Origin of the sequence: Pedobacter sp. UBA4863, assembly GCF_002399615.1 — a bacterium.
Lineage (GTDB): Bacteria > Bacteroidota > Bacteroidia > Sphingobacteriales > Sphingobacteriaceae > Pedobacter.
In genome coordinates, this window is record NZ_DHDZ01000043.1 from 4,963 (window position 1) to 62,633 (window position 57,671).

The 57,671-nt window shown below is 37.8% G+C and carries 56 protein-coding genes (1 of these 56 running past the window's edge); 17 read left to right on the top strand and 39 right to left on the bottom strand.

From position 1 onward, the window contains the following. Window positions 1-106 precede the first annotated feature (106 nt). The 4 genes from B3I52_RS11340 to carA form a co-directional block, all read right to left on the bottom strand. Window positions 107-670 (bottom strand): NADPH-dependent FMN reductase, encoded by a 564-nt coding sequence (locus tag B3I52_RS11340; protein ID WP_293301325.1) that lies wholly within the window; start codon window positions 668-670, stop codon window positions 107-109. Window positions 671-879: 209 nt separating this feature from the next. Further along, window positions 880-1,974 carry an ABC transporter permease gene (locus B3I52_RS11345; protein WP_293301326.1) on the bottom strand — a complete coding sequence of 365 codons (1,095 nt, stop codon included), beginning with the start codon at window positions 1,972-1,974 and terminating at the stop codon, window positions 880-882. A gap of 35 nt (window positions 1,975-2,009) precedes the next feature. Continuing rightward, entirely contained in the window at window positions 2,010-2,774 is a 765-nt protein-coding gene (locus tag B3I52_RS11350) for an ABC transporter ATP-binding protein (protein WP_293301327.1), read from the bottom strand. 234 nt (window positions 2,775-3,008) lie between these two features. Beyond that, the gene (gene carA / locus B3I52_RS11355; RefSeq protein WP_293301329.1) at window positions 3,009-4,121 is read right to left on the bottom strand and encodes a glutamine-hydrolyzing carbamoyl-phosphate synthase small subunit; all 1,113 of its coding nucleotides are present in this window, start codon (window positions 4,119-4,121) and stop codon (window positions 3,009-3,011) included. Between the two features lie 276 nt (window positions 4,122-4,397). Here carA and panB point away from each other — a divergent pair, with 276 nt between their 5' ends. Both panB and B3I52_RS11365 read left to right on the top strand, forming a co-directional pair. Beyond that, window positions 4,398-5,213, top strand: coding sequence for a 3-methyl-2-oxobutanoate hydroxymethyltransferase (gene panB, locus B3I52_RS11360; RefSeq protein WP_293301330.1), 816 nt, complete (start codon window positions 4,398-4,400; stop codon window positions 5,211-5,213). Window positions 5,214-5,247: 34 nt separating this feature from the next. Beyond that, window positions 5,248-5,973: an RluA family pseudouridine synthase gene (locus tag B3I52_RS11365; protein WP_293301331.1), complete on the top strand. Its 726-nt coding sequence runs from the start codon at window positions 5,248-5,250 to the stop codon at window positions 5,971-5,973. Between the two features lie 67 nt (window positions 5,974-6,040). Here the strand turns inward: B3I52_RS11365 and B3I52_RS11370 are convergent, their stop codons facing one another. The 3 genes from B3I52_RS11370 to B3I52_RS11380 all read right to left on the bottom strand — a co-directional run bounded on the left by B3I52_RS11370 (window position 6,041) and on the right by B3I52_RS11380 (window position 7,653). Continuing rightward, window positions 6,041-6,493, bottom strand: a complete 453-nt coding sequence (locus tag B3I52_RS11370; protein WP_293301332.1) for a hypothetical protein — start codon at window positions 6,491-6,493, stop codon at window positions 6,041-6,043. A 70-nt stretch (window positions 6,494-6,563) separates the two neighbouring features. Further along, window positions 6,564-7,301, bottom strand: a complete 738-nt coding sequence (locus B3I52_RS11375; protein ID WP_293301333.1) for an SDR family NAD(P)-dependent oxidoreductase — start codon at window positions 7,299-7,301, stop codon at window positions 6,564-6,566. 7 nt (window positions 7,302-7,308) lie between these two features. Further along, the gene (locus B3I52_RS11380) at window positions 7,309-7,653 is read right to left on the bottom strand and encodes a hypothetical protein (RefSeq protein WP_293301335.1); all 345 of its coding nucleotides are present in this window, start codon (window positions 7,651-7,653) and stop codon (window positions 7,309-7,311) included. A gap of 206 nt (window positions 7,654-7,859) precedes the next feature. Here B3I52_RS11380 and B3I52_RS11385 point away from each other — a divergent pair, with 206 nt between their 5' ends. The 4 genes from B3I52_RS11385 (at window position 7,860) to B3I52_RS11400 (ending at window position 10,749) form a co-directional block, all read left to right on the top strand. Beyond that, window positions 7,860-8,240, top strand: coding sequence for a single-stranded DNA-binding protein (locus B3I52_RS11385; RefSeq protein ID WP_293301337.1), 381 nt, complete (start codon window positions 7,860-7,862; stop codon window positions 8,238-8,240). Window positions 8,241-8,403: 163 nt separating this feature from the next. Beyond that, window positions 8,404-9,699, top strand: coding sequence for a phosphopyruvate hydratase (gene eno, locus B3I52_RS11390; protein ID WP_293301339.1), 1,296 nt, complete (start codon window positions 8,404-8,406; stop codon window positions 9,697-9,699). Window positions 9,700-9,918: 219 nt separating this feature from the next. Continuing rightward, window positions 9,919-10,218 (top strand): FtsB family cell division protein, encoded by a 300-nt coding sequence (locus B3I52_RS11395; RefSeq protein WP_293301340.1) that lies wholly within the window; start codon window positions 9,919-9,921, stop codon window positions 10,216-10,218. A 39-nt stretch (window positions 10,219-10,257) separates the two neighbouring features. Then, on the top strand, window positions 10,258-10,749 hold the full coding sequence (locus B3I52_RS11400) for a hypothetical protein (protein WP_293301342.1): 492 nt from the start codon (window positions 10,258-10,260) through the stop codon (window positions 10,747-10,749). A 147-nt stretch (window positions 10,750-10,896) separates the two neighbouring features. Here the strand turns inward: B3I52_RS11400 and B3I52_RS11405 are convergent, their stop codons facing one another. Both B3I52_RS11405 and B3I52_RS11410 read right to left on the bottom strand, forming a co-directional pair. Continuing rightward, a complete protein-coding gene (locus B3I52_RS11405) occupies window positions 10,897-11,511 on the bottom strand; it encodes a trimeric intracellular cation channel family protein (protein WP_293301344.1) in 615 nt (204 codons plus the stop codon). Further along, window positions 11,511-13,595 carry a hypothetical protein gene (locus B3I52_RS11410; protein WP_293301346.1) on the bottom strand — a complete coding sequence of 695 codons (2,085 nt, stop codon included), beginning with the start codon at window positions 13,593-13,595 and terminating at the stop codon, window positions 11,511-11,513. Before B3I52_RS11410 ends, B3I52_RS11405 begins: the two co-directional genes overlap by 1 nt. 152 nt (window positions 13,596-13,747) lie before the next feature. On the opposite strand from B3I52_RS11410, the gene B3I52_RS11415 reads away from it, so the two are divergent. Next, complete coding sequence (locus B3I52_RS11415) at window positions 13,748-14,509, top strand: L,D-transpeptidase family protein (RefSeq protein ID WP_293301348.1); 762 nt, start codon at window positions 13,748-13,750, stop codon at window positions 14,507-14,509. Between the two features lie 329 nt (window positions 14,510-14,838). Here the strand turns inward: B3I52_RS11415 and fabG are convergent, their stop codons facing one another. The 5 genes from fabG to B3I52_RS11440 form a co-directional block, all read right to left on the bottom strand. Further along, window positions 14,839-15,582 carry a 3-oxoacyl-[acyl-carrier-protein] reductase gene (gene fabG, locus B3I52_RS11420; protein ID WP_293301350.1) on the bottom strand — a complete coding sequence of 248 codons (744 nt, stop codon included), beginning with the start codon at window positions 15,580-15,582 and terminating at the stop codon, window positions 14,839-14,841. Window positions 15,583-15,664: 82 nt separating this feature from the next. Further along, on the bottom strand, window positions 15,665-16,774 hold the full coding sequence (locus B3I52_RS11425; RefSeq protein ID WP_293301351.1) for an agmatine deiminase family protein: 1,110 nt from the start codon (window positions 16,772-16,774) through the stop codon (window positions 15,665-15,667). A 115-nt stretch (window positions 16,775-16,889) separates the two neighbouring features. Next, window positions 16,890-17,243: a four helix bundle protein gene (locus B3I52_RS11430; protein WP_293301353.1), complete on the bottom strand. Its 354-nt coding sequence runs from the start codon at window positions 17,241-17,243 to the stop codon at window positions 16,890-16,892. Window positions 17,244-17,312: 69 nt separating this feature from the next. Further along, entirely contained in the window at window positions 17,313-18,185 is an 873-nt protein-coding gene (locus B3I52_RS11435) for a carbon-nitrogen hydrolase (RefSeq protein WP_293301355.1), read from the bottom strand. Window positions 18,186-18,477: 292 nt separating this feature from the next. Continuing rightward, window positions 18,478-19,458: an outer membrane beta-barrel protein gene (locus B3I52_RS11440; protein WP_293301357.1), complete on the bottom strand. Its 981-nt coding sequence runs from the start codon at window positions 19,456-19,458 to the stop codon at window positions 18,478-18,480. A gap of 238 nt (window positions 19,459-19,696) precedes the next feature. Between B3I52_RS11440 and B3I52_RS11445 the strand changes: the two genes are divergently transcribed. From B3I52_RS11445 to B3I52_RS11455, 3 genes are all read left to right on the top strand, one after another. Next, window positions 19,697-20,326 (top strand): NAD(P)H-dependent oxidoreductase, encoded by a 630-nt coding sequence (locus B3I52_RS11445; protein ID WP_293301359.1) that lies wholly within the window; start codon window positions 19,697-19,699, stop codon window positions 20,324-20,326. A gap of 418 nt (window positions 20,327-20,744) precedes the next feature. Further along, window positions 20,745-21,095: a PadR family transcriptional regulator gene (locus B3I52_RS11450; RefSeq protein WP_293301361.1), complete on the top strand. Its 351-nt coding sequence runs from the start codon at window positions 20,745-20,747 to the stop codon at window positions 21,093-21,095. A gap of 39 nt (window positions 21,096-21,134) precedes the next feature. Then, window positions 21,135-22,745 carry a PspC domain-containing protein gene (locus B3I52_RS11455; protein WP_293301363.1) on the top strand — a complete coding sequence of 537 codons (1,611 nt, stop codon included), beginning with the start codon at window positions 21,135-21,137 and terminating at the stop codon, window positions 22,743-22,745. 354 nt (window positions 22,746-23,099) lie between these two features. Here the strand turns inward: B3I52_RS11455 and B3I52_RS11460 are convergent, their stop codons facing one another. From B3I52_RS11460 to mutL, 10 genes are all read right to left on the bottom strand, one after another. Then, window positions 23,100-25,814: a carboxypeptidase regulatory-like domain-containing protein gene (locus tag B3I52_RS11460; protein ID WP_293301365.1), complete on the bottom strand. Its 2,715-nt coding sequence runs from the start codon at window positions 25,812-25,814 to the stop codon at window positions 23,100-23,102. Between the two features lie 195 nt (window positions 25,815-26,009). Then, window positions 26,010-26,900 carry a glycerophosphodiester phosphodiesterase family protein gene (locus B3I52_RS11465; RefSeq protein WP_293301366.1) on the bottom strand — a complete coding sequence of 297 codons (891 nt, stop codon included), beginning with the start codon at window positions 26,898-26,900 and terminating at the stop codon, window positions 26,010-26,012. A 160-nt stretch (window positions 26,901-27,060) separates the two neighbouring features. Next, entirely contained in the window at window positions 27,061-27,921 is an 861-nt protein-coding gene (locus B3I52_RS11470; RefSeq protein ID WP_293301368.1) for a nuclear transport factor 2 family protein, read from the bottom strand. Window positions 27,922-28,041: 120 nt separating this feature from the next. After that, a complete protein-coding gene (locus tag B3I52_RS11475; protein ID WP_293301369.1) occupies window positions 28,042-29,031 on the bottom strand; it encodes a M28 family peptidase in 990 nt (329 codons plus the stop codon). Next, window positions 28,961-29,449 (bottom strand): endonuclease domain-containing protein, encoded by a 489-nt coding sequence (locus B3I52_RS11480; RefSeq protein WP_293301370.1) that lies wholly within the window; start codon window positions 29,447-29,449, stop codon window positions 28,961-28,963. Before B3I52_RS11480 ends, B3I52_RS11475 begins: the two co-directional genes overlap by 71 nt. A gap of 95 nt (window positions 29,450-29,544) precedes the next feature. Continuing rightward, window positions 29,545-31,005: a cysteine--tRNA ligase gene (cysS, locus tag B3I52_RS11485; RefSeq protein ID WP_293301372.1), complete on the bottom strand. Its 1,461-nt coding sequence runs from the start codon at window positions 31,003-31,005 to the stop codon at window positions 29,545-29,547. 641 nt (window positions 31,006-31,646) lie between these two features. After that, the gene (locus tag B3I52_RS11490; RefSeq protein ID WP_293301374.1) at window positions 31,647-32,783 is read right to left on the bottom strand and encodes an endonuclease/exonuclease/phosphatase family protein; all 1,137 of its coding nucleotides are present in this window, start codon (window positions 32,781-32,783) and stop codon (window positions 31,647-31,649) included. Next, a complete protein-coding gene (locus tag B3I52_RS11495) occupies window positions 32,783-33,619 on the bottom strand; it encodes a rhomboid family intramembrane serine protease (protein WP_293301376.1) in 837 nt (278 codons plus the stop codon). Before B3I52_RS11495 ends, B3I52_RS11490 begins: the two co-directional genes overlap by 1 nt. Then, window positions 33,612-34,346, bottom strand: a complete 735-nt coding sequence (locus B3I52_RS11500; RefSeq protein ID WP_293301378.1) for a rhomboid family intramembrane serine protease — start codon at window positions 34,344-34,346, stop codon at window positions 33,612-33,614. Before B3I52_RS11500 ends, B3I52_RS11495 begins: the two co-directional genes overlap by 8 nt. Window positions 34,347-34,432: 86 nt before the next feature. Next, complete coding sequence (gene mutL / locus B3I52_RS11505) at window positions 34,433-36,289, bottom strand: DNA mismatch repair endonuclease MutL (RefSeq protein ID WP_293301380.1); 1,857 nt, start codon at window positions 36,287-36,289, stop codon at window positions 34,433-34,435. Between the two features lie 225 nt (window positions 36,290-36,514). Between mutL and B3I52_RS11510 the strand changes: the two genes are divergently transcribed. Both B3I52_RS11510 and B3I52_RS11515 read left to right on the top strand, forming a co-directional pair. Next, window positions 36,515-37,111 carry a YceI family protein gene (locus B3I52_RS11510; protein WP_293301381.1) on the top strand — a complete coding sequence of 199 codons (597 nt, stop codon included), beginning with the start codon at window positions 36,515-36,517 and terminating at the stop codon, window positions 37,109-37,111. Between the two features lie 139 nt (window positions 37,112-37,250). Next, window positions 37,251-37,661 (top strand): response regulator, encoded by a 411-nt coding sequence (locus B3I52_RS11515; protein WP_293301383.1) that lies wholly within the window; start codon window positions 37,251-37,253, stop codon window positions 37,659-37,661. Here B3I52_RS11515 and B3I52_RS11520 read toward each other — a convergent pair. Further along, a complete protein-coding gene (locus B3I52_RS11520; protein WP_293301453.1) occupies window positions 37,658-38,422 on the bottom strand; it encodes an MBL fold metallo-hydrolase in 765 nt (254 codons plus the stop codon). The genes B3I52_RS11515 and B3I52_RS11520 overlap by 4 nt on opposite strands. A 136-nt stretch (window positions 38,423-38,558) precedes the next feature. On the opposite strand from B3I52_RS11520, the gene recJ reads away from it, so the two are divergent. The 4 genes from recJ (at window position 38,559) to B3I52_RS11540 (ending at window position 43,048) form a co-directional block, all read left to right on the top strand. Next, the gene (gene recJ / locus B3I52_RS11525) at window positions 38,559-40,256 is read left to right on the top strand and encodes a single-stranded-DNA-specific exonuclease RecJ (RefSeq protein ID WP_293301385.1); all 1,698 of its coding nucleotides are present in this window, start codon (window positions 38,559-38,561) and stop codon (window positions 40,254-40,256) included. Between the two features lie 73 nt (window positions 40,257-40,329). Beyond that, window positions 40,330-41,064 carry an LPS export ABC transporter ATP-binding protein gene (gene lptB / locus B3I52_RS11530; RefSeq protein ID WP_293301387.1) on the top strand — a complete coding sequence of 245 codons (735 nt, stop codon included), beginning with the start codon at window positions 40,330-40,332 and terminating at the stop codon, window positions 41,062-41,064. Window positions 41,065-41,075: 11 nt separating this feature from the next. Continuing rightward, window positions 41,076-42,584, top strand: coding sequence for a GH3 auxin-responsive promoter family protein (locus tag B3I52_RS11535; RefSeq protein ID WP_293301389.1), 1,509 nt, complete (start codon window positions 41,076-41,078; stop codon window positions 42,582-42,584). A 32-nt stretch (window positions 42,585-42,616) separates the two neighbouring features. Beyond that, window positions 42,617-43,048: a YkvA family protein gene (locus B3I52_RS11540; protein WP_293301391.1), complete on the top strand. Its 432-nt coding sequence runs from the start codon at window positions 42,617-42,619 to the stop codon at window positions 43,046-43,048. Between the two features lie 15 nt (window positions 43,049-43,063). On the opposite strand, the gene B3I52_RS11545 is transcribed toward B3I52_RS11540, so the two are convergent. From B3I52_RS11545 to B3I52_RS11610, 14 genes are all read right to left on the bottom strand, one after another. Beyond that, window positions 43,064-43,858, bottom strand: a complete 795-nt coding sequence (locus tag B3I52_RS11545; protein WP_293301393.1) for an endonuclease/exonuclease/phosphatase family protein — start codon at window positions 43,856-43,858, stop codon at window positions 43,064-43,066. Between the two features lie 59 nt (window positions 43,859-43,917). Beyond that, a complete protein-coding gene (locus B3I52_RS11550) occupies window positions 43,918-45,372 on the bottom strand; it encodes a M28 family peptidase (RefSeq protein ID WP_293301395.1) in 1,455 nt (484 codons plus the stop codon). 168 nt (window positions 45,373-45,540) lie between these two features. Then, window positions 45,541-46,422, bottom strand: coding sequence for a DUF4349 domain-containing protein (locus B3I52_RS11555; protein ID WP_293301397.1), 882 nt, complete (start codon window positions 46,420-46,422; stop codon window positions 45,541-45,543). A gap of 227 nt (window positions 46,423-46,649) precedes the next feature. Then, on the bottom strand, window positions 46,650-46,862 hold the full coding sequence (locus tag B3I52_RS11560; RefSeq protein WP_293301398.1) for a hypothetical protein: 213 nt from the start codon (window positions 46,860-46,862) through the stop codon (window positions 46,650-46,652). Window positions 46,863-46,926: 64 nt separating this feature from the next. Further along, window positions 46,927-47,700 (bottom strand): 5'-nucleotidase, lipoprotein e(P4) family, encoded by a 774-nt coding sequence (locus tag B3I52_RS11565; RefSeq protein ID WP_293301399.1) that lies wholly within the window; start codon window positions 47,698-47,700, stop codon window positions 46,927-46,929. Window positions 47,701-47,805: 105 nt separating this feature from the next. Beyond that, the gene (locus tag B3I52_RS11570; RefSeq protein ID WP_293301401.1) at window positions 47,806-48,930 is read right to left on the bottom strand and encodes an ATP-binding protein; all 1,125 of its coding nucleotides are present in this window, start codon (window positions 48,928-48,930) and stop codon (window positions 47,806-47,808) included. A 189-nt stretch (window positions 48,931-49,119) separates the two neighbouring features. Then, window positions 49,120-50,001: an ATP synthase F1 subunit gamma gene (atpG, locus tag B3I52_RS11575; RefSeq protein ID WP_293301403.1), complete on the bottom strand. Its 882-nt coding sequence runs from the start codon at window positions 49,999-50,001 to the stop codon at window positions 49,120-49,122. Window positions 50,002-50,084: 83 nt separating this feature from the next. Then, on the bottom strand, window positions 50,085-51,659 hold the full coding sequence (gene atpA, locus B3I52_RS11580; RefSeq protein WP_293301405.1) for a F0F1 ATP synthase subunit alpha: 1,575 nt from the start codon (window positions 51,657-51,659) through the stop codon (window positions 50,085-50,087). Window positions 51,660-51,759: 100 nt separating this feature from the next. Further along, the gene (gene atpH / locus B3I52_RS11585; protein WP_293301406.1) at window positions 51,760-52,296 is read right to left on the bottom strand and encodes an ATP synthase F1 subunit delta; all 537 of its coding nucleotides are present in this window, start codon (window positions 52,294-52,296) and stop codon (window positions 51,760-51,762) included. 102 nt (window positions 52,297-52,398) lie between these two features. Beyond that, window positions 52,399-52,893, bottom strand: a complete 495-nt coding sequence (locus B3I52_RS11590; RefSeq protein ID WP_293301408.1) for a F0F1 ATP synthase subunit B — start codon at window positions 52,891-52,893, stop codon at window positions 52,399-52,401. A 98-nt stretch (window positions 52,894-52,991) separates the two neighbouring features. Continuing rightward, the gene (atpE, locus tag B3I52_RS11595; protein ID WP_010601523.1) at window positions 52,992-53,198 is read right to left on the bottom strand and encodes an ATP synthase F0 subunit C; all 207 of its coding nucleotides are present in this window, start codon (window positions 53,196-53,198) and stop codon (window positions 52,992-52,994) included. A 41-nt stretch (window positions 53,199-53,239) separates the two neighbouring features. Beyond that, entirely contained in the window at window positions 53,240-54,391 is a 1,152-nt protein-coding gene (atpB, locus tag B3I52_RS11600) for a F0F1 ATP synthase subunit A (protein ID WP_293301410.1), read from the bottom strand. 17 nt (window positions 54,392-54,408) lie between these two features. Next, window positions 54,409-54,789 (bottom strand): hypothetical protein, encoded by a 381-nt coding sequence (locus B3I52_RS11605; protein WP_293301412.1) that lies wholly within the window; start codon window positions 54,787-54,789, stop codon window positions 54,409-54,411. Window positions 54,790-54,835: 46 nt separating this feature from the next. After that, window positions 54,836-55,063, bottom strand: a complete 228-nt coding sequence (locus tag B3I52_RS11610; RefSeq protein WP_293301414.1) for an AtpZ/AtpI family protein — start codon at window positions 55,061-55,063, stop codon at window positions 54,836-54,838. A gap of 91 nt (window positions 55,064-55,154) precedes the next feature. Here B3I52_RS11610 and B3I52_RS11615 point away from each other — a divergent pair, with 91 nt between their 5' ends. After that, window positions 55,155-57,671, top strand: the 5' portion of a protein-coding gene (locus B3I52_RS11615; protein ID WP_293301416.1) for a tetratricopeptide repeat protein. The gene runs 420 nt beyond the window's last position; only the first 2,517 of its 2,937 coding nucleotides appear in the window; its start codon is at window positions 55,155-55,157; its stop codon lies beyond the right edge, outside the window.

Consider the following 57,671-nt stretch of genomic DNA (forward strand, 5'->3'; position numbering starts at 1 on the left):
ACCCCGATGGTGGTATCACCTTTCTTCGTCTTAAACCCAGCGGGCTACCAACGAGGTTGCAAAGATAAATATTTAATTATGTCTTGCAAATAAATACAACAAATATTTATGATTTATCTGCTAATTCTTTAGCGTTCATCCAATAAAAGAGTTCGTTAATAAAGGCAACAGTCCTTTTGTTGGTTGTTTCTTTATCGGCAGGCTCTCCATTTTCTAAAAAAGCAGTGCCTACATTTGGCACCTGAAAAGTAACAGGAACAGTAAGTGCTCCTATTTTCCATAAACTAAACTGTAAAGAGGTAAGCACCTGCGAAGCGCCAAATGGACCAGAAGAAACAGAAGCTATGGCTATTGGTTTGCGTTTCCATTCTGCATATAACAAATCTATCACATTTTTTAGGCTAGCTGGGTAACCACCATTATATTCTGGCGTAACAATAATTACCCCATCTACTGCTGTAATAGTTTTGGCCAATTGCAGCATTTCTGCCGTTGGATTTTCGATAAAGCGCAGACGTTCTTCAAAAAGAGGGAAATTTAAAACTGTTAAATCAATTAATTCAACCTCTGCTAATTGATTTTGTAATAAATAATTTTTGAAGTACAGTGCTACACTATGGCTGCTGCGGCCTTTTCTTACACTGGCAGATATAACGGCTATTTTTTGCATGATTTATTTGTTAAGTAAACACACTACCAACTACTGAATAGTAGAACAAGATAAGCATTTTTTGCTTGGTAATTTAAAACATCTTTAGCACAAAAAACCACCAACCCGCAGGCTCCTATCTCAATTTATCTAACAACTATTATCATTAATAGCTAGTACCCGAAAATTATTAAAATAAGCTTGGCACAAGCAAATAAGTTGCCCTGCTTTTACTCCCACTTAAATGTTTTTACCGCAACGGCATAAATACCAATACCCCAAACTACCATAATTAAAATTTGTTGCTTTACATCCCAAAGGCCGGCCCCTTCGAAAGCTACCTTACGCATGGCATCGTTTAAATAGGTTAATGGGAGGGCTTTGCTAATGGGCTGTAGCCAAGCTGGAAACGCACTGATAGAAAAGAAGGTTCCCGAGAGTAAAAACTGGGGCAAGGTAATGATATTTGATATTGGCGGAATGGTACTTTCGCTCTTTGCCAGACCAGAAACCACAAAGCCAAAACCCATAAAAACAATCACACCTATAGTAGCCAGTACTATCATATTAAACACCGTAACAACTCCGTTAATGAGTGTAAAATTAAAGGCAAAGTGACCAATAATAATAATGAACAGCGCACCTAACAACGCAAAGCCAATGCGGGCAATAGCTTCGCCCAATACAATACTAGATCGTCTAACTGGCGTAGCGAAGAACCGTTTAATAACCAGGTTTTGCCTTAGTGCAAAGAATATAAAAGCAGTACCAAAAACGCCCGTACTTAACAGCGAAAAACCTAATTGTCCGGGCAATATAAAATCTATAGTGCGATAAAGCCTGCCAGTTACCGTTGTAGCTCTAATTTCGGTAACGGTTGGTTTTTGATTTAACGTATTTAGCTCGTAACTTAATTCGTTTAATACCGATTTTAAAATATTGCCCTTATCTGGCGAGGCCGATGTGTATTTTACGTTGGTAATATAGGCTGGTGTGCCATTCCCAGTATTTTTTTCTACGCTAATTAAGGCGTCGTAATTTCCTTTTTCGAGATTGCTGTTGATCTCTTTTTCTGTTTGGTCTTTAACCAAGCGCACCACGCTTATTTTCTCTAAACTAGCAATAACAGGGTTCTGCATGTCAGACTGTGGGGCAACCACTACATCTATTTTAGTGCCTCCACCACCTATAAATCCGAAAACCACAATAAATATCAGCGGAAACGCTAAGGTAAAAATTACTGCAGATGGGCTTCTGGTTATTGACCTAAAACTTGCTTTTGCTAAAGCTAGTGTAGCTTTTGTATGATTGTAAGGTTGCGACATATAAGTGCTTTTGAATTTTAACTTTTAACTTAAATTTATTCTCTCCACTCTTTACCTGTAAGACTGATAAACACATCTTCCAAGTTGGCGGCCTTTACCTCTTTTTTACGTTCGAAACCACTGGCAATCAAATTATCGATCAATTGGTCGGGCGTATCTAAAGCGATGATTTTTCCTGCTTCTACAAAGGCAACCCTATCACATAATTGCTCGGCCTCGTCCATGTAGTGCGTGGTGATGACCACTGTTGTACCGTTATCCCTAATTTCGCTAATCAAGTCCCAAAGGTTACGGCGTGCTTGCGGATCTAAGCCAGTGGTGGGCTCATCCAAAAAAACAATTTTCGGCGAGTTTATTAAAGTGGTAGCTATGGAGAAACGTTGTTTTTGTCCGCCAGAAAGTTCTTTGTATTTGGCTTTGGCTTTATCTTGCAGGTTTACTTTCGCTAACATTTCCATAGGGGTTACGTTTGTGCCGTATAACCCTGCAAAAAGCTCTAAAAGTTCGGTCAAGTTTAAGTTCGGATAATAACCCGCAGCCTGTAACTGCACCCCAATAATCTGCTTAATGGCATTGGCATCGGTCTCCACATTTAAACCATCTACCCAAACTTCGCCACTGGTTTTACTGCGTAAAGTTTCGATAATTTCTAAAGTAGTGGTTTTTCCAGCACCATTGGGGCCAAGCAAACCAAATATTTCATTTTCATAAACTTCGAACGAAAGTCCTTTAACGGCCTTAAATTCGTCGTAATTTTTTACCAGGTTATTTACACTGATAATTGCTTTCTTATCGTTCATTTGAATATAAAAGTAAGAAGCTTTATAAGAATGCGAAATGATTTTTTGTTAATTGGAATGATTATGAGGATGAAATGATGAATGAGCTTGGTAGTTGGTTGTTTAGATGGTTAGTTTTTTGGTCGGTTTAAACTTATAAAATTCTTTTAAACTAAAAAGGATGTCGGCATTAACAAACATCCTTAAGTATTATTTAGAGAAGGTAGCCTTATACCCTCTACTTCTAACCTTATATTACCAAACTAAGTCGCCTTTGATCATACTTACAAAATCATCGAATAGGTAACGCGAATCGTGTGGACCTGGAGAACTTTCTGGGTGATATTGCACCGAAAATGCTTTCTTTCCCTTTACACGAATACCTTCAATCGAATCATCGTTTAAGTTAACATGGGTAATTTCTACTTTATCCGAAGCTTTTACTTCTTCTGGAATTACGCCAAATCCGTGGTTTTGAGAGGTTACTTCACAGTGGTTTTTAATGATATTCTTAACCGGGTGGTTTAATCCACGGTGGCCGTTAAACATTTTCATGGTACCAATACCGTTTGCCTCTGCCAACAGCTGATGTCCTAAACAAATGCCAAACATAGGTTTATCAGAAGCTAAAACAGCTTTTACTGTTTCAATAGCATAAGGCATGGCTTTAGGATCGCCTGGGCCATTAGAAATAAAGTAACCATCTGCTCCCCAAGCATTCATTTCTTCGAAAGTAGTTTTAGCAGGAAAAACCTTTACATAAACCTCTCTGTCATCAAAATTACGGAGAATGTTCTTTTTGATACCCAAATCTAAAGCAGCTACTTTGATTGGCGCTTCTGGGTTACCATAATAATAAGGTTCTTTAGTAGAAACTACCGAAGAAAGTTCTAAACCATCCATTGGCGGCACTTCTTCCAATTTCTTTTTCAACACCTGCAGATCAGCAATTTCTGATGAGATAATGGCATTCATCGCTCCTTTATTACGGATATGGCGAACCAAAGCACGGGTATCAATATCGCAAATACCTACAATATTTTCATTTTGAAAGTTATCTTGGATAGATTCTGTAGCTTCTTTTCTAGAATAATTGATGTTGTAATTTTTGCAAACCAACCCAGCAATTTTAACGCTTTCAGATTCTACCTCATCGCGGTGCATACCATAGTTACCAATATGGGCATTGGTTGTTACCATAATTTGCCCGAAATAAGAAGGATCCGTAAAAACCTCCTGATAGCCGGTCATACCTGTATTGAAACAGATTTCGCCGGTAGTAGTTCCTATTTTTCCAGCAGCTTTGCCATAAAAAACGGTACCATCGGCCAATAACAAAATAGCTGGTAACTTAGTGTAGTTAGTCATTTAAATTACAATAAAAATTGGGGATAAAAAATGATAATAAAGGAAAAGAGTTTTTAACGAATAAACCGCTTTTAAAGGATGATAACACTGCCTGATTGAACTCTCTCATTTCAGAATACAAAGGTAGGTGTTTAGAACCGTTTTTTTCAAGATTTTTTAAAAAAAATATTAGGCTGTTAATTGGTTGCTTTTTTGGCAGATTGGCCTTTAATCCTTACTCCTTGTTCTTTATTCCAAATAATAAAAGTTAATTTTGTACCTATCAAAACAAAAAGCATGTCGGTAAACAAAGAAATAAAACGTGTAACCACGCATATTTTACAGGAAATGAAGCAGCGCAACGAGAAAATTGCCATGCTTACCGCTTACGACTATTCGATGGCCACCATTTTAGATGATGCTGGCCTAGATGTTATTTTGGTAGGCGATTCAGCGTCTAATGTAATGGCTGGCCACGAAACTACCTTACCTATCACGCTAGACCAGATGATTTATCATGCCCAGTCTGTGGTGCGTGGTGCAAATAGGGCTTTTGTAGTGGTAGATTTACCCTTTGGTTCTTACCAAGGCAACTCTAAAGAAGCTTTAAACTCGGCCATTCGTATCATGAAAGAGAGTGGCGCACATGGTGTAAAGCTCGAAGGTGGGGTTGAAGTGGTAGAATCTATCCAACGTATTATTACGGCCGGCATACCCGTAATGGGACACTTAGGCTTAACACCTCAATCTATTTATAAATTTGGCACCTATACCGTTAGGGCAAAAGACGAAGAAGAAGCAAACAAATTAAAATCGGATGTATTGGCTCTCCAAGAAGCGGGCTGCTTTAGCATTGTTCTAGAGAAAATTCCGGCCAAGCTTGCCCAAGAAGTAACCAAAACCCTTCATATTCCAACTATTGGTATTGGTGCCGGCCCACATTGCGACGGACAGGTATTGGTAGTAAACGACATGATTGGCCTAACCAAAGGTTTCAAACCTCGTTTTTTACGCCAGTATTTAAACCTGTACGAAGGTATCAAAAGTGCAGCGCAATCTTACATCAATGATGTAAAGGCAAACGATTTCCCTAACGAAAAAGAACAATACTAAACCCCAAACCCCTAAAGGGGCTTTGGTAAAATGAATGATTTTGACTATTACAGACAATTCTCCTTTAAGGGCTGGGAGTATAACCGAAGCAGACGTACTTTACGAAGACAACCACTTAATTGCCATTAACAAAAGAGCTGGCGATGTAGTACAAATTGACGAAACTGGAGACCTACCCTTAGACGAAATGGTAAAGCAGTTTTTAGCTATAAAATACAACAAGCCCGGCACTGCTTTTTTAGGGGTGGCGCATCGTTTAGATAGACCCGTAAGCGGCTTAATTCTTTTTGCTAAAACCAGTAAGGCTTTAGATAGGATGAATGCTATTTTCAAAAATCGTGAAATTAAGAAAACTTATTTTGCCGTTGTGCGCAAAAAGCCTGCTAAAGCACAAGGCAAACTTATTAATTGGTTAATTAAAGATCCTAAAAAAAACGTAGTAAAAGCTTTTGATTATGAAGCTAAAGGTACGCAATACTGTGAGTTAGATTACCAGGTGTTAGCCGAACTGGATGGTTATTATTTATTAAGGGTAAATCCGCTAACTGGTCGCTCGCATCAAATTAGGGTGCAGTTATCTACCATGGGCTGCCCCATTGTTGGCGACAATAAATACGGTTATCCCCGCGGTAGCAGAAAAGGCAGCATTTGTTTACATGCCCGTCAATTAGAATTTATCCATCCAGTTAAGAAAGAACCGATAAAGATTTTTGCCAAATTACCTAAAGATGGCTTCTGGGAAAAATTTGAGAAATTTTAATGGCTTTCTTAAAAAAAACATTCCTAACTAATCGCTTAACCCTTAAATCTGTGCATCTGTGGCCATGTTATTTGCAAGCCACCTTTTCAAAAACTATGGGATTACTAAAGTCAATTTTCCTTAAATCTTTAAATTTAACTGTCCCATCCTTTTCTTCCACTTCGCCAAAACCTTCTAAAAACTGATTGACTTTTTTAAGAAATACCACTTGCCGTAGAGAACGGCGGCCTTCCGAGTTGAAACTATAATTGGCCACAAGGGTATCTCCATGCATCTCTCCCTCTATGTTTCCACTGCTTTTATCTTTTTCGAACCATTTATAACGGAGTTCTCCGGTAGATACTATGCCAGTAGTAATGAGCGTTAACGCTGCCGTATCTTTCCCTTTAATGTAGGTGTAGCAAGTTTGCTCTGCCACCGGGATTTCCGCTGTTGTACTGTCTTTTTCTTCGGTTACTTTTACGCTTTGCTGGCAGGCGGCCAACAACACCAACATTACCAATATGCTTAAAACCTTCATCTTAATCTTTTAGAAATTAACCTCTTAAAAGAACAGCGAAGTTTAAATTTTGTTTCGACCAAATTAGGCACTAATCACTTTCTACCCGAAGAACCGAACCACTTTCTATCGAATAATCGTAATCCATTTTACAAATTTGTTCACCTACGTAAGCAGCATCAAATAAATCACCGTCGTTTTTTAAAGATATAAACCTTTCTATATCCTTAAAATCAACTTTGTTGCTGCTCCTTATTTGCGTTTGCATATCGGTATCTACCACTCCCGGTGCAATAGCTAAAACTTTAACGCCATTTGCGAAATGGGCTTGTTCTGTTGCCAAAGTTTGTGTGAGCATGTTTACCGCAGCTTTACTACTACAATACATAGACCAGCCAAAATAAGGTTTCAATGCTGCGCCAGAACTAATATTGATAATTGTCTTTTTAGCGGTCCAGCCATCGGTAAGCTTAATAAATGCAGCACTGCAAATAAATGGAACTACCGTATTTAATTTAATGGTGCTTTCTATTGTAGCAACGTCTAACTTTTGCAAAGGGCCAATTTTGCCCAATGTACCAGCATTGTTAATTAGTGTAATTTTAGAAATATTAGTAGCCTTTAAAAGGTTAAAAATATGCGCAAACATAGTTTCAATTTCATAGGTTTTAGCCAAATCAAAAGCTATTTGGCTAACGCCTTTTAAAGTAAGCAAGGCATTAGAGGTTCTTGCCACCGAAAACACCTTAACTCCTTTTGCCACATAAGCTTTCACAATTCCTTCACCAATTCCCTTACTCCCACCGGTTATAATTAATACTTCTTCCATTATGCTGTTATTTCTTAACAATTAACACTTCATCATTAGCTAAAAAAAGATACCCATACTCATAACAAAAAACATATTGATGTCCGTTTTGCGTAGTATAAAAGTGCGTATGATAATCAAAATCAAATCCTCTTTTTACAAGCTGCTCTTTTTTTACTTTTGCTTTCCCAGTAGGATTTTCGTCTTTGAGCACCTTCCTGTTATGCGCCAAAACTTGGTTTATTTTTTTCACCAAACCTTGGTCTTGCACTTTTAATTTATTGTTGTAGTTACTTCTACATTGGTCGTCGCAGAACTTCTTATCCGTACGGCCTTTTAATTCAGCTTGGCAGTCTAAGCAAAGTTTATCCATATTCTAGAATGATGTGATTAATTAAAGCTACAGAAAATAATTGTGGTTTTCAGCATCGTTAAAGCAGTTTAGCCGTATATATACGTTTATACACGGATATAGATGTTTATTATACGGCTATTTTTTTCGGGCTGTTGCAACTTTGTGGTGTCGGTAGTCGTGGTGACTACTGTTCTTTAATCATCAAGCAATTAAAATTTAAAATCATGGAAAATTTAAACAACCACTTCGAAACAAACCACCAATTAAATGTAGTAAACAGCGTAATGTTAACAGGTTTTGTAGGTGCCGATGCAATCATCAAGAATTTTGGAAATCAGAAATTGGCTAGAATTAATTTAGCTGTTAATGAGTTTCATAAAAATGCTTCGGGCGAAACCATTAAAAAAACAAACTGGTTTAACTTGGCCCTTTGGAATTCGTTTGCCGATATAGCAGCCAAAGAAATTAAAAAAGGAAGCAAAATTACAATAATTGGCAAACTACAAACCGGAAGCTACGAAGCTAAAGATGGCTCTACCAGATATACCACCAATATACATGTAACCGAATTAAAAATTGCATCTACAGAAACCAATGTAGCCTAAACATGGCAGCAATATAAATGTTTAGCCAACATCAACTAACCGAGCGATATAAAAAATAAAAAGATTCATTCCTTAAGTTTAAAAAAGTATTATAACTTTGAAAAACCCCTTACTAATTGTATTTTTTACACTAAGGGTATTTTTAATTCAAAACAAATAAAAAATGAGTCTAATAATTGATGTCCATGCAAGACAAATCCTCGACTCGAGGGGCAATCCTACTATTGAAGTAGAGGTAATGACAGAAAATGGTTTTATGGGCCGTGCAGCCGTTCCATCTGGAGCAAGCACTGGGCAGTACGAAGCTGTTGAGTTACGTGACGGCGATAAGAAAACCTATTTAGGTAAGGGTGTTTTAAAAGCTGTAGAAAACGTAAATACTAAAATTGCCAAGGCCTTGCAAGGTGTTGATGTTTTTGAACAAAATTTAATTGACCAATTAATGCTAGACCTAGATGGTACCGAAAACAAAGGTAACTTAGGTGCGAATGCGATATTAGGTGTTTCTTTGGCCGTTGCTAAAGCTGCTGCAAAAGAAAGCCGCCAGCCGCTATACCGTTACATTGGTGGTGTAAATGCCAACACTTTACCAATTCCAATGATGAACATCATTAACGGCGGTTCTCACTCTGATGCGCCTATCGCATTCCAAGAGTTTATGATTATGCCTGTTGGTGCGCCTTCTTTCTCTGAGGCTCTACGTTGGGGAACAGAAGTTTTCCATAACTTAAAAGCTATTTTACATGACAGAGGCCTATCTACTGCCGTAGGCGACGAAGGTGGTTTTGCCCCAACTTTTGAAGGTATCGAAGATGCTATTGAAACAGTATTGAAAGCGATCGAAAAAGCTGGCTACAAACCAGGATCGGAAATTTGCTTGGCATTAGACTGTGCTTCTTCAGAGTTTTATAAAGACGGCAAATACGACTATACTAAATTTGAAGGCGCTACGGGCGTAATCCGTACTAGCGAAGAGCAAGCACAATACTTGGCAGACCTAACAGTAAAATATCCAATCATCTCTATTGAAGATGGTATGGACGAGAACGACTGGACTGGCTGGAAAAGCTTAACCGATAAAGTTGGCGATCGCGTTCAATTAGTAGGTGATGATTTATTTGTAACCAACGTTAAACGTTTACAACAAGGTATTGATACCAATACGGCAAACTCAATTTTGGTAAAAGTAAACCAAATTGGTTCTTTAACTGAAACAATCAATGCGGTAAGCTTGGCACAAACTAACGGTTATACTTCGGTAATGAGCCACCGTTCTGGCGAAACTGAAGATACCACCATTGCAGATTTAGCAGTAGCCTTAAACTGTGGCCAAATTAAAACTGGCTCTGCTTCTCGTTCTGATAGGATTGCAAAATACAACCAATTGCTACGTATCGAGGAAGAATTAGGTGATGCAGCGAAGTTTATTGGCAAGAATTTTAAGTTTGCTAAAAAATAAACTACTAAGTTCCCTAAAGGGAATTTTACCAACACTACCAATGTGTTAAAACAATAGTTAGACATTATACAAGCCCCTTTTAGGGCTTGGGGTGTTAATAAATACATTTGCAGAACATCCGAAGATTTAAAAACTTCGGATGTTTTTTATTTTATAGCATTAACATTAAATGTTAAGTTGCTTACGTATTTGATGTTTTAATCTTTACTTTTGATTTCAATGAAGCGATTATTAGACCTTTTCCGCAATAAATATTTTCTGGCCATTGCTGCTTTTGGTGTTTGGATGCTTTTTTTTGACAAAAACGACATCATTGCCCAATATGAATACAGCGCACAGGTAAAAAAACTTCAACAAGAAAAAGATTTTTACACTAAAGAAACTGCTTTGGTAAAAAAAGACCTGAAAGAATTGGACAGCAATTTAAACAGTGCCGAAAAATTTGCCCGTGAAAAATATTTCATGAAAAAGGCCAATGAAGATGTCTTTGTAATTGTGAAAGAAGAAACCAAAAAATAACTTCTTTTTATTATTTTAGCTGATAATAAAACTTGCCCTATGAGGAAAATATTTTTTGCTTTTCTCTGTCTTTTTTCATTGAATTTATATGGGCAGGAACTCCCCAATCTTAAAAATGTAAAACTTAACAAAAAAGCCAGCTATAAAAATGCCGAACCCACCATTGTAAAAGTGGTTGATTATCTTTTTAAAACACCCATAGACAAAAAAAACAAGGCCAGAAATAATGCAGGCCGGTTTTTATTAGACTGGATGAACGGAACACCAGATCATGTGTTTTATCTAGAAGAAAAAGAAACAAGTTTCTTTAATACAGATCCTGATTTATTATTGATGTACATGGCTGCATTAACTAAATTTTCTTTGGAGCATCCCACAGCAAAAGAAAAACAAACACAGGCTTTAGGGGCAATGAGTTTAATTTTACCCTACTTATATCAGCAAAGCGACAAAAAAACTTGGACAAAAGAACTTTGGCAACTTTACGATGCTTCGAAAAATGAACAGTTAAAGGAGTTTCTTTATCATTAATCTACATTCTGCCCGTCACCCTGACCACACGTAGTACCTGCAAAGCAAATTTATTTCAGGGTCTGTTCTAATTACCATGAATTTCACACCGATGCTTACCTGTAGCGAAAAGCTACAAAGTAAAACAAATTCAGTATAACGAGTTGCCTATTCATACCCAAACCTAGGCAGTGCCAACTTGTAGCGTACCACAACAATTCTTAAGGTAACTATAAACGTAATGACAATAATTTGTGCAATGTCTGCTTTCAAATTTAAAGCTAGTAAACCAAAATATAGCGCACCTCCTGCAATACAAGCTGTAGCGTAAATTTCTTTTCTAAATATTAGCGGAATTGTATTTAGCAATGTATCTCTAATGACACCACCAAAACAGCCTGTAATAGTACCTAATGCCACACATATTCCCGGCTCTAAACCAAAAACGATACCTTTTTGCACACCTACCAAGGTAAATAGGCCAAGTCCCAGCGAATCGAAAAGGAACAAGGTAACTTTAAACTTTTTAATTTGATGCTTAAAAAAAAGTGTAACAATGGAAGTAACCAAAATCAACAAGCAGTAGTTTACATCTCGCATCCAAGCAACAGGCGTATCGCCCAACAACAAATCGCGAACGGTACCGCCACCAATAGAAGTTACAAAAGCAATAATTAATATGCCAAAAGGATCTAAGCGCTTTTGTACGGCAGCAAAAGTGCCCGAAATGGCAAAGGAAATAGTCCCCAACACTTCAATAATTTCGGTGGTGTTAAAATTCATTATGCTTCGCCGTTACGTTTTCTAAAGAACCATTCTATACTTAACAAAGCTAAGATAACAGCAAAAATCCATTTGAGGTTAATCATCTCCTCATATCTTCTATCCTCGTAAGTAATGGTTTTTATCTGCCCACTTTTTTCTAAGTCATCGGCTATACTCAACAAAGATGCCGGCATATACATTTTACCTTGCGTTTGTTGCGACATGGTATTTAACAACTGATGATTTGCAGTGGTTTGTTGGTACTCGGCAATTACCGCATTTACATAAAAAGCGCCATTGGCAGTATATTTCTTATCGCCCAAGCTGGTTGAAGCAATGTAAGTATAATTTCCTTGCGGAAAAGCTCCAGCATCCAATTGATAAGCATTACCAACCTTAGAAAAAGTATAATTGTATGCTTTACCTTCGGAGTTTTTGAGCTCTACTTTTACCTCCGAACTATTTACTGGCTCAAGAGCATCGTTGTATAAGGTCGCGTTGAGCACCACATTTTCATTCTCTTCGAAAGTGCTTTTACTGGTATAAACTTTAAACTTGCGCTTATCATCCTTAACAGATAAATATTGTACGGTTTTCGAAATTAGCTCTGCTACTAACGGATAGCTATTTTCGTCTTTTGCCTCCTCCAATTTCCATTTCCAAATTCCCTCTCCTATTAAAAAACCACCTTTTCTCCCATTATCTTCTATAAAAAACAACAACGGGTTTTGGGTATTTACCTTTCCAATTCGTTGATTGAGCACCGCGGTACAACTGCCCTTAATCATCATATTGGCGAAAGGAGTTTGCAAAGGATCGTAAGTCTCGAGCTGTTTTAAAGCATCCGTATTTAGGTTGTAAGCTGTAAAGTTATGCTCATAATATGGAAATACTTCTTGTAAACTACCATTTGGTCGGGTAAAATTCAATTGCGTTTGCGCTTGGTTAAAGCCTTGCAAATTTGTCTGCGCACCCAATACAAACCAAGTAGCTACTTTTTGTTGTTTTAATTTATTAATTAAGGATGTGGCCGAATAATTTACCGCTGGCAGTTGATATAAAATCACCAAACTGTACTTAGCTACATCTACGCTTTCCAATTCTTCTGCAATAGCGTTAGTTACTTCGTAATGTTTATTTAGTGCTATAGCTTGTTTAAACGTTGCCAAATCTGGATGTGGCCCAGCGGCAGCCAATAATATTTTCTGTCGTCCATCTATTACTTCTACAAAAATAGTCTGGCTATTGTTTTTGGTAGTGATTTCGTTGTTAACTTCAGATAGATTAACCGTATAACGATGAACACCAATTTTGGTTGCTTTTAATTTGATTTGTACATCTTTCACGAAACTAGCACTACCAATGCCAATAGACTGCTCGGTTACCTGCTTTCCGTTTTCGAGTACTGATAACCTGACATTTTCGCCTTTGCTTTCAAAAGCTTGTACCTGCACATCTAAAGTGAATTCGTTATCAACGTAAACGATATTGTTGTAATTTACATTGGCCACCAATACATCTCGCTTGGGGATGGTATCGCCCATGGCAATGGTGTAAACTGGTGCTTTTATTTTATTTAGTTCATAAATTGGATTGCCCCCCCTATTGAAAATACCATCGCTAGCTATGATAATGGCACCAACATTTCTATTGAGCAGTTCATCATTTAACTGACTAACCAACACCGTTCCATTACTAATTTGATCATTTCCAGTAAACGACAAGCCCTGCTTTACGCTATCGCCGAAACTGTAGGTTTTTACCTCATATTTCTCACTGAGTTTTTTTGCTAATTGTTTTAAATCTTGCTCGTATTTTTTGGCATCGAAGCCTGAGGGCTGTATGGCTTTTACCGAAATGGAATTATCATTAGCGATAACAATAACCGGCTTTTCTGCCGTATGTGTAATACGACGAACTAAGGGAGCAAATAGTAAAAAAGCAAGCGTAGCAACTGTCAAGGTGCGTACAGCGGCTAAAACATTTCTTAATTTTCTGTCGAGATTTTTATTTGCCGCATACAAAACCCAAGCGTATGCAGCGCCTAAAGCCAAGCAGGCAATTAAAATCAGAAATGTAGCAAACGATAAAAAATTAGCCATATGTGTAATTGTAAAGATGCTATATTTAAGTTAAAAGTTGAAAGGAAAAAGTGAAAAGAGCAAGGATGAAAGAGCAAGGAACAAAGACCTAGCGCCAATTTATAAATTTAGGTAAGCAAATGAATAATAAACCAAACAACTAAAATTGTAAATTGCATACAAATCCACAAACCGAAATGAACTATCTAACCGCTTTTACCTTATTTATGCTCATTAACTTTTCTGCCAATGCACAAATTAGCTTTAAACAGCAACAACTGAAGTTTGAACGTGTAAGAACTGCTTATGATTTAAAATGGCCATCTTTAGAAAAAGACCTACAAAAAGCTGGTTTTGGCGCTGGATTTGAAATGTTAATGAATGCCTACAAAACCGAAGGAAAAGTTGAAATCTGGTTAAAAACAGCAAAGCAAGATAAATTCACGCTTTTTAAAACTTATGATACTTGTGCAAAATCGGGCACTTTAGGCCCAAAAGTAATGGAGGGCGATTTACAAACCCCTGAAGGTTTCTATAAAATTAACGTGTTTAACCCAATGAGTTTGTACCATCTTTCTTTAGGTGTGGATTACCCAAATGCGGTGGACAAAGCGAGGACTGGAAAAGACAGAAAAACAGGTGGTGATATTTACATTCATGGCGATTGCGAAACCGTAGGCTGTATTCCATTAACGGATGATAAAATTAGGGAAGTTTATGTTTTAGCTGTAGAAGCCAGGAATAATGGACAAAAGGAAATTCCCGTTTATATTTTTCCGTTCAGGATGACAAATGCGAATATGTCTAAGTATTCAAAACAGTATCCACAGTATGTAGCGTTTTGGAATACATTAAAACCTGGTTTTGATAATTTTGAGAAGAACAAGATGATGGCGAAGGTTGCGCAGGTTGGTGGTAAGTATGTTTTAAAGTAACTTTTTTTTAGCTCGCCGCCGCTGGGCTCTTACTTTTTGACCGCAAAAAGTAACAAAAACTCTCGGTTGCTTATTTTTCTTTTAACGAGAATGCTTGGGCTTATTTCTGCTACCCGAAAAATAAGAGACCGAAAATTAGCTGAACGGGGAGGTATAAGCGCTATCGCTAGCAAAAGCCTAGATTGCTTATCCCGCACCATTATTTCGCTCTTCGGGATTTGCAATCCCGAAGTTGTATCATAGGATTTGTAATGTCGAACAGCAGCAGGTAAAACAAAAAGGTGCAAAGTCTAAACCTTACACCTTTTACCTAATTCCTTATACCTAATCTACAGCATACCACCACAAACAGACAACGTTTGCCCAGTTACGTAAGCGCTCATATCTGAAGCTAAGAACACGCAAACATTGGCAATATCTTCAGTTTCGCCAGCACGTTTCATTGGAATATCTTTTTCCCATCCAGCAACTACCGCAGGGTCTAAAACTTCGGTCATTTCGGTTTTAATAAATCCCGGAGCAACCACGTTAGCACGGATGTTGCGTGAACCTAACTCTTTAGCTACCGATTTGGTAAAACCGATGATACCTGCTTTTGAAGCTGCATAATTAGCCTGACCAGCATTGCCTTGCACACCAACTACAGAACTCATGTTAATAAAAACACCTTTACGGGCTTTCATCATCACTTTAGAAGCAGCTTTGGTTACATTAAACACCGATTTTAAGTTCACATTAATTACATCATCCCAGTTTTCTTCGCTCATACGCATCAACAAACCATCTTTGGTGATACCAGCATTGTTTACCACAATATCCAAAGCACCAAAATCAGCTACAATATCGTTAATTAGCTTTTCTGCTTCATCAAACTTCGAAGCATCAGAACGGTAACCTTTTACTTGGGTACCAAAAGCTTGCAATTCTTGCTCTAAAGCTTGTCCTTTTTCTACCGATGATAGATAAGTAAAAGCTACGTTAGCACCTTGTTTTGCAAATTCTTCGGCAATTTTTCTACCTATACCTTTTGATGCACCTGTAATTAGTGCTGTTTTTCCTTCTAGTAATTTCATAACCCCTAAATCCCCTAAAGGGGACTTTTATATAATGTATAAAAATTTAATTGTCGTAAAGTTAATATTAATTGTGATTTGTTTAACACAATGAGTTTTGTTCCCCTTTAGGGGGGTAGGGGGCTGGCTCCTGCTGACTTAAACAATGGAAACTGCCCAATCCCCAAATAATATCTACCGAGTTAATACCAACTACTGGTCTATCAGGGAAACAGCCTTGAATAATTTCCAAAGCTTTCTGGTCGTTTACGTCATCAAAAATTGGCACAATTACCGCAGCATTGGCAATATAGAAATTAGCGTAAGATGCAGGCAAGCGGGTATCGTCATAAATTACGGGCGATGGCATTGGCAGTTTCACAATATTTAACTTTCTACCATCTAGCAAAGTCATTTGTTGCAAACGTTCTAAATTTTCTTGCAATAAATGATAATTCTCATCGTCTTTATTTGTTTCTACTACGGTTAACACGGTATCTTCGTTCACAAAACGCGTAATGTCGTCAATATGTCCGTCAGTATCATCGCCCACAATACCATCGCCAACCCACAAAACTTGCTCGGCACCATAAAACTCTTTTAAATAAGTTTCTATTTGTTCGCGGTTTAAATGCGGATTTCTGTTCTCATTCAACAAGCATGCTTCGCTAGTTAAAATAGTCCCAGCACCGTTAAATTCTACCGAACCACCTTCCATTACAATGTCGGCATTAAACAAAGGCAAGTTAAAATGTTTGGCAATTTTAGTTGGCACTACATCGTCCAAATCGTATGGCGGATATTTATCGCCCCAAGCATTGTAGCCCCAATCAACTACAGCTTTGTCGCCATCTTTTACCACAAAAGCAGGCCCATGGTCGCGGCACCAAGCATCATTGGTTTCAAAAAAATAAAATTCTATCTGCGATAAGTCTGCTTCCACTTTTTCGAGTTCGGCAATAGCAAAAGCTTTCATTGCCTCGTCTTTAACGTTGATACGCACTTTCTCGCTAGTAGCTACAATTTTTATAAACTCGCAATAAGGTTGGTAAATGGTTTCAATTTTACCTGGCCACGAAGCTTCTTTGTGGGGCCAACTCAACCAAGTTGCCTCGTGCCTTACCCATTCGGCAGGGAATGTATAGCCTTGTTTTTTGGGGGAGTTTAAAAAGTCGGATGTCGGAAGACCGATGTCAGATGATATTGTGTTCATGTGTTTTTTTTATTTTGCTCGGAAAGCCGGAAAAGTCCGAAAGTCCGACGATATATTGCTTTTTTTCTATCAAGAAGTCAGGAAAATCTGATAATATAATTTTAGCAACGGAATTTCATCTTAATGCTTTTATCAAGCCATTAATCATTACTAAAACTTCTTCGCATAAACTGTAAAGTTCATTAAACCGTTTTTCAGTTAAATAGTTCCTTCGCTTAGCCAAATGCAAGCATCCTACTACTTCTACATCCGATCTTAACGCATAACGCAAAAATCTAATAAATTCAGCATTACTTTGTCCTGTGCTACCTTCGGCAATATTTAACGAAATACTATCTGCTGCTCTTTTTATTTGTGGGCTTAAAACATAGTTTTCATCCTTGGGAAAGGTTTTAGTAAGCTGATCAATCTCGTCCGCCAAATCCAAAGCCTTTTGCCATACCTTCAATTTTTCAAACTTAAATCCCATAAGCAAATTTTAATATATTTAAATATACCAAAAATCTCTTGCGGACTTGCGGACTAAAAACTTCCCGACTTATTCATCAATAAATCTCTTCGTAATGGGCTGGTAAGAATCAATTCTTCTATCTCTTAGAAACGGCCAGTGTTTGCGCATAAAATCGCTTTGTTTCAAATCAATATCCACCACTTCTGTTTCTTCTTTATCATGAGATGCCAAATACAACAATTTACCTTGGGCGTTGGTAGCAAAGCTTCCACCCCAAAATTTCATACGGCCTTCTTGCTCAAAACCCACACGGTTCACGCTAATTACAGGTAAGCCATTAGCCACCGAGTGCGAACGTTGGATAGTTTGCCAAGCATTGTATTGGTCTTGGTTGGTTTCTTCGTCTTGTTCAGTATCCCAACCAATTGCAGTAGGATAAAACATCATCTCGGCACCCATTAATGCAGTAATACGCGATGCTTCTGGATACCATTGATCCCAACAAATCAAAATCCCGATCTTAGCAAACTTGGTTTGGAAAACTTTGTAGCCTAAATCGCCTGGTGTAAAGTAAAACTTCTCATAATAAGCCGGGTCATCAGGAATATGCATTTTACGGTATTTACCTAAATAACTGCCATCGGCATCTAAAACAGCGGTAGTATTGTGGTACAAGCCTTCGGCACGTTTTTCAAATAACGAAGCAATAATTACAACACCTAACTCTTTAGCCACCACTTGTAAAGCGTCGGTAGATGGCCCCGGAATAGATTCGGCCAAATCAAAATTATCGTAATCTTCTACATCGCAGAAATAAAGCGATGTAAAAAGCTCTTGCAAACACACAATTTGAGCACCTTTTGCAGCGGCTTCCCGCACTTTTAAAATTGCTTTGTCTAAATTTTCTTGCTTATCTGCTGTGCAGCTCATCTGCACCATTCCTACTTTTACTTTGCTCATATTTTTAGATTTGAGTATTGAGATATGAGATATGAGACTTGATTGCCCAACCTTTCACCCTAAACCTTATACTTTAAACCATTTTCGAGCCTCAAAGTTAGTTAAAATGGCCGATAATTTATAGCAAAGCAAAGCTTGTACACAGTTTGAATATTTGTTTGCCCTGCCCTAAGTCTGTGGAGCGATATTAGAATAAAAAAACTTTAACAAACTCAGTACAACATATCAAAACAAAACACTATATTTCAATGGGTTAAAAACAAAAACCCCTTACAAAAAACATCATTTATGCCTAAAACCCAATTTTAATTCCAACGTTAATTCCTAAACCACCAATATTTACGTACGAGCGTAAATCGTCTGACGGTTTTGTAGAATCATAATTGGCAGTTCCTTTAACATTCATGGCCGATGTTATTTCTTTATGGTATTTCACCTCTTTATCGCCAACAGGCTGATTGGCTAAAGTTAATTGCTCTGTACCCATTGGCGTTCCGGTTGCATTAACTACCACCGTAGCCGTTCCATTGTATTTCTTAAGCGCTTTGTCTTTACCGCCTACAGAAATATTTCTGTACTCTAGCTCAGAAAACAAACTAACGGTTTTGGCTATTTTGTAACGCAAGCCCAAAGCAGCCTGAAAACCAATAGTTGCATTCGGATTAATACGTTCTTCCCTATCAAGCAACAAGTTAATATGCGTACCCGGAAGCGATGGAGTTCCATTTTGGGCAGCAATGGCACCTGTTTTATCATCGATACTTGTATTAATTTGTAAATAGCCCCCTACTGGTACAATTACACCCACCTTAGTATAAGGTTTAAAGCTACCTTTTGTTGGTATGCTAAGCACCAATGCTGGTGCAACATCCATTGCTTTTATTTTACCCACCGAGTGCAAACTCAGCACATTTGCATTGCCCATGGTCCCAGTTTGCCTCATCATATCTTGGCTTTCGCTCTGAAAATAGTTAAAGCCAACCTCCAAAGCTAAAACATCATTAAATTGAAAACCACCCACTAAACCAGCTCGCCAGCCCTGCCCAAACGAACCTGTTAAAGCCTTCTCCGAAACCATTGTTGTAGTACCATTGGCATTAACCATGAAATGCTTGTCTCTAGCTGGCATATTGTTAATTGCCGGAAACTCAACAGGCGTAACCTTGATGAAATAACTTCCAGTAGGCTTTAGGTAAAAACCCCTACTCTCTTGCGCCATTAAACTTATTGCCCCTGTTAGGGCGAAAAACCCTGTTAATAATAACTTTTTCATACCCGTTCTTTTTAGTTAGAAATTAAAGCAAGCCCATCACGCCGTCGCTTAAAACTATGCTTACATAACAAATAAACACTCAAACACCGCATTTTGTTGTAATTCAGGCGATTTGTTTCTATCATCTTTTAGTAAAAAATGAGCAATTTAAATGTTGGCACTAGGTGAAGTTGTAATTTTGCCGCCATCAAAACTCTGAAACCCATTTTTGATTAAACAATACTCAATCCTATTTATCATGAGCTTAATTGAAGCCTTAAATTGGCGTTATGCCACAAAAAAAATGAACGGACAGCCCGTTCCCGAAGAAAAAGTAGATCAAATTTTAGAGGCCGCACGTTTAGCGCCAACCTCTTCTGGCTTACAACCTGTTAAAGTAATTGTAGTTACCGACCCTGCTTTAAAACAAGAATTATTTCCCCACGCGTTTAATCAATCACAAATTTTAGATTCATCGCACCTATTGGTTTTTGCGGCTTGGGACAACTATACCGAAGAGCGAATTGACGAAGTTTTTAGCCGTACAAATGGCGAGCGCAACATTCCATCGGCAGCAACCGCCGATTATGTGGCCAACTTAAAAAACAACTTTTTACCTAGAGAGCCTCAAGTTAATTTCGAACACGCTGCCCGCCAAGCCTACATTGCTTTTGGTGCTGCCATTGCTCAGGCCGCTTTATTAAAAGTTGATGCCACACCAATGGAAGGCTTTAACAACGAGAAGTTTGACGAAATATTAAAGCTTAAAGAACAGGGCTTAAAAAGTGTTACCCTACTACCATTGGGTTACCGCGATGAGGCTAACGATTGGTTGGTAGGCCTAAAAAAAGTACGCCAACCTAAAGAAAGCTTTTTAATAAAATACTAAGGTTTTAATCCGCAAGTTTTTCGGTCATTAAAACTTGCGGGTTATTATAGCTAACGCTTTTGTACAGCCAATTTGTACAACATCCTCCATCAAGACCTAATTATTACCCATATTTTCTTCCAATTTTATTGCTAGCTGCAGGCTAACCCTCATAGTGTATGGTACAAACTGTTGTACATGAGCCAAAAAAAATGATCCGTAAATTATTGTTAATCCATAAGGACTTAACACCTTCTCCATTTTAGGCTTTTACTAAGTAGCTATTAACCTTATTGCCTCATTTTTTGAGGTTATTTCTATTTCATCAACAAATTACATAAAATTAAAAACGCTGATTTACAGCTATTTAAATAAGTATATTAAATTTCAATAGTACTATGTATTGCATAGTACATTATTAAACATATATCTTTGTATAATGATAGCAGAAAATACGCAAACCCAAATGCGCAAGGGCATACTAGAATACTGTGTGCTATTAATCATCTCCCGAGGAGAGATTTACGCGTCTGATATAATTGCCGAACTAAAGCAGGCAAAACTACTGGTGGTAGAGGGTACTTTGTATCCGCTACTTACCCGATTAAAAAACAACGGACTGTTGAGTTACAACTGGGTAGAATCTACCTCAGGACCACCACGCAAATATTATGTGCTTACCCCAGAAGGAACCCAAATTTTGGCACAACTGGACACCACTTGGCATGAACTGGTTTACGCCATTACTACAGCACAACAAGGAGCCAAACCAACAACAGAAGAAAAATAAACAAACACAGTGGCTTAGCTACTGCTAAAGAATAAAGACATGAACAAGACAATTATCATTAATATAGGCAACTCCATCATCCACATAGAAGAAGAAGCCTACGAAATACTAATGGTTTACCTAAACGAAATTAAACAGCATTTTGCGAAAACTGCCGACGACTTTGAGATTGTAAAGGATATTGAAAACCGTATTGCAGAAATGTTTGCCGAGATTTTACAAAAAGCAGCAAAGCAAGTAATTGAAGTGGCCGACGTACATAGCGTAATTACACAAATGGGCAGTGTACAAGATTTTACCAACGATGATGAAGATGAAGTAAAATCAGAAAACTTTTATGCCAATTATCATGCTATCAAAAAATTATACCGCGATACCGACGAAGGTGTAATTGCCGGTGTTTGTGCAGGCTTAGGACATTATCTAAATGTAGAAGCCCGTTGGTTGCGCCTAGCTTTTTTCTTGCTTACTTTCTTGGCAGGAAGCAGCATATTAGTTTATTTAATTTTATGGATTGCCATTCCAAGAGCCTCGAGCAGATCAGAACGCATGGAAATGAAAGGCGAAGCAACCAACCTTTATGGCTACAAAAAGAATTTCGACGAAGAATTGGCCGCATTTAAGGCCAACATGAAATCGGCCAACAAGCAATTTAAGCCTATGGTAAGCACCCTCCACGATTTAATTACTGGGTTATTTAAAACCATTGGAAGATTAATTAATGCCATAGGCAGACTATTAGGAAAACTATTTGCCTGGTTTATTATTATTTTTGGTTTTGGTTGGTTAGTAGCATTTATTGTAATGCTAGGCTTACTTTTAGGCACTTGGGAAAACGGTGTGTACAACAATTTCCCTTTCAACATTATTAATGTACCCTACAAAGTAGAATTAATATTTGCCGCCTTTTTCACCGTATTTATACCCGTTTTGGCGCTAGTACTATTAGCTATTAAACTGGTATTCAACCATATTCAACTCAGTAAATATTTTTCGTTTTTATTACTTGGCGTTTGGATAATTGCCGCCGTAACCACAGCATTTAACGTAGCTAAAGTAGTATCGTCTTTTAATGAAGAGGCAGAAATGGCAAAAAATATAGATTTGAAACAGTATAAACGCTATGTTTTTAATGTTGATCCTGGCATGGTGTTTACTGCTCAAGACAGTACAAAATATAACTTAGGAAATGGCAAAAACGAATATAGAGTATTGGCAAACCCGTACGACCATGGCATGTTTAGAGATCCAAAAAATGTTCGTTTAGTATTTGAAAAAACAGATAATGAGCAAGTGAGCATGGTGCAGTCGTTTAAAGCTAACGGACGCAATTTTGATGAAGCTTTAGCCAACTCTCAAAACTTAACTTATAAATTTCAAATAACCGATTCGGTGGTTACCTTAACGCCAAAAGCTATTTTAAAGAAAGCCGCAGCTTGGAGAGACCAAAGTGTGGTGCTCACCGTAAAACTACCCGTTGGTACACAAGTGCTATTAAACAACGATTTATACAGCTACCTAAAGTTTTATTACTACTGTAACCACGGAGATAGCGCAAACAATGCAGAAAACGAACTTTGGGTAATGACCTCCGAAGGTTTAAAGTGTAAATATGAATTAGACCATCCAAAAAAAGAAGAAACCAATTAGTGGCTGGGAGTTAGGCATTAACCGTTACGTAAACTATGCCTAACTCCTATTTTCTTAAAAACCTAAGATTATTAAATGTACCAAAACAAGCCGTTAAAACTGATGCTGAAATAAATTCAGCAGGACGGATCGCAAATTTAGCGTCACCTCCGATACTCGGAGCAAGCGCTGAATTTATTTTGCTTCGCCAGCTACTTCGTGGTCAGGGCCGGTGTTACAAACAGCTTATTATCGTACTAGTAATCAATAGAATAATAATCGAACTTAGGTTAAAACTAATACTTCCCTTAAAATAAGGAAATCTATGCTATTATGAACCCCAATAAACTAACGGCAAAATCAAAACATTAAAAACTATTTAACCGAATAACGTAACACCGTACGCCCCACGTTTCCATCTTTATCAATACCTTCTACTACGGCTTTGTAATTGCCCTTGCCATCCGCATTAAAGAACTCAAAACTTACATTGCCTTTCTCATCGGTAATTAACTTAGGATTCCAATAAATAGTAGTCCTTAAATCGTTGCTTGTGATTGTTGCGTTTGGCATATACTTAGGAGAATAAAACTCTCTTTCTTTACTATAGCCCATTGGCGAATATTTCACCTCATATTTTTTTGGCAACATATCTAAAAAAGCTTGCTTAGACAATTTTTCGCCCTTAGGCATTTTCTTGGTATTAATTACAATTACACCACGCGTGTTGTGCATTCTATCTACCGTACCCAGCGGATCGTTTAAGAAAATCTCTATTGATTCTACATCAACGGCATTAACTGTATTAATTGCATTCGCATCAACAAACATCCCGTTAAAGAAAATAGCGGCCGGTGTGCGCCCACCTTGGTTATAATCTCTGGTAATGTAAAACTTTTGTTCGTTAAAATCGTAGGTAAAGCTTGGTGCTTGCACTTTAAGACATTCGAGCAATAGGTTACAACCTTCTAACTGCTTGCCATCTATAAAACGATCTGGTATTTGGCTTAGTCCAGAAAGTGCCGGATGATCTGCATGGCTCGCTTTTTTAATTGCACCTCCTTTAATTTCTACGGTTTTTAGTGTACGCATAAAACGATATTGCCTTTGGCTGTTATTCAAATAAGAAGACATGGCCGTATCTATATTTTCAACCTCGTCTGCACGATGTACATTGTAACCTCGGGCAGCGCTAGGCGTACCATCTAACATAATCATCAGATTATTGTAGTTCGGATTTGAGCGAGCAGTAATTACCACTTGTGACGAATCTGGAAAAACCAAATCCTTAAAATTAAATACGCCCACATTGCTTGTTATAATTTCTTTCGAAATAGGTTTTCCAGTTACCATCATCCTCATCATTCCCTTTCTAATGGGCATTCCCGTTAAGTCTCTTAGCGTACCCGAAATGGTAAGGCCCTGCTCTGGCAATAAAATAATTTTAGGATACCTGCCTGCTAAAATTTCCTTATAAGCGAACCTTCGGTAGCCTTGTGTTAGCATTAAACGGTCTAAATCCAATAGCTTTTTATCATCGGTTTTATTAAAATAATAGTTAGGCTTTTCTATATATCCTTTTAAATCTGAAGTGAGTAATAAAGTGCTTAAAATGGTAGTTTCCGTATTTTCATCGACAGGAACTTTGGTTTCATCTGTAACGCTAACGGAAAAATCGCCAACTGTGGGCTGGCCTTTACTCTTGGCATCTAGGGTAAGTTTTACCTTTTGGCGAGGTTTATAGCTAGGCAAATCAGCTTTTAAAGCTAAATTCATTGCATCTTTGTGCAATACAAAAACTAATCGTTCGCTAATTGGCTCGCTCTTATCGTCAAACAAAGTGAGCTGTGCAATGCCCGAAGGAAAATTTTGCTTAGGTATTTTTGCTGTAATAACTTGATTTTTGAGATGAAGCTTAGCGGCATAGGCTACCACATTGGTATTTTGTCCTACCAAAAAGAAAGTTTTTTCTTTATTAGCTTCGAAAAATGCTGCGCTTGCCAATATGCGCAGGTTAATAAAATCGGTTGCTGCCGGGTTGCTTACCTGTAAAGTAATGCCTTCTACTGGCTTTGGTAAGGCCATGGTTTTAACCACACCATTAACCGTGTATTGCAACTGATAGCTTTTACCTGCTTCTGGCGAGATAAAAAAACTACCAATACCTGCAAACGAAGAGGCGAAAGTGCCTATTTCGGTGCGTTGTTCGTCTATAATAGTTCCCTTTAGATCGGCACCTAGCCCATTTGCCTTAACTGCTTTAAAACCTACTTGGTTGGGAATACCAGCAATCAATTGCCCTCCTTCCGGAAATACCTGAAAATCTACACCATTATCATTTTGCTGAATATTGAAACTTGCACTGGCCAATTCCTTGTCTGCAATACTTACATCTGCCACTAGCGTTCCTTTTGTAATTGGGTCGCCAGGTTTACTGCTTATCGTTACCGTAAGAAAGCCGTTAGCATCTGTAGTACCTTTACCTCTGGCAAAAACATCGTAATTATGAAATACACGCCAATTTACCGTTTTATTGGCCAAAGGTTTTTTAGCAGTGTCTTTAAACTGGATGCGTGCAGTGGTTTTAATAGTCTTTTCTACCGCGGTGTTAACAAGGTTAATATTGGTAAGCAACTGTTTGTCTATAGCCTCGCCAATTAAAATATTTTTAGAGAAGAAATAATCCGAATCAAAATTTAACATCCACAACGTATATGCCCTAACATAATAGTTACCTTGCTTATAAGCGTTCATTGGTAGTGGCATATTACCGTACGCTACACTATTTTTTACCGGTAATTTTACGGTTTGTACTAACGAGTCTGTTGCGTTGTACATTTCTACATAAACAATTTTGCTTAATGGCGATGGTAAATTGTTTTGCGTGGTTACATAAGCCTTAAACCAAACCGTATCGGCAACGGCGTAATAAGGTTTATCAAAATGCAGATACACTTTTTCTAGTGGTTGCTCATCTGATAATCGCTTGGTTTTGGTAAGAATATTATTTAAAGTAAGGCTATCTTGTTGGGCATAAGCCGATGAAAAACTAAGGCAAAAAAACAAGAAGAGGATTTTCGTAAATTTCATCTATTTAAAATTATTAATTCTCTGTTTATTATTTCATTGATATTAATGAACTTATAAACTCGGTTTATCTTCAGTTGCAATGAAGGTATATTTGAGCATTAAATATAGGGTTTATTGGTCAAGAAGCAGGAGTTGAAGCTAAAGTTTAACATATTTTAATGGTATTTATTTTGTTAAATAGCTCGCAATGATGCACTACTTTATTTCCTGCATTAAATTCGGATAGTCGGTTACAATGCCGTCAACACCAAGGTTTTTAACATACATCATATCCTTAACCGTGTTTACAGTCCATGGAACAATTTTAATCCCCGCAGCATGGCACTTATCTACCAAACTTTTACCCACCAAAGGCAAATACGGGCTATAAATAGTGGGTGCAAAACCCAGTGCTTTTATATTGTTTTCAAAATCCTCTTTCTCATCAATACCTAACGAGGTTGGTATATGTGGATATTGCTTATGCAGGTACTGTAAACTACGCATATCAAAAGAGTGGATCGTTACACGTTTCTCTAATTTCTTAGCTTTTACAATGTCCATCACTAGCTCTACATACTCTTCTGGGCTGGGCTGAAATTCACCATCGCCTTTACGGATTAACTTTGTTTCGATGTTGTAGTGCGGTTTGGGTCTTTTTTTCTTTGCTACAAAAAACTCTACCCTATCAATCAAGTCGTTAAGCAAAGGTTTTGCTACCCTAAATTTTTCTTGTTGCGGGAACCTAGGATTTAGCTTTGAGCCTACATCGAAATGTTTAATTTCATCGTAGTTCATTTTATAAATATTAAACTGCTTTTGGTTTTTCAGTGTAATTTCTTCACCATTTGGAGAAATACTAATGGTATAATTAAAATAAGGTTCTTGAGATACTACCACCTGTTTATCTTTAGAAATTACGACTTCCATTTTTAAGGTTGTAGCTCCACTTTCCAACGCTTTTATCATCCCCGGAATAGTATTTTCTGGCATCAGGCCTCTAGCGCCACGGTTACCTTGTATTTCAAAAGCTATAGTTTTTTTTTGGGCAAACAATGTGGTAGTGGCAACAATTAATAATAAAAAGGGGATACTAATTTTTTTCATGATATTTAATTATAACGGCTAAATAGTAGGATACTTACAAGTATAACAGTTTTATGCAAAAATAGCGGGCTAAACAGCTTCTTAAAACCAAAAAAGGATTTTAACGCTTGGTTAAAATCCTCTAATTATAGTTCATATTTGGTTACGAAGAACCTATCTACTATCGTTCTGCAACAGTAAATATCTGTGTGATGATATTCCAGGTAGCATCGGCCTGACGCTCCCAAATAAAAACATAGTTAAAGCTTTCTCGTAAATCTGCCTTGTAATCTATCGTTGCCAAACCATAAGTGTAGGCAAAATCGCCACCCAAAGCTTTATCGGCCTGTGTGGTTTTTAAGTTTATCTTATCAATTACCCTATTGTTAAATGCCAAAATTCCATCTTTACCAATAATAGCGTCTGTACCCGGAAACAACAAGCGGGCATCTGGGTTCACAAAGCCAGCAAAAGCCTGCACACCATGTGTCTTAAGCATGGTATTTAAGGTTTTTTCGGTACTATAAATAATATCTGTAGCGGCCTTTAAATCTTTTGCAGAAGCAAATTTAGGGCTGTAGGTACCTACTGGTTCTATAAAAATATTTTTAGCTTCTTTCGATTTTATTGGTTTCATGGCCTCAGTTGCTAAATCGATAACCAATTCCCAATTTCCATCTTTACCTCTCCAAATAGACAAATAATGTCCGTAAGTTTTTTGCGCACTGCCCGCCACATAACTACCAGTGGTAAAACCCCAATTTCTACTCTTAGACAAGCGGGCATAATTGGGCTCCCAAGTTAATGCTTTGGAGTCTGGTGCTGTGGCAAAGAATTTTTTAGCATTGATAGGGTTTGGGCGAAACACAATGCCATCTGGGGCTGCAAATTCTGTAAAAGCGGCATTAACACCGTCTTTTGCTGCCTTTTGTGCAAACGCCTTTTCGGCAGCTACTAAAGATTTAACCGTGCCGTCTGACTTTTGTGCATATACATTTGCAGTTACTGCCACGGCCAATATAGAAAGATATATTTTATTCATAATTATTTTAATGTTGCTAATTTAAAGCTAGAAAGGTTTTAAAAACTAAAAAGTAATTAACAATTGCACATTATTAAGTTAAAAGTCGGAATTAAAAAGTTAAAAGCGTTCGCTAATAAATTACAGTGCAGCGGGTTTTTCTCTATAGATTGTCTCTAACACAGTCTGCCCTACAGCTTTTAAGGTATTTCTATCAATGTTATTTAAGTTGTCTAGCTGTGTATGCCAGTTATTATAAAAACCGGCCGCATCCGAATAATGTATTATATCAATGGCAGGAATGCCAGCTTGGTTAATCCAATAATGATCGTCTATTAAAGTACCCGAGGTAACATTAATAAAATAGTTACCATAGCCAATCTCGTTAGCTATGCTCCAAACTTTACTCATTACACTCGGCGCATATTTTCTAGAAACTTCATCTTGGGTAAACTGTGCATTGCTACCTCCTACCATATCCAAATTAATGGCATATAATGGCTTGTATGCTTTCGTTGGCTGGTGTTTAGCCCAGTACTGAGAGCCTAAACACCAAGTAGATTCGTGCGGTGTCTCATCGTTGGTACTCCCGTAATCTTCCAAATCCCATAGTATAAAATCTACACCTACTGCCGGTTGCTGCTGCTGAATTTGACGGGCCATTTCTAAAATTACCGCAACACCGCTGGCGCCATCATTTGCAGCATCAAATTGTTTATCCCTCATTCCCATGTTTGGGTCTTCATCCGAAAACGGACGGGCATCCCAATGGGCAGTAATTAAAATGCGTTGCTTTTTTTCTGGATAAAAAGCGGCCATAATGTTTTTCAATTGGTGCGTTTTACCATCGTAGGTTTTTATCGGCGCTTGCTGAACGGATACATCGCCTCCAAAAGATGTTAACTTCGCCACTAAATAGGCTGCAGTTTTGGCATGTGCAGGCGTAGATGGAATGCGTGGGCCAAAATCTACCTGCACTTTGATGTAAGCGTAGGCGCTGTCCGCATCAAAATTAGGCGACAACAATTTAACCGCTGCAGTAGCCGCTGTATCTGCTGGTTTATTTTGTTGGCAGGATTGTAAGCCAAGCAAAGCTATTATTACTAGAAATAAGTATTTTTTGTTCATCATTTTCAGCTATTTGCGTCCCCCTTCGAAGGGGGGTAGGGGGATGACTTTTTTCAAAGTCAATTATAAAACTTTCTATTGTTCTTTTAACATTTTCCATATCCTGCATAACCTCGTTATTAGCAAATCTCAATGTTTTATAACCTAATTCTAACAGTGCCTCATCTCTCTTATTGTCGCTAGCCACTCTCCCTTCCCAAGAGTGGGTCAATCCATCAACCTCAATTAGTAGTTTTAAATCTTTAGAAAAGAAATCGGCAATATAATTAGCTATGGCTCTTTGCCTTAAAAAAGAATAGCCCATCATTTGTTTGTTCCTCAGCAATTCGCACCACAATTTAATTTCTGCTTTTGTCCCTTCCTTTCTATTATTTCGGGCAAATTGCTTTAGTTTTTTGTTGTACTCATTGTTCATCAACATTTCTCCTTATAATAATCATCCCCCTGCACCCTTCAAAGGGGGACTTGTAAAGAGCTTAATTTTTAAAAGTAATTGACGAACCAAACATTCATTTACTACACCTTACTCCAGGTAGTGCCCTCTTTACTATCTTTTAACTGAATGCCAATATTTTGCAAGCCTAAACGGATAGAATCTGAAGTTGCATAATCTTTATTTTCTTTAGCTTGCTTGCGTAAATCGATAACCATCTCTAAAATTTCATTCAATTCTAGGTTAGAACTTTCTTCGTCTTTCAGCCCAAAAATTTCAAACACAAAATCATTAATTAATGTTTTCAATTTCTCTAATTCTTCTGCCGTAATTTTAGTCGTACCATCATAAATGGTATTAATCATCCTAGCGGCCTCAAACAATTCGGCAATAGCCACCGGGCTATTAAAATCATCGTTCATGGCGTTTAAACATTTCTCTCTAATTGGATCAATAAAAACATCACCATCGGCCGATGCCACCAACTTAGGCAATAAAGCCACTGCGTTCATTAACCTTCTAAAACCTTTTTCAGAAGCATCTAAGGCATCGTTACTAAAATCTAACGTACTGCGATAGTGTGCTTGCAACATAAAGAACTTCACCGTCATTGGGCTATAACCCTTGCGCAACAGCGGATGATCTCCCGTAAACAATTCGCCAGGTAAAAAGCCATTGCCCGCCGATTTTGACATCCGCGTACCATTTACCGTAAGCATGTTGGTGTGCATCCAATACTTGGCCGGCTGATGGCTCGAACAAGCTTCAGATTGCGCTATCTCGTTGGTATGGTGCGTTGCCGCCAAATCCATACCACCGCCATGTATATCAAATTCATTACCCAAATATTTGGCGCTCATGGCAGAACATTCTATGTGCCAACCCGGAAAACCCATTCCCCACGGCGATTGCCATTGCATCAGCGTTTCAGGCTTTGCTTTAATCCAAAGCGCAAAATCTAAACGGCCTCTTTTATCATCCTGTCCGCTTAGCTCTCTCGTATTTTCTAATAAATCTTCTAGCTTACGGTTAGTTAATATCGTGTAATTGTACTCCTTACTATATTTTTCTACGTCGAAATAAATAGTACCATCAATTTCATAGCCGTAACCATTGGCTATAATTTTTTTGATCATCTCTATCTGCTCAATAATATGTCCCGTTGCCGTAGGCTCTATACTAGGCGGCAACGTGTTAAACATGCGTAACACCTCATGAAAACCCAAGGTATATTTCTGTACAATTTCCATGGGCTCCAATTGCTCTAACTTGGCACGTTTTGCAAATTTATCATCGCCCTCGTCCCTATCGCCTTCCAAATGGCCAGCATCGGTAATGTTGCGCACATAACGCACTTTATAACCACTGTATTTTAGATAGCGAAAAATTAAATCGAACGAAATAAAAGTACGACAGTTACCCAAATGCACATCACTGTAAACGGTGGGGCCGCACACATACATGCCCACATGCGGTGCATTTAAAGGTTCAAAAACTTCCTTTTTACGGGTTAAAGTATTGTATAACTGTAAGTCTTGTATCATCTTGCAAAGGTAAAATTTTTAAGGATGTTTTGATGTTAAGCGAATGTCTAAATTTATCTTGCCTATGCTTTATTCGAAAAGCAATTACAGTAATTCTTCTTTACCTGTAGCCCCGTTTTCCGCTTTACTAGCCTCGTTCCTCGGCGGCGTGTTCGCTACAACCGGGTTTAGTTTACAGAATGCACTGCTATTACCAAAGCATAAATAACATTAAAAATACGGAGATAGCGAGTTCGACATTACCAATATCAGCGGGGCAGAGCACAACGTCCTCACCACCCTTTAAGTAAAAAACTTCTCTATCAACGCCCCCTTTAAACCCGCCATGCTAAACTAACACCCCATGCTTCTTACCCAGCGACGCAGCACCGACGGTACACCGACGATAGACCGACGGTAAACCAGTACCCCCCAAACGTCAAAATGCGACAAAGCCGACAGATAAGGCAAAATAAGTACAAAAGCGACAAAACCCGTTTTTTTCATACCCCTCTTTGAGCACAAGCCTTGCGTATTCGCCTTAGAGAAGAGAAGACTTGTGTTACTTAACTCGCTCAATTAAATATAAACAGCATTAAAAACGTTGGGTTCGATATTATAAATAGCGAATAGCGAAATTTTGGAAAATGATTGTTGACAAACTAATACCCCTCATCACTTTCCAAAGCAAAATTCAATCGCAAATCGCTCCTTACCGGAAAATGGTCTGATAATTTATCTCTTGAAATATGGTAGTTAATGACATCAAAATGCTTGGTTGTGGCAATATAATCGATTTGAAAATTGGGAAAAGCCCCATTATAAGTTTTACCAAAACCACTCCCCTGCTCTTTGAAAGTATTTTTTAGCGAATTGGTAATTTGGGTTACACAGTACGAAGCTGGGGTATCGTTAAAATCTCCGGCAATTACGAAAGGCAGTTTACACGTTTGCATTTCACTCTTCATGATGTTAACCTGCTCGCTTCTTCTCTCAAAAGCCCCTTTTAACATACTAGCTATCCGTCTTGAAGACCTGTATTCTGTACCCATTTTTTTAGTTACCTGGTCTATATAGTCGTAATCTTCCTTTTGGAAAGAAATAGATTGCAAATGCACGTTGTAAACACGAAAAACCTGCCCTCTCACATCTAAATCAGCATAAATACTCCCATTACCAGCAAACTTACCAAAAGAAACTTTTCCTTTATTTGTAATAGGATAGCGAGAAAAAATGGCTAAACCTGCTGCTTCATAATTATTATCTACCGAAGGTACAAAGTAGTAATATTTCAATTTTAAGCGCTTTTTAACGCTATCAATCAAATCATATTCGCCTTTGCGCCGGGTAAAAAACTCCTGAAAACAAACCACATCGGGGTTTTGGTTTTCGATCACTTTAATGATTTGATCTTTGGTAGAAACGTCGTTATTTTCTCCGTATTTTTTAAATTGATGCACATTGTAGGTCATCATTCTTACATAATGCTCACTATCTTTTACGGTAGTGCCCTGCTCCCCAAATAACTGATAGGTGGCTGTTAACGTTTTCCAGCCGAGGGCAATAAAGCCAAGGGTAGCCAAGGCAAAAACAAACCTACGGCGCAATACCCAAACCACTACAAAAACTAAATTGGCCAACAAAACAAAAGGATAGGCCAGGCCTACAAACGCAATCCAGATATTATCTTTTGGTGCGGTTTGCCCAGCCAACATGCCCACACCTAAAGTGATAGCTGCAAGCACGGCCAAAAAGAGCAACATTTTATCTAATAAAGGAAGCTTTTCTTTCTTGCTCATTAGTTTTTACTAGCGTCAAATAAAGTTTGTTTTTCTTTAGCAGTTAATTTCTCGTAACCGGTTTTAGATATTTTATCTAAGATAGCATCTATCTCTTCCTGATTTACTACTTCGGTTTTCTTTTTTTGTGGTTCGTTTCTCACTACCTTCATCTTAGGTTTCTTAACCAGGAAGTTACTTAAATCCGTTCCGCTTTGTAGCAATTTAATATAGACGAAACCAAACAAAGCACCACCTAAATGCGCTAAGTTTCCGCCTATATTTCCAGATCCCGGCGAAGTTCCAACAATATCAATAAGCACATAAACCAACAGCAAATACTTTAGCCTTACATCGCCAAAGAGCAATAAACGAATGCTATAGTTTGGCACCAAGGTGGCCACAGCACTAAAAATAGCCATTACCGCAGCAGAGGCTCCAATTAAACTAGCCCCACCAGCATTTAACTGCGGACTTAAATTAAAAATTAATGCAAAAGCCAAAGCACCAATAATTGCCCCTCCCCAATAAACCACTTGGAATTGTCTTGGTTTTAAGAAATCTAAAAATAAATTTCCCATCCAATACAACCAAAGCAAGTTAAAAAGAATATGGAACAAATCTTTATGCAAAAAGACGTAGGTAACCAAGGTATAAAACCGTAAGGGCCATTGAGCAAAATCAGCCGGGAACGCTAAATATTGAGAAATCAGTTCGTTGCCAAGCCCTTTTACCAGAAACAAACTACCAATATTAACCACCAAAAAAACAATTATATTAATGCCAATGTACAGCATGGCTGGGTTGCCCGACTTGAACAACCTATCGATGATATCCTTAAAACCGTTGTTATTCATAGTATTTGTAAAATCTATCCTTGTCCTTCCAAATTCTCGCCAAGATAAAACCTATTAGTGCTCCGCCTAAATGGGCAAAGTGTGCTATGGTATCTCCCGGTATGCGTGCCACACCCAAAAACAATTCTATAACGATGTAAATGGGAATAAAATATTTGGCTTTAATAGGAAATGGGATAAACATGAGCATCAACTCCATATTTGGAAAAAGCACAGCAAAAGCCGTCATAATACCAAAAACAGCCCCCGAGGCACCAACCATAGTACCAAAGTAAACCGAATATAAAGTAGAGGCTGTTTTCTCGGTAAACTGCGCTGGATTAAATCTTCCCTCGGCCAAAGTGTCTAAAGGCAAATTACCGTGGTTAATAAAGCTCCCTGTAATTTGGTAAAGCTCTATACCTTGCACCAACCACTGTAAAGCTAAAGCGCCCAATCCGGTAATCAAATAAAAATTGATGAACTTTTTAGCTCCCCAGCGCTGCTCTAAGATGCCACCGAACATAAATAGGCCAAACATATTAAAGAAAATATGCTGAAAGCTACCATGCATAAACATATAGGTAATGGGCTGCCAAATACGAAACTTTGGCGAATCGAAATAATGCGCACCCAAAATATCGGCTAAATCTTTACCCTGCTCTTTAAAAACCCATGTTGCCAAAAAGAAAATCCCATTTATAATGAGCAGGTTTTTTACTACTGGTGGTATATTAATGTTATTCATTTTAGTGGTTGGTTACTGGGTTGGCTAGTTTTTTAGACTTTTCAACCATCAATCTTTTGTCTTTGTTCTTTGCTCCTTACGCCATTTTATTTTTCAAATTTTTGCGCCAGCTCTACCAAAGTTATCGTTTGTATAGCAGGTTTACCACTAATACTAAAACTAGGTGTTTTGCAGGCAAAAAGTTCGTCAATAAGGGCGTTCATTTCTTGCTGACTTAACGCTGTACCTGCTTTAATGGCACTGTTTCTGGCCATGCTTCTTGCCAAAGCTTCGCGTTTAGTTAACTTTAATTCTTGTTGCGAGTTTTTGAAGCCTTCTATCAAATGCTCAAAAAGCTGCGTTTCGTTAATATTGGCAGTACCTAAATCAACCGGAATACCTTCTATAACCAAGGTATTTTTACCAAACTCCCGAACATCAAAACCTAAACTCTTAATATCATCTAACAAACTTTTGGCCAGTTCAAAATCGCCTGGGCTTAAACTTACCGTTTGTGGAAACAAGCTCTGTTGCGAAGCTCCTTTCCGATCTTCCAAATGTAGCAGAAAACGTTCGTACAAAATACGCTCGTGAGCCGCTTGTTGGTCAATTACCATTACTCCAGATTTAATTTGCGAAACAATGTAACGATTATGAATTTGCATATATTGCTTATTCGTTGCCGTTTGTGCTTCTTCTTCCTTTTCATCACCTAACGCAATGGCAGTTTGCGCTGGCTGCTGGTAATTTGCAATTTCATACAGCGATCCCCAGTTTTGGCTTACCTCTTTGGGTTGATATTGATCCTTAAAATAAGTAGTGCTTTCTCGTGGTGCCGAAGCTGCCTTTGGCGAGCCAAACGGGTTAAAATCTGGATTAAAGGCAATACTTGGAGGCACAATATCTTCTGGAGCTTTTGGCGTAATCATGTTGCTAAAAGCCGTTTCTTGGTTAAAATCTAACGTAGGACTAATGTTAAACCGGCCCAAGCTTCTTTTTACCGCCGAGTGGATAATGGCGTAAATAGATTTTTCATCTAAATACTTGATTTCTGTTTTGGTTGGATGTACGTTTACGTCAATTTTTGCAGGATCAATTTCGATGAAAAGCACATATAACGGAAAATTATCATCGGGCAGCAACTCGGCATAAGCTTTGTTTACCGCATGGTTCAAGTAATTATCCTTGATAAATCTATCGTTAACGAAAAAGAATTGCTCGCCACGGGTTTTCTTTGCAAACTCGGGCTTGCCAATATATCCTTTTAGGTTAATGATACTTGTTTCTTCCTCAACCGGGATTAAGCGCTCGTTATAATTATTGCCAAATAAATGTACAATGCGCTGTTTTATAGTAGCCGATGGCAAACGGTAAATCTCATTCCCGTCGTGATGCAAACTAAATGCAATATGTGGTTTGGCTAGAGCCACCCGCTGAAACTCGTCGATAATGTAACGCATTTCTGTTGGATTGCTCTTCAGGAAATTACGGCGGGCTGGCGTGTTGTAGAACAGGTTTTTAACCGAAATACTGGTGCCGTTTGGCGATGCTGTTGGTTCCTGTTTCACAATGGCAGAACCTTCAATTTCTATCAAAGTGCCCACTTCATCTTCGTGGCGTTTGGTTTTCATTTCTACCTGTGCAATAGCCGCAATAGAGGCCATTGCTTCGCCCCTAAATCCCATAGTTCTAATGGCAAAAAGATCATCCGCCTTGCGAACCTTTGATGTGGCATGCCGCTCGAAACACATACGGGCATCGGTAACGCTCATACCGCAACCGTTGTCTATCACTTGGATTAGTGCTTTACCAGCGTCTTTAACAATGAGCTGTATTTTGTCGGCCCCAGCATCTAAGGCATTTTCTAACAGCTCTTTCACTGCCGAAGCTGGCCGCTGCACTACTTCTCCTGCCGCTATTTGGTTGGCTACACTATCGGGTAAAAGCTGAATGATATCTGACATTGATACGATTAAATAAAGCCGCTAAATTACAAAAACAGTTGGCAGTTTGCAGTGGTTTATACCACAAAAGACACAAAGAACACAAAAGTAGTTTTTAGTTAACAGGACGTAAGTTTCCTTCCTGTATATCGCCATAAAAAAATTACAAATCTTAACATACATCAAGATAAAATCATCGGTAAAACAAATATCTTTACGTTCAATTAAAATTATTTCTTTAAAATTATGAAATTAAAAATCACTTCTATTTTAATGTTAGCATTGGTAGCTAGCTTTTCCTTTTTTGCTTTTAAGCCAAAAGCCGATGTTTATACTGTAGATATTTCAAAATCTACCATAAACTGGGAAGGCAAAAAATTCTCTGGCTCACATACCGGTGCTGTTGCACTAAGCTCTGGCGACTTAAAATTTAATGGTAAAAAACTGGCAGAAGGCAGCTTTATTGTTGATATGACTACTATTAAAACAATGGATGGCGATAAACCAAACCCAAAATTAGACGGGCACTTGAAAGCTGATGATTTTTTCGGCACTAATAAATTTCCTACCGCCAACTTTGCAATTAAAAAAGTAGAAGGTGCTGGCACTGATGTGAAAATTACGGGCGATTTAACCATTAAAGGCAAAACTAATACCATCAGTTTTCCTGCAAAAATTACTTGGAATGCCGATAAAACTGTAACTGCCGTTGCCGAGAAAATAACGGTAGATAGAACTAAATACGGTATAGAATACAAGTCGAAATCTATTTTCAGTAGCATTGGCGATAACTTCATTTATGATGATTTTACATTTTCGGTGAAGTTGGTAGCAAAAAAATAATCCCCTATCAAATAGCAGTTTAGAAAAATCCGAGCCACACTCGGATTTTTTTGTTAAATAAATTAATGTATCTTTAGTAATCCATTTATGAAATATATACCTTCGCAACAACACAATAACTAGTATTTCATAACACACAATGCAACCGGCAAACTCTTCTACAATCAACCTCTTAGTAATCGACGATGACGATATCAATATTTTCATCATCAGTAAAATTGTTGAAAAAACAGGTTACCCTGTTGAAATATGCGCCAAGCATAATGGGCAATTAGCCATAGATTATATTAAAGATCTAGTTGCAAACAACCAACCTCTACCGCAATTAACCTTAATAGACATTAATATGCCCATTCTTAACGGATGGGAATTTATTGAAGCCTACGAGGCTATGCAGCTAAATGCCAAAAACGATATGTACATGCTTTCGTCATCGGTATATGAGAATGATATTGAGAAAGCTAAAGGTTACCAATCTGTTAAAGGATTTATATCAAAACCGCTATCTATAGACAGATTAAAAGAATTATTAGCCGAAGTAACTAGCTAAATAATTACAAACCTATCTTCCTGTATTTCTACAAAAGCCTGTGTTTTTGACTTAGAATGGTAGAAAAGACACCTCCACTTTTCTGCGGCAGCCCTATGCCCAAATTCATCTCTCAATTCCATTGCTTTACGCCCATCGTAATCGTATTTTGCCACAAATTTCCTAATCAGTTCCTCTGGTTCGGGCAATACATCGCCACCAAAAAACACTTTATCTTCGCCATCGTCAATTAAAAATACCTGATGGTATGGACAATGTGCACCAGTAAACTCGTAACTAATTTCGTTGGTTAATATGCCACTATCTTCTATTAAATGAATTTGAGCATTACGTTGTACAAAATCGAAAATATCGGTGTGGTACGAAGATGATTTACTCGAAAAAGCAGTTTCCCATTCGCCTCTTTGCATTACATAAGTAGCATTCGGAAAACTCAATTCCATTTTACCATTATAATGGTGCACCATTCCGCCAGAATGATCAAAATGCAAATGCGACATCAACACTAATTCTACATCATCCGGGCTGAAACCTGCTTTTTTAATGTTCTCATGCAAGTGTAGTTTTCCTTCCTCATTGCTGTAACCTAAACCAGTATCTAACAGTAACAAACTGTTTTCTAATTTTACCAGAAAAGGCTGTACATGAATAAATAACGAAGCTGGCCTGTCTTTAGGGTTGTCCTTTGTTGGATCGAAAGGAATAAATTTCTTGCTTGCATCTACCGAATATGAACCTTCTGACAGGGTAAAAACTTGTATCGCCATCTCTTTTTACGTAGGAAATTAAATGATATATTTACAGGTTACAAATATAGGCAGCTACACACGATTATGTGTCGGCACAACGTATAAAAAAGTAAAGACATCTCACAATACGCTTTAAAAGTATAAAAACATGGAAAAAAGGTGGGTACATCATCAACATACAAATCTTGAGGTAATCGATGAATTGGCCCACCAGTTAACGATAGATAAAAGTTTAGCAGAAATTTTGGTGCAGCGAGGTATCGCTACCTTTGAAGAAGCTAGACATTTTTTTAGGCCTCAGCTTCTACATTTACACGATCCTTTTTTAATGAAGGATATGGAAACGGCTATTGATAGAATTGATGTAGCAATTTCTACCGGGCAGAAAATTTTAATTTATGGCGATTATGATGTGGACGGAACCACGGCTGTAGCACTCGCCTATCAGTTTTTCCAGCAGTTCACCAAAAATATTGCCTACTATATTCCCGATAGGCACAGCGAAGGTTACGGCATTTCTACACAGGGAATTGATTACGCCAAAACCAATGGTTTCCAATTAATTATAGCTTTAGACTGTGGCATCCGCTCTAATGACAAGGTTACCTATGCCAGTTCGCTAGGCATCGATTTTATTATTTGCGACCACCACTTGCCTGGAGCAGAGCTGCCCAATGCCATCGCAGTGTTAGACCCAAAACGCAAAGATTGCCAGTATCCATTTAAGGAGCTTTCTGGGTGCGGCATTGGTTTTAAACTAGCGCAGGCTTACTGTATTGCCCAAAATTTACCCGACGAGCTGTACGAAAAGTACTTGGATTTGTGCATGGTAAGCATTGCGGCCGATATTGTGCCAATTGTAGATGAAAATAGAGTCTTAGCCTATTACGGTTTATTAAAACTGAACGAAAATCCATCAACCGGCTTAAAAGCCCTGATGCAAATTTCTGGCAAAACCGAAAACTATACCATTACAGACGTGGTGTTTATGCTAGCGCCTCGCATTAATGCCGCAGGGCGAATGGGGCATGCCAACGAAGCCGTTAAAATGCTGCTAAGCGACGAAGAGTTTATTGCCGACGAGCAAAGTGCTTTAATTAATTTACAAAATACAGAACGCAAAAGTTTCGACAAGGATATTACCCTAGCTGCATTGGCCATTATTGAACAAGACGAAATATTAATTAACCGAAAAACTACCGTAGTATTTCAAGAAAGCTGGAACAAGGGCGTAATAGGAATTGTAGCATCGCGGTTAACCGAAAAATATTACCGACCAACTATTGTGCTTACCCACTCAAATGGCAACTACACTGGTTCGGCCCGCTCTGTTGCAGGTTACGATTTATACGAAGCTTTGGTAGAATGCAGCGATTTGCTCATTCAGTTTGGCGGCCACAAATATGCAGCGGGCTTAACCTTAGCACCAGAAAACCTTCAGATTTTTGCAGACAGGTTTGAGCAAGTGGTATCAAAAAGTATCGATCCGGCCTTATTAATTCCTGAAATTAATATTGATGCAATCATACAATTAGCGCAAATAAATGGTAAATTTTTTAGGGTACTGTCGCAAATGGCACCGTTTGGCCCACAAAATATGGCGCCAATTTTTATGACGGAAGGCGTTACTTTAGCTGGCACCGCACAAATAGTAGGTACAAATCATTTAAAAATAAATATAAAACAACAAAATTCGACTATTTTTGAAGCTATTGGTTTTAACCTTGGAGAATTTGAAAAATTGTTAAAGCCAAACCAGTTGTTTTCTATTTGTTATACCATAGAAGAAAACAACTGGAAAGATAAAAAGCGTTTACAGCTAAATATAAAAGGAATTAAAATTTAAGTGGCAAGTAGTACGTTCTACGTTAAAAAGGACCAAAAAACTATACACCAACCATCTAAACACCCAAAGTTAAATGATTTTAAAAGCCGAGCATCTCATTAAAAAATACAAGCAACGTACCGTTGTTAACGATGTTTCATTTGAAGTAAGCCAGGGAGAAATTGTTGGTCTGTTAGGACCAAACGGTGCCGGAAAAACAACATCGTTTTACATGATTGTTGGTTTAATTAAGCCAAATGAGGGCAACATATTTTTAGATGGCGAAGATATTACCAAAGATGCGATGTATCGCCGTGCTCAAAAAGGTATCGGTTATTTGGCCCAAGAAGCTAGTGTTTTTCGTAAACTAACTGTTGAGGATAACATCATGGCCATTTTGGAGATGACCAAGCTGAACAAAGAAGAACGCAAGGAGAAGCTAGAAGAATTAATTAACGAGTTTAGCTTGCACAAGGTGAGAAAAAACCGTGGCGATTTACTTTCTGGTGGCGAACGCAGAAGAACAGAAATAGCCAGGGCATTGGCTGCCAACCCTAATTTTATTTTATTAGACGAACCTTTTGCCGGCGTTGACCCTATTGCCGTAGAAGAAATTCAAAGTATTGTAGCCAAGTTGAAGAAAAAGAACATCGGTATCTTAATTACCGACCATAATGTACAAGAAACTTTATCCATTACAGATAGGGCTTATCTACTTTTCGAAGGAAAAATATTAGAATCTGGAACCCCAGAAGTATTGGCCGCAAACGAAATGGTACGAAAGGTTTATTTAGGCGCTAACTTTGTGCTACGTAAGAAAAATCTATAATAAAAATTCTGATGGCGATAGTAAATTCAATTTTTACCTGGTATATGAAAAAGCGGATCCATCAGATTGAGCTTTTCATGAAATACCCATTAGACGTTCAGGATGAGTGGTTGCACACCTTAATTTCTAGTGCCGAAAATACCGAATGGGGCAAACTGTACGACTACAAATCTATTTTAACCGTTCAGCAGTTTAAAGAGCGGGTACCCATACAAAATTACGATACGCTGAAACCCTACATCGAAAGGATGTTGCAGGGCGAACAAAACATTCTGTGGCCTTCGGAAGTGAAGTGGTTTGCAAAATCGTCGGGTACTACAAGCGACAGGAGCAAGTTCATCCCCGTTTCTGAAGAAGCCTTGGAAGAGTGCCACTTTAAAGGCGGAAAAGACATGCTTTCTATCTATTGCAACAACCGTCCTAACAGCCAAATGTTTACGGGCAAAGGCTTGGTTTTAGGTGGCAGCCATCAAATTAATCAGCTTTGCGAAGATATTCACTACGGAGATTTATCTGCGGTATTGATTAAAAACCTTCCTGTTTGGGCAGAATATTACCGCACGCCTGATATGTCAATCGCTTTGATGGATAATTACGAGGAAAAGATAGACCGCATGGCCGAGGCTACCATCAAGGAAAATGTAACCAACATTTCGGGCGTACCCACTTGGACCATCGTTCTGGCCAAAAAAGTGATGGAGATTACTGGCGCCAAAAATTTATTGGAAGTTTGGCCAAACCTAGAAGCTTATTTCCATGGAGCGGTAAACTTCACGCCTTATCGCGAACAATTTAAAGAACTCATTCCATCTCCAGATATGTATTATTTGGAGACCTACAATGCATCGGAAGGTTTTTTTGGCATACAAGACCAATCTTTCTCAGACGAACTATTATTGATGCTAGATTACGGTATTTACTACGAGTTTTTACCCCTTGAGCATTTGGAAGATGAGAATCCGAAAACACTTTCACTAGATCAGGTAGAGTTGCATAAAAACTACGCCATCATCATCAGTACTAATGCCGGTTTATGGCGCTACCTAATTGGCGATACTGTTCATTTTACTTCTTTATCTCCTTTTAGGGTAAAAATTACCGGAAGAACCAAGCACTTTATCAACGCTTTTGGCGAGGAAGTAATTATAGACAATGCCGAAAATGCCTTAACCAAAGCTTGCGCAGCTACCAACGCTAAGATTAAGGATTATACTGCCTGTCCTATTTATTTTAGTGGCGAACAAGCCGGCAGCCATGAATGGATTATTGAGTTTGAGCAACAACCTACAGATTTTGAGCAGTTTGTAGATGTAATGGACAATACTTTACGCGAAGTAAACTCCGACTACGATGCCAAACGTTTTAAAGATATGGCTTTGCGCAGGCCGAAAGTTCACAATGCCCCAAAAGATACTTTTTATAACTGGCTCAAACAAAAAGGCAAGTTGGGTGGTCAGCATAAAGTACCTCGCTTGGCTAACAATAGAGAGTACGTAGATGACATTTTGAAGCTGCTGTAGTTAAGGTACGTTTATTGATAGTTTTCGGAGCAATGAAAATGAATTTCGGAAAACTGAAAATGAAGCTTGATGCTTTTAACAAAAAGGCGAGCGAACTGGTAAATGACAAAAGCAAAACTCTTTCAAAAATTGAAGAGGGACTAAAAATAGCTTCTGCAAATAAAGGAGCACTAAGCGATGTCTGGTCTCAATTGCTCTTACTTTTCTCCTTAACGAAGGATTATGCAAAAGGCAGCTATGTTGATATCCCTAAAACCACAATTGTTTCTGTTTTAGCGGCCTTGCTATATTTCATTTCGCCAATCGATTTAGTTCCAGACTTTATTGTTGGGATGGGTTTTCTAGACGACGCCTTTGTTTTAGGTTTTGTTTACAAACGTGTTTCTAAAGAATTGCTTAAGTACCAAGTGTGGAAGAAGATCGAAGACGAGAAACAAAAGAATACAATAGAAATTAGCAGTTAACTATTCATCCTTGTATCATTCGATTTTGAACGTTGCAATAATAGGACGGTGGTCAGAAGCATAGGTTTCTGCAATAACATCATGATGTAGCACCGGCCAATTTGCATTTTTGATTGCAATGTAGTCGATGGTTTTTTTTGGCAAATCTTGCGGAATTGTGCCCGAGCAATTATTTACACAAGTGCGTTTGAATTGTTTATCTAATAAATTGATTGCTTCAGAGCCAGCAACGCTGTTTAAATCGCCACAAAGAATAATTGGAAGCTTAAAATCCTCGAAATATTTAAGGATATACTCCATTTGTACATTTCTATTGTCGTGGGTACGCGACGCATCCAAATGAGTGTTTGCAAAAACAAATTCCTTACCTTGCACTGTTAGCTTTACATGAGAAAGAATACGCTTTTCGGCTACATGTTTCTGCGGCAGTGGCATTAGTTTTGCATCTTTCAATTCATGACGGCTTAATATCGCTAGGCCATATTCGCCACCATCGTGGTCAATTGCACGAAAGAAATGGTAATTCATACCTGTCTTTTCAGCTATTACTTTTGCTTCATCTAAGCCACTACGTTTGGTCAATTTGTCAACTTCTTGCAGAGCAACCACATCAGCATTAGCATTGTTTATCACATTTGCTATGGCATCAATATCGATAAGTCCGGTTTTTGATGGCGGGTTTGCATGATGTATGTTATAGCACAATATCTTTAACTGCCCCGAAGAACTAGCTACCGATGAGCTTTTTTTAACTGAACAGCTAACAAAAGCAATCATGCAAACTATCGTAAAAACCTTTATATAATGCATTTTTTTAGTTTTACTAAGAATCATAAACTTCTACAACAACGTTCTATCTTCCAAAAAGTCTAATCTCCCCACTTCCATTCGCCAGCTATTTTTAGCGGCTCTTTTAATTTTTGGCTTTCCAAGAACGTTTTCAATTCTGCATCCGAAAACCTGTTAACAGGAATTATTGGCGTGTTCGCCAAAGCATAAATCAACATCGATGAGTAGCGCACTGTATTTTTCATGCCCTGTTCATCAACTAAATGAAAACCATCGCCATCTGAATGATAGAATGGACCTGAGTTATTAGGCAATTTGCTACCAGCGCCAGTTCCCGTTGGAATTCCTTCTAGCATAAAGGGCTGATGGTCGCTGTGTAATCCAGCTCCTGCGTGAAAAAGATTTTTAAATCCTGTATCGATTTTCATCACTTCTGCTCCCCAGCTTTTAAACAATGGCTCCATTTCTTTTCTGGTTGCAGCATAACCTTTTTGGTCGTTGTTCATATCGTAGTTCAACATAAACCGCACCTGCCCCAATGTTTTATCCTTTAAACCTTGCGCTACATAAGCTTTTGAGCCTAACAAACCTTGCTCCTCGCCCATAAACATTACAAATTCTACGGTACGTTTGGTTTGCAGTTTCAACTTTTTGAAAGTCCTAGCCATATCGATAATTGAAAAAGAGCCTATACCATTGTCAATGGCGCCAGTTGCTAAATCCCAGCTATCTAAATGGCCACCCACTACAATCTTTTCATTTGGTATTTCAGCTCCTTTCAAAGTTGCAATTACGTTTCTAGCTTTAATCATTCCTGAAAAATTGGTCATGTCTATTTGCGCAAATTGCGGAGCCGATTTCAACTTTGCTTTCAAAGCCATGCCATCTTCCAAACCGATACATACCGCAGGAATTGGAATTAATTTACCCGTTACCGAAGCTGTTCCAGTAAGCAATACACCGCCTTCAACTTTGTTAATGATAACTACCCCAATTGCACCGTATTTAGTGGCGATGGCAGTTTTTTCTGAGCGATGTAAAGAAGCTGTACCTGCCGGAGAACCTGGCAGCACACCTAAATAAATTAAAGCGATTTTACCTTTAACCTTATCTTTTAATGGCTGATAATCTGCCTCCAAACCATTACCAACATCTACTAATTCTCCTACAACGTTTGCTTTTACAGGCGAATGCGCCAAGGTAACTGCTTTAACGCCAGATAAAGTTCCCTTGTCGTTTCCAATCTTTACAGCCAATGTTTTTCTATCCCAACTTTCTACTTCAAAGGGTTGATATTTTACCTCAAAACCGTAAGACTTGAATAAGTTATAGGCCTGTTCTTCGGCTTTTGCACCATTTACCGAGCCTGTTAAACGATGTCCATTTTTTTCGGTCGACTCTTTTAAATTTTGATAGGCTTGAGAATTAGCCTGAACCTCGGTATTAATTTGCTTAAAAACGGATGAAAAATTGTCCTGAGCTTTTGCATTGAACAATAAAGCGGCAAGGCCTGCGGAAAGAATAAGTTTCTTCATGTATTTGATTATAGTTTAACTAGATTGAAGTTAGCATTTTAAGTTTACAACCAAGTTTTATCGTTTAAATTTTACATTCCTTTCATGCCATTTTAGCGATAGGAGAAATCTAACTCTATGCTTTATTTTATTAGATTTCTCCTCGTCCTCGTCGAAATGGCGAAGAGACTAGTTACTCGGTGGTGGTAAAAACGTTTTTTCGTTTTGTTTCTTGGTATAATATCTAATCACAAAGAAAGCAACTACGCCAGCCAATACAAACATCCACAATCTAGATAGAAACAAAATAAACTCTTTGAAATACATCCACCCATCAGCTAGATTTAAGCCTAGCCTTCTAAAAAAATCTGGTTTGTAATCGTAAATATTATCATTAGCTACAACCATTGTTTTAATGGTATTGTCTTGATAAAAGCTTAGCGTAATTGTACTGTACTTTACTTGTTTATCGATATTCAAGTTCTCGATTTTCTTATCTATGTAATCATCTTTAATTATTAAAGAACTCTCCACATTTGCACTTTTTTTGGTTGCAACCTTATTAATCCGTTCAACAGCCTCTATCCTATTTTCCGATTTGAGCTTATTTTCTAGATAATCCAAACTCTTATCTTCCATTTTTAAGGATTGGTTATCCACAAAAATGGCCATAACGGCAATCTGATTAGTAAGGTCATCTAACTTTTCTGATGGGAGGCGAGCAACCAAATAGCCATTTGTGCTATACGAGGTAATTTCTTTTAAAGAATCGGAACTGTATTTAACTTTTTCTGAATTTTGTATAGAACTATTGGTATTAAATTCCATGACTAAACCACCCTTCTTTTTGATGGTATTACTTAAATCTTCCTTAGTGCGCTGTACATCTTTCACACGGAAGCGCATATCTGCAGTTTTGGTCATTTTTTCTACCAGTTCCCCGTTAGAAATGGCTTCTGCTGTAACGATAGTATCAGTAGCAGCGTAATCAGTTCCTTCTGTTTTATATTCGGAACTACAGCCCGTAAACAGAATTGTAGCCATAGCTACAGTGGCAAAATGTCTTTTCATCTTGTTATAGGTTTTAAGTGGTTATACTTGTTCCTTTAACAAAACTGTCTTAAGCATGCTATTTCCTTAAGGAAGACAATTTGTATAGAGGTTTTATGCTTAATGCCAAAAAACGATTAAGGTAACCCATTTTAGTTTTCTGTCGGGAATTTTTAGCCGCCAACAAACAAAAAAAGTCCCCTTACAGCTAACCGTAAGGGGACTTTTTTAAAAAATATATTTTCAGCTTATTTGGCGTCTAAAATTTTAAATACGCCTTTGCAGCAAATTACTGTTCCTATTGCCAAGATAGCCCAAGACACTAACGAAAGTGCCGTCGAATCGAAAGCAAAACGTAAGAAAGTGCCAATCACACAAATTATAACACCTACCAAAATAGTCATATAAATAGCTGGCTGATTTGCCGTGTCTATGCTTTTTTCTCTTTCTTTAGCATCCATGATTTATTTGTTTTAATTTTGTTTAGCGCAAAAATAACATTTCTCTACTAAAAAGCACGATAAATTAATAACTTTTAAGCTTTTCTAAGCGTTGTTTTGCTTTCTCTTGTTCGTTAAACTTTCCTTCTTTGTAAAGTAGCTTCTCCCAATCGCCATACATGGGGTTTGGCAACACAATAAACTTAGTACCAAATAAATGCTGGTTAGCATCTACTTCCGTTTTCGTATCTTTTCCTTCACGATAAAAAACGTTTGAAAAATCACTTAAATTATCGCCACAAAGCAATAACACGTTGTACTTCGCTAGTATTTTATCTCTACGTTCTTGTTTATCAGACGCATGTTGTTTCAACAAAATGTGATCTTCATCTACATACGGAAAGCCTAATTTCTTCAAATTTTCGATGGTTCCTTTTCTATCTGCTTCATCACGATTGGTTACGTAAAAAGTTTCTACATTTTTGCTCGCAGCAAATTTCAGGAACGATAAAGCACCGGGCACCGTATCGGCCATAGCTTTGGCGGTCCACGCAGTCCAGTCTGCAGGCACATAACTTACCCCATGCTGAATTTCGTAACCTTGAAAACGGGAGTTGTCTATAATCGTTTCATCTGCATCTACAATGATGCAATTAGGCTTGCCATTTTGATTCTCCCACAAAGCCTCTTTTAAAGACAACCTAGCAAAGTTGTAAGCCTGAAAAGCCAACGCCCTATACTCGCCGCTATATTGCTGCCATAACACGGCATTTGTCCAATCTCTTTCCGGCCCAGCCTTTTGAGCCGAAGCAATTACTGGAAAAGCCAACAAAGCAATTATTAAAAGTTTAAATCTCATATCTGATAAGTTAAAGGTCAAAAGTATAAAGTTAAAAGCTAAAAGCCATACCAATTTTAAAATGAATTGATAGTCAATCTGTAATAAGTGTGGGTTATAAAACGATTATTTTAAGAACAAACCTCTATCAACTTTTGAAACGAACATTGGCTTTACGTTTTGATAAGCTTGCGTAAAAGTAACGGGAATTCTTACTTTCTTATTCTCGTTCCACTTAAATTCTACAGCTAATAACTCTTCTCCTCTTTTTTCGATGTAATCTATTTCCTGCTGCTGCGTGGTTCGCCAAAAAAAGCTCGCCACATCAATTTGATTCTGATGCAAGTATTTAATTCTTTCTGCAATCATATAGTTTTCAAACAGTGCGCCAATATCATTTCTGTTAGCAATTGGATTAAAATTACGGGTTACCGCATTGATGATCCCATTATCGTAAAAATAGATTTTTCTTCCTTTTTTAATCTCATTGCGGACATTTCCAGACAAAGCAGTCAAAGAAAATATTACAAAGGCTTTCTCCAACAAATCAACATATTTCTCTACCGTTTTCTGGTCGGCTTTTACCAATTGCGCCAGCTCCGAAAAATTAACTTCACTACCAATTTGCAAGGCCAATGCCTTTACAATTTTTTCAAAAAGCTGTGGTTTTTTCACATCCTCCAATGCAAATAAATCTTTGTACAAGTAACTATCGGCTAATAGTTTCAAATGCTCCTCTGCTTGTTTTACGTTATTGATTACCTCTGGATAAGAACCATAAACCAACCTTTGCTCAAAAAGGCGTTCTTCGGTTAAAAAATCGTTATAATTTATTAGCTCGGCATAAGAAAATGGCAATAGCATCATCTCATACTTTCTGCCTGTTAATGGCTCATTAATTTTACCAGAAAGTTCAAATGCTGATGATCCTGTTGCGATAACCTGTACATGCTTAATTCTATCTACAATAATTTTAATGAGCAAACCAACCTCATTTATACGTTGGGCTTCGTCTATGAAAACCACCTCATAGCCTTCTAACATTTGCCTCAGCTGTACCGCATTGGGTTTAGCTAAATTTTCACGAGTGTCGGCATCATCTCCATTAAGGTATAATGTTTTTTTATTAACCTTAATTAAAAGTTGCTCTACAAAAGTGGTTTTACCTGTTTGCCTAGGGCCAAAAACAATAAATGCCTTGCCCCTAAACAACCTTTCTATAGCGTAATCTAATTGTTTTCTAACTATCATTACCTTTTAACTCTAATACAAAAGTATAATAATTCTGGATTACAATCCAAAAAAAAAATAATAATTTTGGATTACAATCCAAAAAAAACATAATAATTTTGGATTAACAACTACCAAAACAACAAAAAACCCTCACCGAAAAACGATGAGGGTTAGTATTTTCAATTCCCCTTTAGGGGATTTGGGGGTTTATCCACTCAATGCCGCTGCACCACTTACAATCTCGGTAAGCTCAGTTGTAATTGCCGCCTGACGGGCTTGGTTATAAGCCAATTTCAAGGATTTTAATAAATCACCAGCATTTTCTGTTGCCTTATCCATTGATGTCATACGGGCACCATGCTCAGAAGCATGAGAATCTAACACCGCTTTGTACAACTGAATTTTGATTGACTTAGGAATTAATTGCGTTACAATTTCTTCTTTGCTTGGCTCAAGAATATAATCTACATTAGTTTCTTTAACGCTAACTGCTTCTTCAGCTTTAGGAAGAGGCAACAACTGCTCTGAAGTTAAAATTTGAACAGCCGCGTTTTTGAACTGATTATAAACCACTTCTACCCTATCATACTTACCTTTCACAAAGCCTTCCATTATCGCATCAGTAATTTTAGTTACGTTTTCGAAAGATAAATCGGCATACACTTCATTATTATTACCAATTACGTTGTAACCTCTTTTTTCGTAGAAATCTTGCGTTTTTTTACCAATAGCAACAATATTTACGTTACCTTTTTTCAATTGCTCGCTATATTTTTCTGCAATTAAGTTGTTAGTGGTTTTAATTACGTTCATGTTAAACGCACCTGCTAAGCCCCTATTTGATGATACAGCAACAATTAAAACCTTGGTGGGCACTCTTTCTTCCGTAAATGGAGAGGTAGAACCTTCTAAGCTTGCTGAAAGATTTCCTAAAATCTCTTTCAACTTGGTTGCGTAAGGACGTAATTGAATGATTGCATTAGTAGCACGCTTCAACTTCGCAGCCGATACCATTTTCATCGCTTTGGTAATTTGCTGAGTTGACTGCACAGAGGCAATACGATTTCTTACTTCTTTTAAATTGGCCATTCTTTGTTAGATGTGAGATTTGAGATATGAGATGCTAGACTAAACGCCTTATCTCAAATCTCAAATCTCATTTCTCAAATCTATTAATATTTACTTGAAATTTCTTTTGCTACAGTTTCCAATACACCAGTAATGTTATCATCAAACTTACCAGCTTTTAATGCTGCTAAAGTTTCTGGATGACGTAATTCTAGCGCTTGTAAATAATCTGTTTCAAATTCTTTCACCTTGTTTACAGGTACATTACGCATTAAGTTTTTAGTACCGGCGTAAACAATAGCTACTTGTTTTTCTACTGTAAATGGAGAAAACTGCGCTTGCTTCAACATCTCTACGTTACGAGCACCTTTATCTAATACAGATTTTGTAGCCGCATCTAAATCAGAACCGAATTTAGAGAAAGCCTCTAACTCACGGTATTGTGCTTGGTCTAATTTTAAAGTACCAGCAACTTTTTTCATTGATTTGATTTGTGCGTTACCACCTACACGTGATACCGAGATACCTACGTTAATTGCCGGACGGATACCTGAGTTGAACAAGTTCGACTCCAAGAAAATCTGACCATCAGTAATCGAAATTACGTTAGTAGGGATATATGCAGAAACGTCACCAGCTTGAGTTTCGATAATTGGCAAAGCAGTTAATGAACCACCGCCTTTAACGATACCTTTAATAGACTCTGGCAAATCGTTCATGTTTCTAGCGATATCATCGTTAGCGTTGATTTTCGCAGCTCTTTCTAACAAACGGCTGTGAAGATAGAAAACGTCACCTGGATAAGCCTCACGACCTGGAGGACGTTTTAATAGTAACGAAACTTCACGGTAAGCCACAGCTTGTTTAGACAGATCATCATAAACAATTAAAGCTGGACGACCAGTATCACGGAAAAACTCGCCAATAGCAGCACCTGCAAATGGAGCGTAGAACTGCAATGGAGCAGGCTCAGCAGCAGAAGCAGCCACAACCACAGTATAAGCCATCGCACCGTTTTCTTCTAAAGTACGTACAACGTTTGCTACTGTACTTGCTTTTTGACCACAAGCTACATATATACAGAATACAGGGTTACCTGCTTCGTAAAATTCTTTTTGGTTGATGATCGTATCGATACAAACCGCAGTTTTACCAATCTGACGGTCACCAATAACCAACTCACGTTGACCACGACCAATAGGAATCATCGCATCGATAGCTTTGATACCAGTTTGTAGAGGCTCGTTAACTGGTTGACGATAGATTACCCCAGGTGCTTTACGCTCCAAAGGCATTTCGTAAGTTACACCAGCAATAGGTCCTTTACCATCAATTGGCTCACCTAATGTGTTTACCACACGACCAAGCATGCCTTCGCCAACTTTAATCGAAGCAATTTTTTTGGTACGTTTAATGGTATCACCTTCTTTAATCTCGTCTGATGGGCCTAATAAAACCACACCTACGTTATCTTCTTCAAGGTTCAATACAATTCCTTGCAAACCGTTAGCAAACTCAACAAGCTCACCACTTTGAACTTTAGTTAAGCCGTAAACACGAGCAATACCATCGCCCACTTGCAATACAGTACCAACTTCTTCAAGTTCAGCTTCTGATTTGAAGCCGGCCAATTGCTGTCTGATAATTGCCGAAACTTCGTCTGGTCTTACCTCTACCATAATTTTATGTTATTTTGATATCTTTTTGTAAATGTTTTCTTTGTTAAGCGTATGGCGTTGAGCGACCGATACGCCAAACGCTTATCGCTATGCGCAAAACTTAGTGCGCAAACTCCTTTTTCAACTTTGTTAAGCCGCTGGCAATGCTGGCATCAAACTGTTTATCGCCAACTTTTAAGATAAAGCCGCCAATTAAATCAGTGTTTACTTTCTCTTTCACTACAACCTCGCTGGCACCTAATTCCTTTTTAACTAAAGCAATTACTTCAGCTCTGTTCGCATCAGTTAATACACTTGCCGAAGTAACCTCTGCAGTAACAATACCTTTAATAGCATTATACTGTTGTACAAATTGCTTAGCGGTATCAAACAAGATAGAAGAACGACCTTTTTTAACTACCAATTGGAAAAAGCTATTGCTAATGGTATGTACTTTACTGCCAAAAATGCCTTCCAAAATACCTTGCTTTTTATCTAAAGGCACAATTGGGTTATTCAAAATAGCTTCTAACTCAGAATTATCGCCTACTATCTTCTCAAAAAACACCATATCATTTTTCACTTCTTCCACAGCGTTTTGCTCCTTAGAAAGATCTAACAATGATTTTGCGTACCTAGCTCCTGCTTTACTTGACATATATTTTTAGTTGTAAGTTGTAAGTTTATAAGTTGTAAGTCCTGAACTATCTAAAAAAGTACAAAACCCAAAACGTAAAACCTAAAACGTAATACTTATAACTTAATTTAATTCAACGTCTTTTAACAAATTGTTAACCAACTCTTGTTGCTTAGCCTTATCATCTAATTGTGTACGTAATACACGCTCTGCGATATCTAAAGACAAAGCCGAAACTTGACCTTTTAATTCTGCCAAAGCAGCTTTCTTTTGGTTTTCGATTTCGATACGAGCTTTTTCAATCAATTTAGCACCTTCTGTTTGCGCTTGATTTTTAGCTTCGTTAACAATACCATCTTTCAATGCTTTAGCTTCTTTTAAAATTTGGTCACGTTCTTCACGAGCTTGTTTCATCAACTCTTCGTTTTGAGAACTTAAGCGAGCCATTTCTTGTCTAGCCAATTCAGCTTTGTTTAAAGCCTCATCAATGCTCTTCTCACGATCGCTAATGCCTTTCATAATTGGTTTCCAAGCAAACTTGCCTAGTAAAAACACCAACACTAAAAATGCAATGGTATTCCAAACCAACAAACCAATTTCAGGAACTAATAAATCCATTTTATATAATTAAATATCTTTTTATGTTAAACTTTTCTTTAAACAAGCACCTTAACGGCAACCCCGAAAAAGGTGCTTGTCATAAAATCTTTCTTTGATTATTTTGCGATCAAAGAAACTACTACTGCGAATAACGCAACAGCCTCGATAAAGGCAGCAGCGATAAGCATAGCAGTTTGAATTTTTGAAGCGGCTTCTGGTTGACGAGCGATAGATTCCATTGCAGATCCACCAATTTTACCGATACCTAATCCAGCGCCAATTGCAGCTAAGCCTGCGCCGATTGCAGCTAATGTTCCAGTCATTTTTCTGATTTATTTATTATTGTTTAACAATTATGTTCTAATTAATGGTGCTCTTCTACCGCCATACCTATAAACAAGGCCGATAGAATAGTAAAAATAAACGCTTGTATAAATGCTACCAAGAACTCTATTAAGCCAATAAACACCGCAAAGAAAATTGAAGCAGGTGCAACCGCATAAGAGTTAAAGATAAAAATTAAACACAATAGCGACATTACCAAGATATGGCCCGCTGTAATGTTTGCGAACAAACGAATAGCGAGAGCGATAGGCTTAGTAAACATACCAAAAATCTCTACAGGAACCATCAATGGCTTTAACCACCATGGCACTGGAGGATTTAAAATGTGTCCCCAGTAATATTTATTTGCTTTAAAAGTTGTAATCAAGAATGTGCAGGCTGCCAAAACCACAGTTAAAGCAATGTTACCCGTAACGTTTGCCCCCCCCGGAAAGAAAGGAACCAAACCCAACATATTGTTTAACCAGATAAAGAAAAACACAGACAATAAATAAGGCATAAAAGCAGCATATTTATGCCCCAAGTTTGGTTTAGCAATATCGTCACGCACAAATAGAATAATAGGCTCCATAAAAGACTGAATACCTTTTGGGGCTTTACCTTCTCTCTTTTTGTAACCATTAGCTACCGCAATAAAAACAACTAACAATACTACCATTGAAAGCAGCATGCTAAACACGTTTTTAGTGATAGAAAAATCTAACGGACGCACATTTGTTGCATGATGCTCGGCATCTACAGCAACATAAGCGCCATGAGCATCTGGTGTTTCGTTAGCATAGTAAATTTTACCGTGAAACTTTGTTACCCTCACTCCGTTTCTCTCTACCACCACAGTCCCATTATCATCATGGTTAAAAGCAGCCGAAGAAAAATTAACCAAGCCTTTATCGGTGTACAATATCACTGGCAAGTTTAAAGTAAAACCATGCTCTCCATGACCAAACAAAGTAAACGAATGGCTATCACTAATATGGTGAAAAATAAAAGAGGTAATATCAAACTCTTTCTTTTCTTCTGTTGCTACATGTTCCTCAGCAGAAACAACCGACAAGGCTACACTATCAGTTTGTGCAAAAGCAGTAGTTCTAAATCCTAAAAACGCAGAAAAAAGCGTAAAAACAACAATTACTCTTCTAACTTTCGACACAAAAACTCGGTTATAATCCATTTACTCGCAGATTTTTACTATTTATTTTGGTGGCGCAAGTTACGCAACAAACCTAATATTTCAAAGAGGGTAAACAATAAATATAAAGAAAAAAAATTGAGCGCAAAAGCCATGTCGCCTTTGGTTTGTTTTAAGCTGTAAATCAACACGAAAGACATGGCAAAAAGCATTTTAATAATTACCGAACCTAAAATAGCAAACACACCAATTTGAGGATTTCTTTTAATCCCCATGTAAGCCAGCAAATAGGCTATAAAAGTTAATCCCGAAATAAACCCGAAAATTAACCAGAACTGATCCGTAATTGCTAGAGGGAAAAACTGCTTTATAGCCAATGCAAACCCAGCAAGCACAAACGTATAAAGTAAATAGGCAATGGTAAATTTTCTTAAGGCCACTTTTTTATTTTTTTTATTGCAAAGGTAATTAATACCAAGCAATAGCTTATTTTTTATTAAGTGAACGTACCACCTGATAAAGCGAAGCTCCTACGCCAACAACTCCAAAAACAGCCGTAAAAATAAAATTATCAATGTTATTATGCTCATCTATTTTATAGCCAACAAACGCAAATACACCAATAGTAGCTAACATTTGGAAAGCCATACCGGTATATTTTGCATAGTTTGTAGCCGTTTTATTTGTTTCTTTATTGGGTTGCTCGTCTAACATTTTTAAATTGCGGGTTAAATATTAAGATTATATTGCCGAATAAAATATTTTTGTAGATATTTTGTTATATCAGTAAACAACTCAAAATCCATTGAACACTCAAAATCAAAACATCTATTATATTGCTGTAGTTAGCACGCTGCTAGCATTATTCTATGGCTGCTCTAGCCAAAAGGACACCATTACCAACAGAAAGCTTCAAAATTTATCTGCAAGATATAACCTAATTTACAATTCTAATGTTTTGTTAGATGAATATTTAGAAAATATAAATCAGAGCAAAAAAGAAAATTTCGATAGTTTTCTGCCACTTTACCATGCTCCCGCCCCGGCAGACGCCACCACTGCCGGCACCAAAATAAAAGAGCTCGATGAAATTGAACAAAAAGCGAGAACAATAATAGCCGAAAAGAATTTTAGCAATTACATAGACGATGCCTATATACTTTTAGGTAAAACCAATTTTTTACAAGGCAAGTACTATAATGCCGTAGAGTATTTTGATTATGTGGCTAACACTTATAAAAAAGACCACAAAACACACTTAAATGCGCTGAACTGGAAAGCACGTAGTTTGATAACGTTGAATGATTTAACACTTGCCGAAAAGATACTAGACACCATGAAAGTAGTGCTAGATTCTGTAAAGCGCAAAAAAGCAGAGCCTTTGGCAACATTGGCTCAAATGAGCATCATTAAAGAAAACGATCAACAAGCAATAGCATATTTAGAAAGAGCACTAAAAGCCAAGCCTAGCGCATCAAACAAAATTAGTTGGACCTACACCCTTGCCCAGCTTTACGAAAGCGAAAAAGCCTACGAAAAAAGCTTGGCTGCTTATCGTAAAGTGGAAAAGAGCAATGCTCCTTTTGATATGTACTTTAATGCAAAACTGAGCAAGATTAGAATTAACGAGCAATTAAACCACCAAAAATTCGATAGAAAACTGGCATTAACCAAAATGCTAAAAGACGAAAAGAACTTAGATTTTAAAGATCAGATTTATTACGAAATTGCCGAAGATTATTATGCCAGCAATAACTATGGCAAAGCAGAAGAATATTATAATTTATCGATAAAGAACAGCAGCATTAATAATACCCAAAAAGCTTTATCTTATTTAAAAATTGCCGACTTAAACTTTAAACATTACAGTGATTATGTAACGGCCAAACTGTATTATGATAGCACCACAATGGTGCTGCCTAAAACACATCCTTTATATCACACTATTTCTAATAAGGCTAAAAACTTAGCTTATCTTCAGCAACGCTACGAAACCATAAGCTTTCAGGATACGCTACAAAAAATAGCAAAGCTACCGGCTACGGAAAGAGAAAGGGCAATTAGCAATTATTTTACCACCATAGAACAAGCACAAGCCACCGCAACAAACAGCGGCCAGCCCATTACTAGCGGCAGGACCAATGTCAACTATCAGGCACAAACGGGCGGTACATTTTATTTTGCCAATGCAAATGCCATTAGCAGAGGATTTAACGAATTTAAAAAGCGCTGGGGCAATAGAAAGTTGGCTGCAAACTGGCGTCAGAGTGCAAATAATAACCAAGGGCCGCAAACTGCTACCCCAACAGACGATTTAAGTTTAGGCAACCTACCCGAAAATCCAGATGTCCAAATTACCAAAGCGCTTAGCCCTACTTCAACAACTAGCAATTACTTAGATTCTATCCCGCTTACGCCTGCATTGCTAGAAAAATCAAATCAAAAAATTATTAACGCCTACCTAGATATGGGCAGTTTTTATCAGCAGGTGCTAAACGACAAGCCAGAGGCCATTAAAACCTATCAGGCCTTATTAAAAAGATTTCCTAATAACGATAAGCTGCCCATCGTTTATTACAGCTTGTACTTGGCCTATCAAGGCACCGACAACGCAAAATCTAACGAATATAAAAACCTCGTACTCAACAACTATCCGAGCAGCGCTTTTGCAAAAACCATTTTAGACCCCAACTTTTCTGTAAAACAAAACCAACTAGAAGTTTTGTTAAACACAGAATACGAAAGTTTATTTAAAAAACTGCAAGAGAAACAATTTTCTGCCGTAATTGTTGATGCCAACAACATTAGCCAACGCTTTCCGGGAAATGCTATGGAACCGCAGTACGACTATTTAAAAGCTATTGCCATTGGCCATACAGACAACGTAGATAAATTGATGGCCGCCTTTAAAGAGATAACCGAGAAACACAAAAGCAATAAATTAATTACGCCCCTGGTACAGCAACATTTACTTTACATTAATGCAAACCTTAGCGACTTTAAGAAAAGGAAAGTAGCCTTAGTAGCTTACGACACTAACGAAATCCCTTTTGCAGAGGCTAGCAAAAATAGCGTGAGGCTAAACGAGCCAGTAATTGCAAACATACTTGATCCGACAGGCAAAAAAACGATTACCGCTTACGTCCCTCCTGTGGTAGAAAAACCTATAGCGAAAAAAACTGAAGAAAAGCCACTGGTTGCTGTTGCAAAAAAAGATACTCTTACCGTACAACAACCAATTGCAATAGCCAAGAAAGATTCTCTAGCATTACCCCCTATCACTGTAAAAAAAGACACTACTTCTAATTCAATAACCGTAGTT

Bases quoted from the DNA above. Each gene is read 5' to 3' on its own strand.
- carA (WP_293301329.1), bottom strand. From the start codon at position 4,121: ATGACTAACTACACTAAGTTACCAGCTATTTTGTTATTGGCCGATGGT.
- B3I52_RS11350 (WP_293301327.1), bottom strand. From the start codon at position 2,774: ATGAACGATAAGAAAGCAATTATCAGTGTAAATAACCTGGTAAAAAAT.
- B3I52_RS11385 (WP_293301337.1), top strand. From the start codon at position 7,860: ATGGAAAATTTAAACAACCACTTCGAAACAAACCACCAATTAAATGTA.
- fabG (WP_293301350.1), bottom strand. From the start codon at position 15,582: ATGAAATTACTAGAAGGAAAAACAGCACTAATTACAGGTGCATCAAAA.
- B3I52_RS11535 (WP_293301389.1), top strand. From the start codon at position 41,076: ATGGCGATAGTAAATTCAATTTTTACCTGGTATATGAAAAAGCGGATC.
- B3I52_RS11345 (WP_293301326.1), bottom strand. From the start codon at position 1,974: ATGTCGCAACCTTACAATCATACAAAAGCTACACTAGCTTTAGCAAAA.
- B3I52_RS11375 (WP_293301333.1), bottom strand. From the start codon at position 7,301: ATGGAAGAAGTATTAATTATAACCGGTGGGAGTAAGGGAATTGGTGAA.
- B3I52_RS11395 (WP_293301340.1), top strand. From the start codon at position 9,919: ATGAAGCGATTATTAGACCTTTTCCGCAATAAATATTTTCTGGCCATT.
- B3I52_RS11445 (WP_293301359.1), top strand. From the start codon at position 19,697: ATGAGCTTAATTGAAGCCTTAAATTGGCGTTATGCCACAAAAAAAATG.
- recJ (WP_293301385.1), top strand. From the start codon at position 38,559: ATGGAAAAAAGGTGGGTACATCATCAACATACAAATCTTGAGGTAATC.
- B3I52_RS11460 (WP_293301365.1), bottom strand. From the start codon at position 25,814: ATGAAATTTACGAAAATCCTCTTCTTGTTTTTTTGCCTTAGTTTTTCA.
- mutL (WP_293301380.1), bottom strand. From the start codon at position 36,289: ATGTCAGATATCATTCAGCTTTTACCCGATAGTGTAGCCAACCAAATA.
- B3I52_RS11380 (WP_293301335.1), bottom strand. From the start codon at position 7,653: ATGGATAAACTTTGCTTAGACTGCCAAGCTGAATTAAAAGGCCGTACG.
- atpE (WP_010601523.1), bottom strand. From the start codon at position 53,198: ATGACTGGAACATTAGCTGCAATCGGCGCAGGCTTAGCTGCAATTGGC.
- B3I52_RS11610 (WP_293301414.1), bottom strand. From the start codon at position 55,063: ATGTTAGACGAGCAACCCAATAAAGAAACAAATAAAACGGCTACAAAC.
- atpH (WP_293301406.1), bottom strand. From the start codon at position 52,296: ATGTCAAGTAAAGCAGGAGCTAGGTACGCAAAATCATTGTTAGATCTT.
- B3I52_RS11465 (WP_293301366.1), bottom strand. From the start codon at position 26,900: ATGAAAAAAATTAGTATCCCCTTTTTATTATTAATTGTTGCCACTACC.
- B3I52_RS11410 (WP_293301346.1), bottom strand. From the start codon at position 13,595: ATGGCTAATTTTTTATCGTTTGCTACATTTCTGATTTTAATTGCCTGC.
- B3I52_RS11470 (WP_293301368.1), bottom strand. From the start codon at position 27,921: ATGAATAAAATATATCTTTCTATATTGGCCGTGGCAGTAACTGCAAAT.
- cysS (WP_293301372.1), bottom strand. From the start codon at position 31,005: ATGATACAAGACTTACAGTTATACAATACTTTAACCCGTAAAAAGGAA.
- B3I52_RS11560 (WP_293301398.1), bottom strand. From the start codon at position 46,862: ATGGATGCTAAAGAAAGAGAAAAAAGCATAGACACGGCAAATCAGCCA.
- B3I52_RS11490 (WP_293301374.1), bottom strand. From the start codon at position 32,783: ATGAGCAAGAAAGAAAAGCTTCCTTTATTAGATAAAATGTTGCTCTTT.
- atpB (WP_293301410.1), bottom strand. From the start codon at position 54,391: ATGGATTATAACCGAGTTTTTGTGTCGAAAGTTAGAAGAGTAATTGTT.
- B3I52_RS11550 (WP_293301395.1), bottom strand. From the start codon at position 45,372: ATGAAGAAACTTATTCTTTCCGCAGGCCTTGCCGCTTTATTGTTCAAT.
- B3I52_RS11555 (WP_293301397.1), bottom strand. From the start codon at position 46,422: ATGAAAAGACATTTTGCCACTGTAGCTATGGCTACAATTCTGTTTACG.
- B3I52_RS11570 (WP_293301401.1), bottom strand. From the start codon at position 48,930: ATGATAGTTAGAAAACAATTAGATTACGCTATAGAAAGGTTGTTTAGG.
- B3I52_RS11480 (WP_293301370.1), bottom strand. From the start codon at position 29,449: ATGTTGATGAACAATGAGTACAACAAAAAACTAAAGCAATTTGCCCGA.
- eno (WP_293301339.1), top strand. From the start codon at position 8,404: ATGAGTCTAATAATTGATGTCCATGCAAGACAAATCCTCGACTCGAGG.
- B3I52_RS11400 (WP_293301342.1), top strand. From the start codon at position 10,258: ATGAGGAAAATATTTTTTGCTTTTCTCTGTCTTTTTTCATTGAATTTA.
- B3I52_RS11590 (WP_293301408.1), bottom strand. From the start codon at position 52,893: ATGGATTTATTAGTTCCTGAAATTGGTTTGTTGGTTTGGAATACCATT.
- B3I52_RS11545 (WP_293301393.1), bottom strand. From the start codon at position 43,858: ATGCATTATATAAAGGTTTTTACGATAGTTTGCATGATTGCTTTTGTT.
- B3I52_RS11340 (WP_293301325.1), bottom strand. From the start codon at position 670: ATGCAAAAAATAGCCGTTATATCTGCCAGTGTAAGAAAAGGCCGCAGC.
- B3I52_RS11365 (WP_293301331.1), top strand. From the start codon at position 5,248: ATGATTTTGACTATTACAGACAATTCTCCTTTAAGGGCTGGGAGTATA.
- B3I52_RS11500 (WP_293301378.1), bottom strand. From the start codon at position 34,346: ATGAATAACATTAATATACCACCAGTAGTAAAAAACCTGCTCATTATA.
- B3I52_RS11565 (WP_293301399.1), bottom strand. From the start codon at position 47,700: ATGAGATTTAAACTTTTAATAATTGCTTTGTTGGCTTTTCCAGTAATT.
- B3I52_RS11515 (WP_293301383.1), top strand. From the start codon at position 37,251: ATGCAACCGGCAAACTCTTCTACAATCAACCTCTTAGTAATCGACGAT.
- B3I52_RS11430 (WP_293301353.1), bottom strand. From the start codon at position 17,243: ATGGGATTTAAGTTTGAAAAATTGAAGGTATGGCAAAAGGCTTTGGAT.
- B3I52_RS11425 (WP_293301351.1), bottom strand. From the start codon at position 16,774: ATGAACACAATATCATCTGACATCGGTCTTCCGACATCCGACTTTTTA.
- atpG (WP_293301403.1), bottom strand. From the start codon at position 50,001: ATGGCCAATTTAAAAGAAGTAAGAAATCGTATTGCCTCTGTGCAGTCA.
- B3I52_RS11475 (WP_293301369.1), bottom strand. From the start codon at position 29,031: ATGATGAACAAAAAATACTTATTTCTAGTAATAATAGCTTTGCTTGGC.
- B3I52_RS11540 (WP_293301391.1), top strand. From the start codon at position 42,617: ATGAAAATGAATTTCGGAAAACTGAAAATGAAGCTTGATGCTTTTAAC.
- B3I52_RS11510 (WP_293301381.1), top strand. From the start codon at position 36,515: ATGAAATTAAAAATCACTTCTATTTTAATGTTAGCATTGGTAGCTAGC.
- B3I52_RS11405 (WP_293301344.1), bottom strand. From the start codon at position 11,511: ATGAATTTTAACACCACCGAAATTATTGAAGTGTTGGGGACTATTTCC.
- B3I52_RS11370 (WP_293301332.1), bottom strand. From the start codon at position 6,493: ATGAAGGTTTTAAGCATATTGGTAATGTTGGTGTTGTTGGCCGCCTGC.
- B3I52_RS11450 (WP_293301361.1), top strand. From the start codon at position 20,745: ATGATAGCAGAAAATACGCAAACCCAAATGCGCAAGGGCATACTAGAA.
- panB (WP_293301330.1), top strand. From the start codon at position 4,398: ATGTCGGTAAACAAAGAAATAAAACGTGTAACCACGCATATTTTACAG.
- B3I52_RS11495 (WP_293301376.1), bottom strand. From the start codon at position 33,619: ATGAATAACAACGGTTTTAAGGATATCATCGATAGGTTGTTCAAGTCG.
- B3I52_RS11455 (WP_293301363.1), top strand. From the start codon at position 21,135: ATGAACAAGACAATTATCATTAATATAGGCAACTCCATCATCCACATA.
- lptB (WP_293301387.1), top strand. From the start codon at position 40,330: ATGATTTTAAAAGCCGAGCATCTCATTAAAAAATACAAGCAACGTACC.
- B3I52_RS11440 (WP_293301357.1), bottom strand. From the start codon at position 19,458: ATGAAAAAGTTATTATTAACAGGGTTTTTCGCCCTAACAGGGGCAATA.
- B3I52_RS11435 (WP_293301355.1), bottom strand. From the start codon at position 18,185: ATGAGCAAAGTAAAAGTAGGAATGGTGCAGATGAGCTGCACAGCAGAT.
- atpA (WP_293301405.1), bottom strand. From the start codon at position 51,659: ATGGTAGAGGTAAGACCAGACGAAGTTTCGGCAATTATCAGACAGCAA.